A 57671-nucleotide genomic window follows, 5' to 3' on the forward strand; every position below is an offset into this window, starting at 1 on the left:
GAGGAGCGCGGTCCTGCTATCCTGAGATCTGCTTCCTGATCAAATCCTCCGTGTCTACCATCCGGGGGTCGGGCCCCTGTTCAACGTTTCTCCTATTTAGAGAGAACTACCGATCGCCTAAATTCCCAACTGGGCTTCTCACTTCATTTAGCCAGCCACAAATGGTAGTTGAGCCTAGGTTTTCAGGATGAGGCTTAGAAGAGACGTCAATCACTGCGATTTAACCAAGCCATATATGCCGTAGACATCATCATCCGGCAGCAATATGGTCAATTCTTCGGAACTAACACCCGCTTCCAGAATAAGCGCTTCAATAAACTTCCATTTTCTTTCTTGGACGCCTGGCCAAGCTACAGCACATTTATGAACGTCTAGGTTTGGGTGAGTATCTCGCATATTGGTAAAAACCATCACCCCGCCGACTGGCAAAACCGCATAAAGGCGGCGCAATAGAGCTACAATCTCGTCCTCAGTGAGATACTCAAAAAGGCCCATTGCATCAAGACAATTAGGATTAAATTCGGCTATGACCTCGTCCATCTTTTGGGCATCTTTGATGACATTAAGATTTTCAAAACGCAAAGTATCTTCATTCTTGTCATATTCTTCAGCGAGCTTTTGAGAAAAATCTAAAGCGTCTTGATCGCTGTCTATAAGTAAGTGATCAATTGGCGAGACAAACGCAGTCGAAGCGTCAAAAGTCGGCTGGCCGGTTCCACTAGCTACACTTACCCACCTAATTCTTCCCTGATCAACCAAATTCTTAGACAAAAACCACGTCATAGTATGTGCTCTAGCCCTAATTCCCCTGCCATCATAAGAGTGCTGAAACAGGGCCTTGGTGATTAAATCGAGGCGTTTATTATTGTCTATACGTCGTCGGTCAGGGTTGTGCACATAATAGGTCGCGAATCCGCCGGGCATATGTTGCGCCCATGCTCTCATCGCAGGAGTAAGCCGAAGCATATACCGAGCATAATTATTCGGAGCGTCGGCAGGCATGTCTGGCTTCGTCTTCAAATACAGAGTTAGACCATTTGAAAAAAGGACTAAGGCCCAACGCTGAAGTGTGTAACGCTTCTTGGAGAACCTATCTCGCACAGCCAAACGAACAATCCTGGCCCCACTTTCTGTCCTGTCGATTTTTTGGATCGTTAATGAAAAGAAATTGAAATTTTGCGAGCTCATAGGTAACAACTCCTATTGTAAGTACATTTACTTTTTTATCGATAGTTCTCCTGGTGGAAATGGGGCTTAATGGAGATAACTAGACGATGTATCAAATGTACAGCAAGAAGTTTAGGCGGGTACATAGAAATGCAAAAAGAAGCCACTCGGTGAAATTCACAGAGTGGCTTCTTTAATTGGTACCCCGTACGGGATTCGAACCCGTGTTACCGGCGTGAGAGGCCGGCGTCCTAGGCCTCTAGACGAACGGGGCGCGGTACGCAGAAAACTATATGTCAGCGCGGTTTAATCCCACAAATCAGGTGGTCAGCAGGCATTTTTCAGACACATGACGGCACACATGGAAGGACACCCGCTCCGGCTGTTCTCGGAGGGGTGTCGTGCGTACAGGGATCAGTTTTTAGTTCTTGATCCGACTCTCTCACGTCCACCGGTGGCTTCAACCTGCTGCCACCGCTTTCCGGCTTCGTTTCGGAAGTTTCGTTAACCCGAGTTGGTTGTCCTCGGTGTTACGTCCGTTGTGCCCGTCAGGGGCTTAATGTGCCGGGTGTGGGTTGTTGAAGTGGGTGAAGGTGGGTGTCGAATGACTCCAACGAGGTGTCATCTCTTAGCGAGCTCCTGATTCACGCATCTCTAGCGCTCGGAATCCATGGTTACGGCAATGCCAGCTGCTTCGAGGACGGCTTCGTTGCGTCCGAACTTCGTCTTCTCTTCACTTACTGCCATACACTCTCCTCTACTGGATCGGTTTCCACTGACTCCAGAGCGCCCGTTCCGAAACTCCAGGGATCCATTTCCGCTGGTCAACAGCTGGTTCCTTCGAGATATCGGGATTGAACTTCTCTGTTGAACTCGACTCTAACGTCAGGTCAACAGTGGGTAAAGCCCTTGAGGATAAAGGCATCCTTTTGCATTGATAGGCTTACCCCCGCTAAATGAAAATCCGCAGTTCATCCCGCCAGTATGATCGTCCTGAGCAGGGGGAACGTCAGACGTGTGCGAAATCACGAAAAGCACCGATTCTCAATCTGAGAATCGGTGCCAGTGCGTTGTACCCCGTACGGGATTCGAACCCGTGTTACCGGCGTGAGAGGCCGGCGTCCTAGGCCTCTAGACGAACGGGGCATAAAGGACACGATCACTATGAAAATCCAGCTGATCGCAGCTGGCCTACCAGGACTCGAACCTAGAATGAGGGTACCAGAAACCCTTGTGTTGCCAATTACACCATAGGCCAATCATTGACTTCACCGGACGACCCCACCACATGGCAGATTATCCGACTCCGTGCAACAGGTGAATACTATAGCCACATTCACCCACAACCCACAAACCCGCAGCTAACAGCCCCAAAAAACCCTCTACCCCACTAGTATTGGAAATCCGACCCCACGGACACCTTCAGAGAGGATCCTCTCCGCATGCCTTTCCCAGCACTGCTCATTCCGCTGATCTTCTGGGCCGGCGTGGCCGCATTCTCCTCCTGGGCGGTCAGTCGCGCCTTGCCACTCTCCGCCACCCGCACCGTCCGGATCAATGCGCCCGCAGATGAGGTCTGGGAGCTGGTGACCGATCTCGGCCGCGCATCAGAGTGGAATGATCACATTGTCCATTCCAGCGCACCGGAGGGACTGGAGGAGGGCCGGAAACTGCGCATGCGCACCCGCCATCCGGAGACCGCGCGCCTGCGGGCGTCCTTCCGTCCGACCATCACCGTGCTGGAACCCCAGGCTGAGATGACCTGGGAGGCGAAGATCATCGCCCGCTGGATCCTGGCTGTCACCGACACTGTCCACCTCACCCGCGTGGAGGACAATCTCACCGAGGTCACCCAGACCATGACCTTCAGTGGCATGCTCTCCCCCGGCGTGCCCTTCCTGACCAGCATCGGGCACCTCCAGGACACCTCGAACGCGAAGCTCAAGGCGCTCCTCGAGCAGCGTTAGAGCGCTTTACGACGCCCGAAACCCCCGCTCCCCCTTGCGTAGTCCTATCGTTTTTCGATATGTTTCTATCAACATTCGATAAACGGAAGGATGGGTTATGAACCCACGCATTCTCTGGGCGCTCCGGATAATCTTCGGCATCGGCTTTCTCGGTGCCCTGGCTGTCCAGGTGCTCATGATCACCCAGCTGGTGATCGACACCCTGGAACACGGCACACTCTCACGCACCCCACTGGTGATCCTGGTGCTGCTCTTCGTGGTCGGCTTCGGCCTGGTCCAATTCATCATCATCTGCCTGTTCCGCCTGCTGGCCATGGTGGAACGCGATGAGATCTTCAACCGGCGCGCCATCACCTGGGTGGACAGGATCACCGTTGCCATCGCCCTGGCGGCGGTGCTCGTCCTACCCTTCGGCTACATCCTCGCCGAGCTTGACGACGCCCCCGGCGTGGTCATCGTGGCCATGGTGGTCTCGCTGCTCGTCCTCGGTGTGGCGCTGCTCGTCTACGTCACCCGCACGCTGTTGGCCCGGGCAATCGGGTTCTCCACCGAGCTGGAAGGGGTGATCTGATGCCGATCATCGTGGATCTCGATGTCATGCTGGCCAAGCGGAAAATAGGCGTGGGTGAACTCGCCGAGCGGATCGGGATCACCCCGGCGAACCTGTCGGTGCTCAAGAACGGTCGCGCCAAGGCGGTGAGATTCACCACCCTGGAGGCGATCTGCCGGGAACTGGACTGCCAGCCCGGCGACATCATCCGCTTCGAGGAGTAGGGGGACCTACTCCGCTGCCTGGTACGGGGTGGCCGCCCGTGCCGCGCGCAGGCGGGTCAGGGTGGACTTCCGCCCCAGCAGTTCCATGGACTCGAACAGCGGTGGGGACACGGCCTCACCGGAGATGGCCACGCGCAGGGCACCGTAGGCCACACGGGGCTTCAGGCCCAGTTCCTCGATGAGCGCCTTGGTCAGCGCTGCCTCGATATCGGGGGTGGTCCACTCGGTCACAGCCTCCAGAGCGGCAATGCCGGCGTCCAGGGGCTCGATGGCGGCCTCCTTGAGGTTCTTCTTGGCGGCCTTCTCATCGAGGACCAGATCCTCATCGGCGGTGACGAGGAACTTCAGCAGACCGTAGGCCTCGGCGAGGGTCTTGATGCGCGTCTGGACGAGATCGGCTGCCACCTGGAATTTATCCGCCGGGTAGTCCTCCGGGAAATCGGTGAACTCGCTCAGGTGCGCGCGCAGACGCTCCTCGAACTCCCCGGCGGGAAGCAGGCGGATGTGGTCGGCGTTGATGGCCTCCAGCTTCTTCTGGTCGAAGCGGGCCGGGTTGCCGAGCACATCGGCGATATCGAAGTTGGCCACGAACTCCTCAACGGTGAAGATGTCCTGGTCAGCCGACAGGGACCAGCCCAGCAGACCGAGGTAGTTGAGCATGCCCTCGGGGATGATGCCGTTGGTGCGGTGCTGGAACAGGTTCGACTGGGGATCGCGCTTGGACAGCTTCTTGTTGCCCTCCCCCATCACGAACGGCAGGTGACCGAAGACCGGGGTCTGCTTGGCCACACCGATGCGCTTGAGCGCCTCGTAGAGGGCGATCTGACGTGGGGTGGAGGGCAGGAGGTCCTCGCCGCGCAGGACGTGGGTGATCTCCATCAGGGCGTCATCCACCGGGTTGACCAGGGTGTAGAGCGGCTGGCCGTTGGAACGGGCGACCACGAAGTCGGGCTGGGTGAAGGACTTGAACTCCACCTCACCGCGGACCAGGTCGTTCCACTTCCAGTCCTGCTCCGGCATGCGCAGACGCCAGACGGGCTTGCGGCCCTCGGCCTCGAAGGCGGCGATCTCATCCTCGGTGAGGGTGCGGTCGTAGTTGTCGTAGCCCAGCTTCGGGTCACGGCCGGCGGCGCGGTGGCGCTCCTCGACCTCCTCAGCGGTGGAGTACGCCGGGTAGACCTCGCCGGCGTCGATGAGTTTCTTCAGCACATCCTGGTAGATGTCGGAACGCTGGGACTGGCGGTACGGCTCGTGCGGGCCACCGACCTCCACGCCCTCGTCCCAGGTGAGGCCGAGCCAGTTCATTGCGTCGAGAAGCGCGGCGTAGGACTCCTCGGAGTCGCGTGCGGCATCGGTGTCCTCGATGCGGAAGATCAACTTGCCGCCGGTGTGGCGGGCGTAGGCCCAGTTGAACAGGGCGGTGCGCACCAGGCCCACATGTGGGGTGCCGGTGGGTGAGGGACAGAAACGTACACGAACATCAGTCATGCTGGCTATGGTAATCGCCTGTACCCCGGGAGTGCGCGTCCACCCCGGAAAGCGGTGGGATTAGAATGGATACCCATGGCTACACCCCTTGACCCCCAGGCCCCGCCCACCGCGCCGGATTTCCTCCTCTCGCGGGCGCACGGCTCGGTGCGCACCCAGGGCTCGCAGGAGACCTTCACGGACCCCTGGGACGCCGTGGAGGCCCTGCGCGGGGGGCGCGTGGAGATGGTCGTGGGCGCCCTGCCCTTCGAACGGGACAAACCGGCCGCACTGACGGTGCCGGAGCGCATCATCCGTGAGGACGGCCCCCTGGAGCCGCACGCCTACTACCGCCGCGGTCCCGGGTCGGTGCTCACCGCGCGCGTGGTCGGGATGGATCCCTCCCCCGAGGAGCATTTACGACGCGTGGATGCCGCCATCCGCACCATCCGCAATTCCGCCCTGGACAAGGTCGTGCTGGCGCGTGCCGTCGACATCGCCTTCGACCCCGCGGTGGACCCCCGCCTGGTGGCCGCCCGCCTGATCGACAATTCCTACAACCGCGACGGCTTCATCACCGACCTCACCGCCGCCGGCCCCGGGTTCACCGGCCACATGCTGGTCGGTTCCTCTCCCGAGGTGCTCATCAAACGGCAGGGTTCCACCGTCACCGCCTATCCCCTGGCCGGGTCCGCCCCCCGGTCAGAGGACGCGGCCGAGGACGCCCGACGCGCCGACACCCTTCTTGCCAGCGCCAAGAACCTGGAGGAGCACGCCTATGTGGTGGACCACATCAAGGCGGCGCTCACGCCCCTGTGCTCACGCGTGGACATCCCCGCGCGCCCAGAGCTGACCCGCACCCATGAGATGTGGCATCTGGCCACCCCGATCGCGGGCACCCTGAAGGATCCCTCCACCACGGCACTGGAACTGGCGATCCGGGTCCACCCCACACCGGCGATCTGTGGCACCCCCACCGATGCCGCCGAGGGCCTGATCATCGAGGCCGAATCCCCCCGCAACTTCTACGCCGGAGCGGTTGGCTGGTGTGATGACACCGGTGATGGTGAGTACATGGTGGCCATCCGCTGCGCGGAGGTCTCCGGGGACGGAAAAACCGCCCGCGCGTGGGCGGGCGGTGGCATTGTGGCTGATTCCGATGCTCAGGAGGAGTTCGACGAGACCACGGCCAAGCTGCGCACGATCATGCGCTCGCTGGGCCTGTAGGAGCCGCTAGGACGCCTGCTTCTTCTCCGCACGCAGGACCACATCATCCTTGTGGTGTGCACCTGCGCCACTGCGCACATCGCGTTCGAAGTTCTCCACCACGGTGACGGTGAACTCATCACTTAAGTGATCGGCGATCCACCGGGGCAGGGCCACGGACTCGGATTCTAGATCGTGGTGGGTGATGAACAGGATCCCGCCGGGGGCGACGAGGTTCTCCAGCTGGGCCATGGAGGTCTCATTCGCCGGGATCTGTCCGTAGGAGCAGGTCACCAGATCGAACTGGCGGCCTGATTCGATGGCGAACTCGGTGAAGGACACCTCGATGACCTCGGGGCGTTCGGGGGCGGTGAGTGAGGCGTCGACAAGCTCCCGGGCGCGTCGGACCGCGGTGGGTGCGAAGTCGATCCCGGTTGCCCGCCAGCCCTGCTGCGCCAACCAGATAAGGTCCGCGCCCTCGCCGCACCCGATGTCGAGTGCGGTGCCGCGGGCGGGTTCCCCACCCAGGTAGCTCACCAGCGCCTGATTCGGGCTTCCGCTCCATACCTGCTCATCGGAGGTGTAGCGGGCATCGGCCTCCTCCGGGGTCGCCAGGTGGCCCGGGCCCCGGTGGTCATCGTGCTCGTGGTGGTGGCCCATTTAGGCGTCCACCACCGGGTTGCCCAGCTTGCCCAGACCCGGGATCTCGATCTCGATGAAGTCGCCGTCGACCATGGCCTCGGTGCCCGCGGGGGAACCGGTGCAGATGACATCGCCCGGCAGCAGGGTCATGGAGGCGGTGATGAACTCGATAATCTCACCCATCTTCATGATCATCTGGATGGAGTTGGAATCCTGCTTGAGCTCGGTCTCGCCGTCGTGAGTGAGGCGGGCCTTGATGGGCAGGTTGTCCAGGTCGAAGTTGTCGATGTCGGATTCGATCCAGGGACCGAGCGGGCAGAAGGTGTCGATGCCCTTCGCGCGTGCCCACTGTCCATCGGCGAACTGGAGGTCACGGGAGGAGACATCGTTGACGATGGTGAAGCCCAGAACCACAGACTTCCAGTCTGCTGCCTTGACATTCTTACAGGGCTTGCCGATGACCACGGCGAGCTCTCCCTCGAACTCGACCTTGGTGGCAAAGCTCGGGATGCGGATCGGTGCACCCGGGCCGGTGACGGATGTCGGGGGCTTGAGGAACAGGGTCGGCGGCAGGTGCTCGGCGGATTCCTTGAACACCTCGGCGACGTGGTCGGCGTAGTTACGGCCGATCGCGACGACCTTGCTCGGCAGCATCGGTGCGAGCAGGCGGACATCCTTCAGTGGCCATTCGCGGCCGGTGTGCTTGATCTCGGTGAAGGGGGTTCCTTCAATCTCCTTCGCGGTCAGGTTGGCGATATCATCTCCATCGCCCTCGATGGTGCAGAAACACATTCCCTCTGGGGTGGCAATTCGTCCAAAACGCATAACGGCCATACTACTAGGCTTCCCCCGCGGGGCCCCACCCACCTGGGGAACAGCCGCCGATAGTGGTCGAGGCCACAGACAGGGCCTATTCAGCGATCTCCTTCAAGGTGCTGGCGTTGACCTCCCGGATCTGCGCCAGATACAACTCGGCGCAGGCCAGCGCGTCGGTGAGCGCCTGATGGTTGGAGTATTGCGGCAACCCGTACCGGGTCCGCACCCGCGCGAGGCGGAGATCCTCCCCCCGGGGATAGGTGGACATCTTCTCCATGTGCCGGCGTTCAATGGCGAAGGTGTCCACCACCGGCAGCTGCAGGGGCGCGTCGAAGTACTTCTGGCAGGCCGCGGAGAGGAAATTCTGCTCCATGGGGGCGAAATGTGCGAGCAGGACCCGCCCCCTGAGCGCGGCGAGCAGTTCCGCGAGTGCCTCCTCCAGGTCCACACCGGCGGCCAGCTCATCATCGGTGAGGCGGTGAATCACCGCGGAAGACCCCACGGTGAACCCCTCGGTTCCCCGGATCACCCGGTAACCCGCGCCACCGAGTTCGATGACGCGCCCGGTGACGGGCACCCACCCGATCGAGACGATCTGGTGCTCGTCCGGTTTGAGGCCCGTGGTCTCCACGTCGACCGCCAGCAGGGGCAGCTCATCCAGGCTTGTCGACGGTGGTGGCGCCGGCACATCGTAGAACTCCTTCAGGGCACCCGTGGCGCGTCGGGCCCGCGCCGTGCGCCCGGATCGACCCCGGCCACCGAACACTGTGCTGAACATCAGATGTTCCTCACGGGGTACTTGGTGGCCAGGGCCGTCTGCATGTCCTTGATGATGGTGAAGGCATCACGCAGATGGTCCCGGTCCAGGCGTCCGAGGTTCTTCGGGGCGATGTGGTAGTTCGGCTTCTCCCCCACCTTGATCAGGTGCGCCTGGTGCCGGAAGGCGATGCTGCCCAGGAATTCGAAGGCATCGAGCAGATCCTGTGCACCCTTGGTGGAGACCTGCCCATGCCCCGCGGCGGCCTCGAGGCGTTCCCGGGTGCCGATGGCATCACTGCCGGTGGCCAGCGCATACAATCGCGCCATCTGCACGATGCCGGCGGTCCCGCCCTTCTTCACATCCAGGGTCGCGCCGTATTCCCCCGACCGCTCCACCACGAACCCGCGGAAGAAACCCACCGGGGGGAAACGCCGGGCGGCCAGGGCTGCCAGGTGGGCATGGAACCGCCTCGCACCGCGGGCCATGTTCACCGCGGACTGGTGCACCTGCTGGGCCATCTCGATCTCCCCGTGGATGGCCCGGAAATCGAAGAAGATCTGTGCATTGAGCAGTGCGTCCGGTTCCGGGGCCTGAATCCAGTTGTGGAAGGTGTCCACCCACTCCGAGGCGGTTTTGCGCCACTCCGGGTTGGAGGCCATCATGTCACCCGGGCACAACACCTGCCCGGCTCGGTCCAGGCCGCGGCAGACAAAATCGGTGAGCGCGGCGAAGTAGTCACCGTGTTCCCGTTCATCGTAGGAATCATCCAGCAGCAGGCAGTTGTCCTGATCGGAAGCCAGACCCATCTCCTTGCGGCCCTGGGAGCCGACCACGACGAAGGCGTACGGCACCGGGGGCTTCCCGAACTTCTCCTCCCCCAGGACGAGCAGGCGGCGTGCCAGGGAATCCGCCGCCACCGTGAGCAGGCTGCTGACCTCCTCCGCGGAGGCGCCACGGTCGATGAAACGCGCCGCCACCTCGGAGGCCGACTGGTAGGTGTTGGACAGCTCCTCCACCGTGTTCTTCCGCGACAGATCCGCCGTGAGATAGATGGGATCATGGCGCAGCAGACGCATGATGTCCGCGGCGGTGACGATGCCGGAGATCCGGCCCTCGTCCACGATCGGCAGGTGGTGGATGCGCAACTCAGCCATGAGCAGCATGGCCTCGAAGGCGAGGTCCTGCGAGGTGGCGGTGCGGGGGCTGGAGGTCATGATGGTGGAGACCGGCTGGGAGATATCCAGCGCGGCGGCCACCACACGTCCGCGCATATCGCGGTCGGTGGCAATACCGATGAGCTCCCCGTCGGTCTGGATGAGCAGCGAGGACACGGCGTAGCGCTCCATTGTCTGGGCGGCCTCCCGGATGCTGGTTTCCGGTCCCACCGAGACGGGGTTATTGATCTTGAACTCCCCCAGGCGGGTGCGCAGCACCTTGGAACTGGATTCATTGCGCAGCTGCTCGGCGGCGACCCTGATGCGCTTGGACCAGCTGGAGTAGTACCGGGCCATCTCCGGGTTTCGTTCAGCCAGGGCGAGGACATAATCGCGGGGGATGCTCAGCACCAGGCTGTCCTCCACCGCCACCATGGTGTAGCGGGAGACGGGGTCCTTGGCCATCGTGGAATAGCCGAAGGACCTGCCCGCCTCACGACGGTCCAGCAGGGTGCCATCCTCATCCAGGACATCCACCGCACCGGACCGGATCACCCGGAGGTAGTCATTGTGTTGACCATGCTGAATGATCACATCCCCCCTGCGGAAATACTCCATGATCATCTTGGCGGGCAGGGCATCCAGTTCCTTCTTGGGAAGGCGGATAAAGGGTTCGAAACCGGCGATGAAATCGCGGATCTCCTCTAGTTCAACCGACATGGTTTTCACCTTAGAGAAACAACCAACCCCGGGTGGTGGTTTTCCGCTGTTTAAGCCACCACAGCAGCCGCGATGCGGTCTCCGACCTCGGTGGTGGAAATCGGGGCCTTCGGATCGCGACCAGCCACATCGCGGGCCACGGCCTCCTCGATGCGTACGGCGTTGTCCTCGTCACCCAGGTGGCGCAGCATCATGGCCGCGGACAGGATCGCCGCGGTCGGATCGGCGATGCCCTTGCCCATGATGTCCGGGGCGGAACCGTGAACCGGCTCGAACATCGACGGGTTGGTGCCGGTGGCGTCGATATTGCCGGAGGCCGCCAGACCGATGCCACCGGAGATGGCACCGGCCTCATCGGTGAGGATGTCACCGAAGAGGTTGTCGGTGACGATGACATCAAAGCGGGAGGGGTCGGTGACCAGGTAGATGGTGGCGGCGTCGATGTGGTTGTAATCGACGGTCACCTCCGGGTACTCGGTGGCGACCTCGTCGACGGTGCGCTGCCAGAGGCCACCACCGTGGACCAGGACGTTGGTCTTGTGCACCAGGGTGAGGTGCTTGCGACGCGACTGTGCCAGCTCGAAGGCGTAGCGGATGACACGCTCGGCACCGTAGCGGGTGTTCACCGAGGTCTCATTGGCGATCTCATGGGGTGTGCCCACGCGGATGGCACCACCGTTGCCGGTGTAGGCACCCTCGGTGCCCTCACGGACCACGACGAAGTCAATCTCGCCCGGGTTCTTCAGCGGGGATTCCACACCCTCGTAGAGCTTGGAGGGACGCAGGTTGACGTGGTGGTCCAGGGCGAAACGCAGCTTCAGCAGCAGCCCGCGCTCCAGGACTCCCGGGGGAACGGAACCCGGTGCGCCGATGGCTCCGAGCAGGATCGCGTCGTGGTCGCGCAGCAGCGCCAGATCCTCGTCGGTGAGCAGCTCACCATTGCGCAGGTACCGGCGTGCGCCCAGGTCCAGGTCGGTGGTCTCGATGTCGTCGCGGAGGGCGCGCAGGACCTTGAGGGCCTCGTCGGTGACCTCAGGGCCGATGCCATCGCCACCAATAACAGCAAGTTTCATTTTACGGGATTCCTTTCTCACCATGTGAACTTTTTTAGTTTAGCTGATGGAGTACCGCACGCATCTGTGCAGTGGCACCCACCACCCCGCCGTTGAGGGCCTGATCCAGCTGGGAATCATTGAGACCTGCACGAACGGGAATGGCCACATGGGAGAGAATGCCCAGGAGATCATGCTGTTTGATCATGGCGATCGTGGACAGCCACGAATCCAGGTTGGCCCGGTTGCACAGATGGAGGAATGCCGTGGCATCGATGTCCTCCTGCGCATCGGGGTTACCGGGCAGCAGCATGCTGGCCTGGACCTGCAGCACCTCGGGATCCTCGAAGTCCACGTCCACGGGCATCTCATCCATGGACAGACTGATGCAGCGGGTGTCGGGGTCATACGCCACCCCGTCGACCCCCTGGGCGGCGAACCACTGTTCCACGCGCCGCGGGGTGACCCGGTCGGCGGGTGTGGCATCCCCCACCCCGATATGGAAGCTCTCACCGGGTTGTCGTGGGGACCGCTCCGGGTACAGGGCGTGCAACTCGCGGGTGAGACGGATACCGGTGTTGAGCACCTCGGCGAGGAAGGACTTCAGCTGGGTGACACTGACGCCGTCGCCGATCGGATAGACCAGGGAGGCGGAGACCTCCAGGGGACCCTCATCGGCCTTGAGCACCGATACCAGGCTCGCCGGGTGCTCAGGTGGGGTGTCGATGCTGAACTTCGGCATGGGACCTGCATTGTTGGCCGCGTTGAGAGCCACCAGGCACCGGACATAGTCATCGGTGGTCAGCTCACCCACCCAGGTGGCCTTCGCGATCAGCCAGTCACCGGTGTGGATGACAATGTCGAAATGGGTGGCGGGAATATAGACCCCGATGCCGGAACCGGTGTCACACAGTTCAGCCTCCACCCGCTCGCCACGGAGCAGCTCAACAATGCGCTCGGCCGTCACCTCGGCCCGGGGAATGATCTGCACCATCAGCGTGTCCTTTCGCAGGTGAATCCTTGTCGGGATTCACGCTACCGGGCATCAGATGCAGACCGGCACACCGGGGGTGGTCCGTCTTCTAGAGCTCCAGGGTCGTGGACTGGCCACCGGTGTCCTCACCGGTGACACGTGACTTCACGATCTGTGCCAGTGCGGACATCTTTCCTCCGGGAAGGCCCCAGAACTGGGCGGACTCGGAGGTCACCTTGAGCAGTCCGACTGCCGGGTCGTCCTTACCGTCGAACCACCCCTCGACGTCCTTGTTCCACAGCTCATCAACCTTGGCCGGGTCGTGGACGAACTCGGTGTCGGCCGCCACCGACAACCAGGAACCCGCCTCAGCGACCGACAGGTTCACCTGGGAGCTGGCGCGGAGGGCATCGGCGTGACCTCCGGTCAGTGAGATGAAGAACCAGATATCCGCATCCTCGGTGACCTCCTGCGGAACCATCGGGTGGGACACCAGTTTGCCGTCGGTGGTTGCGGTGGTCATCATGACCCAGCTCGCATCCCGCAGCTTGGCGACGACATCTTCCTTCGTGATTTCCTCTGACATATTGTCTTCCTTCCGGTCGGGGTGACGCGGCGTCCGTGTCGATGTGCCGCCCAGCATAGACATCCCCGGCCACCCGGGCCACGTTCGTGAACACCACGAGAGGGTGACTCAGCTACTTCCGAAGGAGGAACCCGGTAATGGGCCCTCATCGGGATTTTCCCCCCTCCCGAAGTCCAGGGTGTACTCCCCCGGCGTTGCATCGACACAGGCCTGGTAGAGACGTTGCTCCTGCGCACGGACCTCCATGAGCGCGTTATACGTCTGGGGATAGGTGCTCCGCAACAACCCGCCTGCCTGGGTGTCAGGAAAATCGCGGATGGACACGAGCGCCTGGGATGCCGCATCCTGCGAGAACACCGGCTGGATGTGGGTTTCAAACGCCGCATTCATCGGAAGCGAGACAACCTCACCAAAGAGCGGTGTGTGCCCTTTCCTGGCCACCAGGGAGTAATTCGCCACGATGATCTCGGGGACGTTCAGCTCGGCCGGTGTACCCACCCGGAGCAAGGAATAATATTTGTCGAGCTGCTGCCGAAGCTCCGGGTGAGCCGCCTTCAGTTCCTTTTCAGTGACATCGGCGAGCTTCCGTTTCAGCTGTGCGTGCTCACTGTCCGTGAGGGTCACCGAACAGGTGGTGCCCTGAAGCCCGAGCTCCGCAGCGGACACCGCAGGTGCCATGATCGAGATTAACCCGACAACCGCAGTCACGGTGGCCGCACTCTTTAGGGGATGGAGTTTCATCGTTACTCAGCCTCTCGCTGCCGAAGGAAAATGGACTGGTTGGACGGAAAACCGGAATCCTCCCCTGATGCTAAACCGGTGGTTCGCTGTGTGACAGACCCTGTTTCTGGGGGCAGGCACTTTTCACCCCAAAAATGAAAAATCCCGCCCGAAGGCGGGATCTTTCCTGAAACAGCTACCGGTAACGCGAGCGGTTAGCCCAGGTTGACCTGGAAGGAATCGGCATTGAGCTCGGCGGTGATCTCCGCGACCAGCTCCTCCGGAACCTCACGCTCGACACGCAGGATCAGCACGGCGCCATCGCCCTTGGCTGCCTGGGTGAGGGCGGCGGCCTGGATGTTGATGCCGGCGGTACCCAGCTTGGTGCCCACGGTGCCCAGGGCACCCGGTGCGTCGGTGTACTCGAGGAACAGGTTGCGACCCTCGGCACGCATGTCCAGGCCACGGCCATTGATGCGGGTGATCTTCTCGACGCGCTCCAGGCCGGTCAGTGCGCCCACGACGGCGGCGGTGTTGCCCTCGCCGGTGACGACCTTGACCTCGATGACAGAGCGGTGGGTGACGGACTCGGAGTTGGTCTTGACGTCGACGCTCACGCCGCGCTCCTCGGCGATGCGTGGTGCGTTGACGAAGGTGACGGGCTCCTCGATGATGCCGGAGAACAGACCACGGACGGCGGACAGACCCAGGGCGCTGACATCCTCGCTGGAGAGCTCACCGCGGGCGGTGACCTCGAGGGAGACGGGGGTGCCGTCGACAAGCTTGCCGGCCAGCAGGCCGAGCTTGCGGGCGAGCTCCATCCACAGGGCGACCTCTTCGCCGACCTTGCCACCGGAGACGTTCACGGCGTCGGCGACGAACTCGCCGGCCAGTGCCTTGAGCACGGAATCGGCGACGTCGGTGCCGGCACGGTCCTGTGCCTCCTCGGTGGATGCACCCAGGTGCGGGGTGACAACAACCTGCGGCAGCTTGAACAGCGGGGAGTCGGTGCAGGGCTCGGAGTCGTAGACGTCGAAACCTGCGCCACGGATGTGGCCGGACTCGATCGCATCCGCCAGTGCCTGCTCATCGACGAGGCCACCGCGGGCCGCGTTGATGATGATCTGGCCCTTCTTGGCCTTGGCCAGGAGCTCGGCGTTGAACATGCCGGCGGTCTCCTTGGTCTTGGGCAGGTGGATGGTAACGAAGTCGGAGCGACCCATCAGTTCTTCCAGCTCCACGAGCTCTACGCCGAGCTGTGCGGCACGTGCCGGGTTGGCGTAGGGATCGTAGGCGATGATGGTGGTCTCGAAGGCCGCGAGGCGCTGAGCGAACAGCTGTCCGATGTGGCCGAAGCCGACGATGCCGACGGTCTTGCCGAAGATCTCCACACCGTTGAAGGAGGAGCGCTTCCACTCACCGTCACGCAGGGTGGCGTCAGCGGCCGGGATCTGGCGAGCGGTGGACAGCAGCAGGGAGACTGCATGCTCACATGCGGAATGGATGTTGGAGGTCGGGGCGTTGGCGACCATGACGCCAGCCTCGGTGGCGGCGGGGATGTCGACGTTGTCCAGACCAACGCCAGCACGGCCGACGATCTTCAAGTTGGGCGCTGCTGCGATGACTTCTGCATCCACCTTGGTGGCGGAACGCACGAGGAGGGCGTCTGCCTCCTTGACTGCTTCGAGCAGTTCGGGGCGGTTGGGTCCGTCAACCCAACGGACCTCAACTGCATCACCCAGCGCGTCAACGGTGGACTGCGCTAGCTTGTCGGCGATAAGTACAACCGGACGGCCATTCTGGCTCACAAGATACTCCTGGAAGAACTAGGAATGTCCGCCTGCAGCAGGCACGACCGCGTCGGCTGCAGACGTGTCCACGCCGGGTTTTGGCGTGCGACTACGGACATTCTAAACCCACTCCTCCACCGGGGGACACCTCGGGCTGTTTTCATGACACGGGACACACCCTCGGGTCTGTCCCAGCCTCGGCCCCGCCGCCCGGAGTGACCGCGACGCACGTTCCCGGCATCACCGGGTGCGTATTTCCATCAATCGCCAGGTCAGGACCGCAACCCCACCCCGAGACGATGGCCCCCGGGGTGCCAGTGGTTCTCCCCCACCCCGCACCGGAACACACCAAGGGGCCCTGAATATTATTCAGGGCCCCTTGTCGGCCTCCCTCATCCTCGGGTGATGGGGCGGTCTACCGGTGGCGGACTACTGGTAGGAGACGAACCACGGACGTGGGTCGACCTCCTCATAGGTCTGCTGCGGGCTGAAGGTCGGGAAATCCTCGTCGTAGAAGTTCTTCCAGGCCATGAAGAAGCCCGGATCGAGATCCTGGCGCAGGACATTCCAGGTATCGTATTTCTGCCCCGGCGTGCCGTGTCCATCGGCGTGCAGGACGAAGGCGAGCTCAATGTGATCGGTGTTGATCTGTTCGCGGTCACGCAGCATCTGGAGCTGGAACTGGTGCAGGACGAAAGCCTTCTGGGGCAATTCCTCCTCGCGGACCAGGTTGGCCAGCCAGTCAGCGACCTCATTGACCTCGGCGGCCTCCACGGATCCCACACGCGCCATGGGAAGCTCATCCGCCCCGATACGCCACTCTGGATCCAGTGCCAGGCCCACGTTGGGGCGCTTCAGCAGATCCTCATAGATCTTGGCCAGTTCCAGGAAGGTGGAGCGTCCGGGCTGGATGTCAAGCACGACGTACCCGCCGGCCTCGGTGATGGCATCGATGTAGGGCACCAGGTCAGCGGGGTCGAACTCGTTGACATAGTTGCCGTCGGGGCCCGGGAACTCGGAGGCGACGGTGGCGATGATCTCGAAGGCCGGGATGACCGGCTGGTCCTCGAAGGCCTGGTATTCCGCAGCCTTGTCCAGCGCACGCTGGGCGGCCTCGGCCGGGGGCTGCTCACCCATCGCGCCCAGTGCCGGGCCGGAGGGGTGACCGTAGAACGCGATCATGCGCCTGCCCGGGAACACCAGCCCGCCGCCACCGGGGAGTTCCTCGGTGACGGTTTCACCGCGTTCGATCTTGGCGGCCAGCTGCTCACCGGTGCCGAACTGGTCACCCAGTGCCAGCAGTGGCTTGTCGGACAGGCCGGCCACCATCTCCATGTGTTCGGTGTTCAGGCGGGGATCCGGGTAGTCCATGAAACGTACGGGGGCGCCGTAGGCACGGGCGGTGGCCACGGACGAAATCCCGGATTCGGGGCTGGCCAACACGATGGGTGCCATCTCGCCGTCGCGGGCGCTCTGGGCGGGGAAGGCCGGCAGCTCGTCGTCACCACTGGTCTCGGGCACGGTCTCCCATGCCGGCACCAGAAGTGTGTAATCCGCCGGGTCCAGCTCCGCGGTCGCGCGGGAGACTCCGGAAATATCATCGACGGTCTTAGGCTCGAACTGCAGGGCGGTCAGCTGCGCCAGGGACTCATCGGTGCCACGGTCGCGGATCACGGTGAGGTCCCCGGAGTCCTCCAGCCCGGGGAGCGCGTCGCCGACGATGAGGATAGTGGTGGCCCCGAGGCGGTCGATCTCGGCGAGGATGTCCTCATCATTGTGGCCCGGCGCGTGCAGCACGGGGGCGTGTGAGACCACACCGATCGATGCGGCCCGTAGTTCCTGGGCGATGCCGGCACCGGAGACCACTGCGGTGTCGGACTGGTCGAAGAACATCCGGCTGGCTTCCACTCCGGAGTAGTCCGGGTCGCTGACCACGGTCGGCTCTGCCGGGAAGTTCTCGGAGACCGCGCGACTGACATTGGTGGCGCGGGCCTCGCGGAACGGCCGGTTGTCATCCTCCTGGGCAACGACGGCGCTTGTCGACGCCTCCCCCGCCGCGTCATTGTCCCCGGTGTTTTCCCCGGTGCTGGCGCAGGAGGCCAGTCCCATTGCCAGCACCGCCGCGGCGGTGCCTGCTGTCAGTGTTCTCGTTCGGCGCAGTCTACTGCCCATGTGATGGCCTTCCGTGATGCTTCGCTCTTATTTGTCAGGTGGTGAACACAAGTTACCGAGTGGCTACACTATCCACAAAAGCATCAGGCCCGTCGAGCCCCCCCGTGAGATCCTCCTCATCTACATCGCGCACCACCGGTTTACCGATGGCCTCCTCGACCATGGCCAGGAGCTTCTCCCGCCGGTCGGCGAAGAAGGCCTCGGCATTGGAGGAATGCAGGTACTCCGCGCGCAGCAGGTGGGTGGCCAGCATGGCATCGAACTCTGCGTCGTTCATGAGTGATTTCGATTGCACGCGCGGAAGGTAACGCGACGGCGGGGTGTCCCCGATGACCACCTGGGTACGGTCCCCCATCGGGGTTCGGTTGAGGACACTGTGTGCCAGCACCGGGTCGATGCCCCGTTCGTGGCACCAGCGGTCCGGGAAGATCTGGTGGAAGTTGCACCCCAGCTCGTCGAAGGTCCAACGGTCGAATTGTTCACCGGTGCGCCAGTCGCGGGCTCCCCTGCCCATGAGCAGCGCGAAGATTCCCTTCCACACCCCGGTGTCCGGGCCGGCGCTGAGCAGCCGGGATTCGTGGAATACCGTGTCCCGGACGGTTTTCGGTTCAGTGGTGTCACCACCGGTGTCACGGATCCAGGCGGTGACCTGATCGGTGTCACGTCCCGAGCGGGCGATCACTGCCGGGGAGCCGTAGAGCTCGCCGAGGATCCCACTCCAGAACCACTGGTTGAGACGGTCCCAGGAGATGGAGTTGGCCAGCTCCTGTTCGCTGAGCAGGGTGAGGATGACGGCGAGTGGCACCAGCTGGGCGGTGTAGGGCACCTGATCCACGCTGAGGATGCACCGCTGGCGCAGGAACTCGGCGGCCTCCTCGAAACCGGTGCGGATCTCCTCGGCTGCGGGGATGTACTCCTCCCGGGTGAGGTTGAGGATGTTCTCGCGGTGCCCCACGGCCTTGCCCTTGCGGGCGGTGACCAACAGGGACACCGCGGTGAGGAACTCGGTGCGACCGATGCCGTCGAGGGCCGGGTGCTGTCGCAGTCGACGCTCGGTGCGTACCCAGTCATCGCGGAGGGAGAACTCGGTGGCGGTGTTCTCATCAGTGGCGAATACGGCGGTGAGGAGATCGAAGACATCCATCTGCAGCCCCGCAGAGTTCGCCTGGGCGAAGATGGAACCCACTCCCCCCTTCGCGGTTTCCCGGTCCAGCCTGATCATGGGGATGTCATAGGTGACGATCTGCCTGCCCACCTGCGCATGGAATCTCTTGGCGTTCTCCCGCGCACCGTCGCCGGCGAGATCGGCCAGGTCGAAGAGGAGCGAGGCGCCATCGTCGCCAAGCAGCATCGACACGGGAACGCACCCCGCGGACAGTGCCGTTTCCAGATCCTGGATACCGCCGGGGATCTTGGGCCCGAAGTGGGATTTGACCTCACTGTGCTCGTCGACGGCGAACACGGCCTCATCCGGCATGACCGGGGATTCAATCGCCTTGGCCACATCAACGTAGAACTTGCGGCGCACCCGCTTGTTGCGGAAATCGACGGTGTCTACATAACCATCGCCGCGGAGGCAGTGGTAGAGGGAGGTGAGGCGCTGTTGTCCGTCGAGAAGCAGCAGGCCGGGGTCCCGCCCGGTATCGGGCGCTCCGGACAGCGGCCTGGGTCGGAAGCGCATCTGCTCCCCGCGGGTGTCCAGCGCCATGAGCACACCGACGGGGAAACCACGGAGAACGGTGACGATTAGTGTGCGGATGCGGTCGACATCCCAGGAGTAGTCCCGTTGGAAGTCCGGTAGTTGGAGGTCACCCCTGTCAACCCGGGCGAAGAGGTCTGTGAGCGCGTAACTCGGCGTGGAAAAACCCATGGCTCACACTCTATATCAGCACACCGTCTCATGATCGCTGTGCTCGGAGCCCTCCAGTTGGATGGTGGAATGCGTGATACCCAGTTTGGTCAGTTCTGCTTCTGCCCGATCCAACACCCCGCAGGAGAATAGGTGCTCGGAATCGGCATCAACCACAATATGGCAGGTGGCCAGGACCTCCCGGCCGTCAATGCTCCAGATGTGCAGATCGTGGATGTCCTCCACCCCGGGGATGGTACGCAGCACCCGCTCCACCTCGTCGGTGTCCGCCCCGTCCGGAACCCGCTCCAGGAGGATGTTGAGGGCATCACGCAGGAGGCTGAGCGCCCGTGGCAGGATGATCGCGGCGATCGCGATGGAGGCGATGGTATCGGCCGGCATCCACCCGGTGTAACGGATGATCAGACCGGCGATGATCACCGCGACCGATCCCAGCATGTCACTGAGTACATGGAGCAACGCGCCACGCATGTTGATGTTGCCGTCCTGGTGGCGCATGAGCACCAAGGCGGAGACACCGTTGGTGAGAAAACCGATGACCGCGACGATGAGCATGAGGCCGGTCTGGATCTCGGTATCGGACCCCAGGCGCATGATCGCCTCCATCACGATCCACACCGCCACCGCGGACACCACGAGCGCATTGGTCATTGCGGCGAGCACCTCGACGCGCTTGAAGCCGTAGGTGGCGCGGTCAGTGGGGGCCCTGCGTCCGATGAACATGGCCACCAGCGCGATGATCAGCCCCGTGGAATCCGAGAGCATGTGCATGGCATCGGCCAGCAGCGCCAGCGACCCGGAGATCAATCCCGCGATAAGCTCCGCGAAGAAGACCGTGGCAGTGAGGATGAGGACGGCGGCAAGTGCCTTCAGGGAATTGGGCGCGTGGGAGTGCCCGCTGAAACCACTGTGATGGTGATGCTCGGCGTGGTCGTGGTGATTGTGCGCCTGCCCGTGCGTAGTCATATCCTTAGCCTGTCATACTTTCATCCTTATTGAAAGTTTGTTGAAAATTGAAAATGGGTGTCGAAAGCTCCCCCTACCTGCAGAAATGGAAACCGGTTTCAATAGCCCTACACACCCAGCACCATATCCGGGTCATACTCCACCAGATAGATGAATCCGTCCTCGGCCGCTGTCGCGATGCCCATCCGGTAGTTCTCCGCAGGCCCGGCGGGGCGCTCCATGGCAAGGATGATCGTGGCGATGTACCACTCCGCGCCCGCAGGAGTGAAACAGGTGAGCAACACGGCCCGTAGCTGAACTCCCCCGCCACAGCCTGTTCTGCCAAGTCCGCCGCGACTTCTTCGGCCCCGTCGTCGATGGTATCGCCCCACGGGCGAAAGTAGTGCTCCACCATCTCCTCAAGACGAGACTCAAGACTCTTCTCAACCACCTGGGCTGACCCCGAGGATCCGGCGGAGGAGAAGTCACTGGGAATGGCACCCGCACTAGCCGTTCCGGAGAATGTGAAACCAACCACCAGCACCGCAGCTGCACACTTTCTTCCTGTACCCATGCCATCATCCCACCGGTGCCCCACGCATTCCCGGAAGATCAGTAGTACATCTGATCACGTCGGCGCATGGAACAACCACAGCTGCCCCGCAGGGACACCGTGAGCGATCCGGTTGGATCCTGCACAGGGCCGCTGAGGGAACACTGGAGACGAGAGGCTAGGAACCCTGTGCACCCCAGTCGTGGAAGCGCCCACGCTGATAGAGCAATGGTTGTACGCCCCCAGCGGTGCCACACTCCCTCACCGCAACGGTGACGATGGCGTGGTCACCGCCCCGGAAGACATCAACGATCTCACCGGCGAACCACACGGCGGATCCGTCGATAATGGGCACCTCACGGCCACGCCGGATAATCTCCACCCCGGCGAAACGGTCAATGTCACGGGTGGCGAACTGGCGGGCAAGCGGACCCTGGCCGTCCGCCAGGACGGAGACACCCACGGGCGCACCTGCCGTCAGGTACGGAATCGACGAGGAGGTGGAGGCGACACTGAACATCACCATCGCCGGCTCGAGTGACAGTGAGGTGAAGGCACTGACGGTCAGCCCCACGTCCCTTCCCCCGCCATGCGTGGTCACGATGGTGACCCCGGAGGGGAAGGTTCCCACGGCCTCCTTCAATTGCTCACCTGTCACTGTGAGATCGGCGCACGTCATGGTTCTAGTTCTCCTTCTGGGCCCTGGAGTAGCCGGGCTCCCACTTGAGCTGAGCCTCTGGTGGCGAGGGGATGCCGGTGAACTATGTGCAACCAGCACGACCCCGGCGGCCGCCTGGTGCAGTTCCAACACGGTTGTGCCCTCGTCGATGATAATGGAGTAACACCCCCGGGTGGCGATCAGGTGGCCGCATCCGCCACACCCGGGCATTCCGGGATCTGCAGGATCATGAAGCTCGGACGCACTGCGTCACGATTCTCGTCGGGGCACCCGATGCCTTCACGCGTGGGAAACATGGCCCCTCCCCCAATCACCATGTGGCTGAGGAAGGGGGATGTCTGCATTCCGGTGCCGAAAACACTGATCGCGACCCCCGGAGGGATGGCCGCGATCAGTTGGTGCTATACCGGTAAGACTGCTTACGCGGTCTCGGTGAGTGGGTTCTTGACCCAGCTCATGAGGTCACGCAGCTTGGAGCCGGTCTCCTCGATCGGGTGCTGTGCGTACTCGGCGCGCAGACCCTCGAGCTCGGTGTTGCCGTTCTCGACGTTGGCGATGAGGTGCTTGGTGAAGGTACCGTCCTGGATTTCGGTCAGGATGTCCTTCATCCGCTCCTTGGTGTCAGCGTTGATGACGCGTGGGCCAGCGAGGTAGCCACCGAACTCAGCGGTGTCGGAGACGGAGTAGTTCATGTTGGCGATGCCACCCTCGAACATGAGGTCAACGATGAGCTTGAGCTCGTGCAGAACCTCGAAGTAGGCCATCTCGGGCTCGTAGCCGGCCTCGGTGAGGACCTCGAAGCCGGTCTTGACCAGTTCCTCGGTGCCACCGCAGAGCACAGCCTGCTCACCGAAGAGGTCGGTGACGGTCTCAGCCTCGAAGGTGGTCGGGATGACGCCTGCGCGGCCACCACCGATGGCGGAGGCATAGGACAGTGCGAGTGCCTGTGCGTCGCCGGTGGGATCCTGGTCGATGGCGATGAGGCAGGGAACGCCCTTGCCGTCGACGAACTGACGACGAACCAGGTGGCCCGGGCCCTTCGGTGCAACCATGCCGACGATGATGTTGTCAGCCGGCTTGATCAGGTCGAAGTGGATGTTCAGGCCGTGGCCGAAGAGCAGTGCGTCGCCTGCGTTCAGGTTTGGCTCAACATCGTTGGTGAAGATGGATGCCTGGGAGGTGTCGGGAGCCAGGATCATGATGACGTTGGCCCATGCTGCTGCATCAGCGGTGGTCTTGACCTCGAAGCCAGCCTCCTTGGCCTTCTCTGCGGACTTGGAGCCCTCGCGCAGACCGATAACGACCTCGACGCCGGAGTCACGCAGGTTCTGTGCATGGGCGTGGCCCTGGGAGCCGTAGCCGATGATGGCGACCTTGCGGCCCTGGATGATGGAAAGATCGGCGTCTGCGTCGTAGAACAGTTCAATGGCCATGAGAGAAAATCTCACCTTTCGTGATAAACGATGATAAAAGTGTCCGCCACATGAGACAGACAACTACATTATTGTTTCTACCACACTCACTGTGGTGGGCCGTGCTTCAGCCCACCCAGGAGCGCAGAAGGAATTTAGAACTTTGCCGGGGCCATGGTCTTGGGACCACGGTTGAGAGCGATCTGACCGGACTCGATCAGCTCGCGGATCCCGAAGGGTTCCATGACATCCAGCAGTGCACGGAGCTTGCCGGGCGTGCCGGTGGCTTCGATGACCACGGAGTCCTGGGCGACGTCGACGACCCTGGCGCGGAAGATGTTCGCGGCGTCGACGATCTGCGGACGGTTGGTGCTGTCCGCGGAGACCTTGACCAGCATGATGGCGCGGGCGATGGTGGTCTCTTCGTCGAGACGCACGACCTTGAGCACCGGGATCAGCTTGTTGAGCTGCTTGGTGATCTGCTCAATGTTGAGCTCATCGGCGTCAACGACGACTGTGATGCGGTTGATACCCGCTGTCTCGGTCTTGGCGGACACCAGCGAGACGAGGCTGAATGCGCGTCGGGTGAACATACCCGAGACACGTGAAATGATACCGTCGATGTCCTGGACCAGAACGGACAGGGTGTGGCGGGTGATATCTGAGGGGGCCATCGTGATCTCTCCTTATGCTCTGGTGGTGACTGCGTCGATGTCTGCGGGAGCTTCGCCTGCGGACTCCTCGGTATCAAACAACGGGCGCAGACCGATGGCGTACTGGATGTCCGAGTTCGAGGAACCGGCGGACACCATCGGCCAGACCTGGGCGTCCTCACCGACGATGAAGTCGATGACCACGGGGCGGTCGTTGATCTCCTGTGCCTTCTTGATGGCCGGGATGACCTCCTCCGCCTTGGTGACACGGATGGCCACGCATCCGAGCCCCTCGGACAGCTGGACAAAGTCTGGCACGTAGGAGCCCTGCTCGCGCAGCTTGGTGTTGGAGTAACGACCCTCGTAGAACAGGGTCTGCCACTGGCGCACCATGCCGAGGTTGCCGTTGTTGATCAGGGCGATCTTGATCGGGAAGCCCTCCACCGCGGCGGTGGTCAGCTCCTGGTTGGTCATCTGGAAACAACCGTCACCGTCGATGGCCCAGACCTCCTTCTCGGGAGCTCCTGCCTTGGCGCCGAGGGCGGCCGGAACGGCGTAGCCCATGGTGCCCAGGCCACCGGAGTTGAGCCAGGTGCGGGGTTTTTCAAAGTCAATGAACTGTGCGGCCCACATCTGGTGCTGGCCGACGCCGGCGCAGTAGATGGCGTCGGGTCCGACCTCACGGGAGAGTGTCTCGATGACAAACTGTGGGGACAGGGAGTCGTCGGCCTGCTCGTCATAACCACGGGGGAAACGCTTGCGCAGGTCACGCAGGTAGTCCACCCAGGCGCTGATGTCACCCGTGGCGTTCGTCTTGTTGCGCACGGAGATCAGGAGCTGGGTGAGCACCTCGCGGGCATCGCCGACGATCGGGACATCAGCCTGGCGGATCTTGCCGATCTCGGCCGGGTCGATGTCGGCGTGGATGATCTTGGCGTCCGGGGCGAAGCTGCTGACCTCGCCGGTGACGCGGTCGTCGAAACGCGCACCGATGGTGATGAGCAGATCGGAGCGCTGCAGCGCGCCGACGGCGGCCACGGTGCCGTGCATACCCGGCATGCCCATGTTCAGTTCGTGGGACTCCGGGAAGGCACCCAGCGCCATGAGGGTGGTGACGACTGGGATACCGGTGTACTCGGCGAAGGCGAGCAGTTCCTCGTGGGCGTCCGCCTTGATCACACCGCCACCGATGTAGAGAACAGGCTTTTCCGCCTCACCGATGAGCTTGACGGCCTGCTCGATCTGACGTGAGTGCGGAACGGTGACCGGTCGGTAACCCGGCAGGTCGATCTTGGGGGGCCAGACGAAGTCGAGCTCGGCGTTCTGGATGTCCTTGGGGATGTCCACCAGGATCGGTCCCGGGCGGCCGGTGATGGCGAGGTGGAATGCCTCGGCCAGGGCCTTGGGGATGTCATTGGCGTCAGTGACCATGAAGTTGTGCTTGGTCACCGGCATGGTGATGCCACGGATATCGGCTTCCTGGAAGGCATCGGTACCCAGGAGGCTGCGGCCGACCTGACCGGTGATGGCGACCAGTGGAACAGAGTCCAGGTACGCATCGGCGATCGGGGTGACCAGGTTGGTGGCACCGGGGCCGGAGGTGGCGATACAGACACCGACACGACCGGTGACCTGTGCATAACCGGTTGCGGCATGTCCCGCGCCCTGCTCGTGGCGCACGAGCACGTGGCGAACCTTCGTGGAGGAATACAGCGGGTCATATACGGGGAGAACCGCACCGCCCGGAATGCCGAACACAATGTCGGCATTCAATTCCTCTAGCGATCGAACAATTGCCTGTGCGCCTGTCATCCGCTCCGGGGTACCGGAGCGTCCACGGCTGGCAACCGTGGCTGGAGTGGGCTGTTGAGAAGCTGCCACGTTCACGACTTTCTGGCTCCTTTTCGTAGAAGGATTTCTGATGACTCCCCTGAGAGAGTCACTGTTTAATTGTTCCGACGCAGGTGCGTGTTCACGCGGTGCGACAGATGTCCGTGCAATGTTGGGTGGTGGGGTGTCTACCAACAACAAAGCCCTCGAAACAGCACTGTGGTGGGTACTGTCGAGGGCGCTTGACGAGACGACTTGTAATAAACCGTTACGGCAAACGCCGCGCAGCTACGATTATTACAAGTCGAATTGAGGTCATGGTCAGCAATGGTACCCCGCCGGACCATTTCTGACCAGCCTGCCCCATACGGGGGTTACCCCCGTGGAGCGCACAACCGGGCAGCCGGGTGGGGCGTCGATAAGCACACCGCACCGCAACCTGCGCGCTAACGTTCACCCAGACAACGCACAGAAAACGGGGTTACCCTAGTCGGCATGCTGGCTTTGAGCTATTTCCTCTCGTCCCTGTGGTCCTGGTTCCTCGGAACCGGGATCGATCTCATCATCATCGTCCTCATTGGTGCCCTCATCCCCCGCGTCGGCCGTCTGATCATGCGGATTGTGCGCAAACGGATCGAGGCCAACAACGATGAGGAGGCGGGGAAGAACAAACTCGCCTTCGCCGGCGTAGGCCTCTATATCATCCAGATCGTCGCGTATTTCGTCCTGATCGTGGCGTTTCTGCAACAGCTCGGATTCTCACTGGCCGGCGCCGCCATCCCCGCCACCGTCGCCTCCGCGGCGGTTGGTTTCGGTGCGCAGTCCATCATCGCCGACTTCCTCGCCGGCTTCTTCATCCTCACCGAGAAACAGTTCGGCGTGGGTGACTGGGTCCGTTTCGAAGGCGGAGGCGTTGAGGCGGAGGGCACCGTCGTCGAGGTGACGATGCGTGCCACCACCATCCGCACCATCTCCCAACAGACGATCATCGTCCCGAACTCCGCGGCGAAGGTGTGCATCAACAGTTCCAACGAGTGGTCGCGCGCCGTGGTGGCCATCCCCGTCCCCATGCTGGGGTCCGAGGACATCGGCGAGGTGATCGCCCGCTCGGAGGGTGCTGCACGCCGCGCGCTGGCGGAGGAGCAGGTCTCCGCGGTGGTGCTCGGTGAACTGGACGTGCACCCGGCCGTGGATATCCAGCCGCCCACAGTGGTGGGTATGCCCTGGATGGTGACGATGCGGTTCATGGTTCAGGTCACCGCCGGCAACCAGTGGCTGGTCGAACGCGCGGTGCGCACCCAGATCATCGATGAGTTCTGGGATGAATACGGCTCAGCCACCACCGTCTCCGGCGCCCTGGTGGACAAACTCACCCTGGACGATCACCCGGGCGAAACCCCCACCGAGCTGATTCCGACCCCGGACAAAACCTATTCCCGCAAACCGGTGATCGACGTCCCGGTGGATGCCCTGGACGATGACCGCACCACCGCCGCTGTGGTCAGTGCCGGGGCCGGAGGGGCTGTGGTCGGCAGGCACCTCGATGCCGCAGCGTCCGCCGAAACCGCGGAGGTCACCGCCGACGGTGAGGTCAAACCCACCGCCAAGGGCACCCACCCGAACCGCCCGGATGTCTCCATGTCCGTGCCCCCGAAGAATCCGGAGGCAGCCGATGAGACCAGGGTCTTCCCGGTCACCGACGATCCGGCGGGCGCGCCGGACGATACGGAGGACGATGATGAGACCGCAGGCAGCCGGACAGGCCTGTTCCGTTCCGAAAGTTATGACAAGTGGTGGCAGCGGTTGTTGTCAGGCGGTGGCCGCACCCGCATGAGCACGGGCGCCATGACGATCGCTCTGGTGCTCCTGCTGCTGTTCAAGGTCTTCACCATTGAACCCGAGGAGGGATGGGAGGGCTGGAACACCTCCAATGAGGAGGAGATCACCACCCCGGTCGAACCAAGCCCCGAACCGGTGATCTCCGAGGAGCCGGCACTGTCCACCGAGCCACTCGCACCGACGACCGAATCCACCGCCGATCCGACCGGCACCGCCACACCTACCGCCCCAGGTGACACGAACACACCAACCACCGCCCCGGAGAATGAACCGGCAACCACCGTGACACCGACCACTGTGACCCCGACCCCGGGCGTCGCACCCCGGCTCCAGCAGACCCCCACCCCCACGCAGCCCACAGGTCAGGCACCAACTGAGGCACCGGCCCAGACCACCGTCACGGCCCAGCCCCAGCCTGCGCCTGTGGGATGACGGTTACGGTGACGATGATGGCCACGATTACGGACATGTCCACCCCCTTTACTACTATGTGAAACATGAGTTCAGCCACTGAAAATACCCAGGACACCGCACCGGGGACCGCTTCCCGGGCAGAACCCACTGAAACCTTCCACCCTGAGCGCACCCACATCCTCAGTGCGGTTGTTCTGGCGCTGATCTCACTGCTCACCATCGGGGCCGCTCCCCAGTACCTCTGGTGGATCCTCATCTTCCCCGCCCTGATCATCTGGTGGGTGCTCAAATCCGCCACGGTGGTGGACAGCACGGGCATCGAGGCGCGCTACGCCTTCCGGGGCAACAAGGCCATCGCGTGGGATGATTTCGCGGGCATCGGTTTCAAGGGGGCACGCACCTTCGCACGCACCACCGACGGCACGGAGATCTCCCTGCCCGGTGTCACGTTCAACTCACTCCCCCGCCTCCAGCAGGCCTCCTATGGTCGCATCCCCGATGCCCTGACCGAGGGGCGTGCCGCCATGGATGGCAAGATCGTCGTGGTGCAGGAGGACGGGTACTCCGTGGTCCTGACCAAGGATGAGTACCTCGCACGCCAGAAGGAACTGGGCCGGGAGATCCAGATCGAATTCGATGAGGACAACACCCCCCACGATGTTTCGCACACGGCCTCCGGGAACAATTCCGGGGCCAGTGGTGTTGAATCCCCCGGTAGCGCAATTCCCACTGCTGAGCCTACTCATCAGCCCACTGATGACAGGCCGACGCCACAAGCGTAAATATCCCCATCCAGTGTGACGGTGTGATTCGAACCAGAGAACCGATCGCCGTCGGACACCATATTATTCTTACGGATTCCGCCGCCCCCAGCCCACCTCACCCGGTCCGGGCATGGTGGCGTGGCCTCCGAAAATTCCCCCTTTCCGCCACTCTTTCAGGATCTGTCCGAAAGAGTTGATCTGAAAAGCGCATCATGATTCCTCTTCGTTCAAAAGTCACCACCGTCGGCCGCAACGCAGCCGGAGCCCGCGCACTGTGGCGTGCCACAGGCACCAAGGAAAACGAGTTCGGCAAGCCGATTGTGGCCATTGTCAACTCCTACACCCAGTTCGTGCCGGGCCATGTTCACCTGAAGGACGTCGGAGATATCGTCGCGGATGCCGTCCGTGCAGCCGGTGGTGTGCCCAAGGAATTCAACACCATCGCCGTCGATGACGGCATCGCCATGGGTCACGGTGGCATGCTGTACTCCCTGCCGTCGCGTGAGATCATCGCCGACTCGGTGGAATACATGGTCAATGCCCACACCGCGGACGCCATGGTGTGTATCTCCAACTGTGACAAGATCACCCCCGGCATGCTCAATGCCGCGATGCGCCTGAACATCCCGGTCGTGTTCGTCTCCGGTGGCCCCATGGAGGCCGGTAAGGCTGTGGTGGTTGATGGTGTCGCCCACGCCCCGACCGACCTGATCACCGCGATCTCCGCATCCGCCAATGACGGTGTGGATGATGCCGGTCTGCTCGCCGTCGAACAGTCCGCCTGCCCCACCTGTGGTTCCTGCTCCGGTATGTTCACCGCGAACTCCATGAACTGCCTCACCGAGGCCCTGGGTCTGTCCCTGCCCGGTAACGGTTCCACTCTGGCCACCCACTCCGCCCGCCGTGCCCTGTTCGAGAAGGCCGGCGAGACCGTGGTCAAGCTGTGTGAGCGTTACTACGGCCAGGAGGACGAGTCCGCCCTGCCACGCTCCATCGCCACCAAGCAGGCCTTCGAGAACGCCATGGCACTCGATATGGCCATGGGTGGTTCCACCAACACCATCCTGCACATCCTCGCCGCCGCCCAGGAGGGTGAGGTCGACTTCGACCTGACTGACATCGACGTGCTGTCCAAGCGCGTGCCCTGCCTGTCCAAGGTCGCACCGAACTCGGACTACCACATGGAGGATGTCCACCGCGCCGGTGGCATCCCCGCCATCCTCGGTGAACTCAACCGCGGTGGCCTGCTGAACAAGGACGTTCACTCGGTCTTCTCCGATGACCTGCAGTCCTGGCTCGACGAGTGGGATATCCGTTCCGGCAAGGCATCCGAGGAGGCCATCGACCTCTTCCACGCCGCCCCCGGTGGCATCCGTACCACCGAGGCGTTCTCCACCGACAACCGCTGGGATTCCCTGGACACCGATGCCGAGAACGGCTGCATCCACAGCATCGAGCACGCCCACACCGCCGATGGTGGTCTGGTGGTGCTGCGCGGCAACATCGCCCCCGACGGAGCGGTGATCAAGTCCGCCGGTATCGACGAGGAACTGTGGACCTTCACCGGCCCCGCCCGCGTGGTTGAGAGCCAGGAAGAGGCGGTCTCCGTCATCCTCAACAAGACCATCCAGGCCGGCGAGGTGCTGGTTGTGCGCTACGAGGGTCCCTCCGGTGGCCCGGGCATGCAGGAGATGCTGCACCCGACCGCCTTCCTCAAGGGTTCCGGTCTGGGTAAGAAGTGTGCCCTGCTCACCGACGGCCGTTTCTCCGGTGGTTCCTCGGGACTGTCCATCGGCCATGTCTCCCCCGAGGCTGCCCACGGTGGTGTCATCGGCCTGATCGAGGACGGGGATATCATCACCATCGATATCCACAACCGCGTGCTGGATCTGGGTATCTCCGATGAGGAACTCGAGCGTCGCCGGGCAGCCGAGGAGGCTTCCGACAAGCCGTGGCAGCCGAAGAACCGCCAGCGTGTGGTCTCCAAGGCGCTGCGTGCCTACGCCAAGATGGCCACCTCCGCCGACAAGGGTGCGGTCCGCCAGATCGACTAACAGGTCCGGGTGACCACAAAAAACTCCCGGTGGACGTTCACTGTTGATCAGCGAACTCCACCGGGAGTTTTCTTATGCCTGGTGTCAGGCCTGGTGTCAGGCCAGCGCACCGAAGGGGTTGACGCCGGCGCCGAACCACCACAGCACCATGGCCAGGGCGATGCCGATGATCACGAAGATCCACGAGGAGACCAGCGGGCGGCGTGCCCAACTGCGGCCGGCATCCAGGGAGATACGGCCCGGGCCGGTGAACTGCAGGCCGATGACCACCAGGGTGAGAACAACCGCCAGCACAATCGCCTCGTCCAGCTCACCCCAGCCGCCGTCATGGACATTGATCTGGTGCAGGGCGGTGAAGGACGTGGCCACGGTGGCGACCGCGGCGGCCACCGGGGTCATGAGCCCCAGCAGCAGGAACACACCGGCGGCCAGCTCCAGGGACGGCAGCAGGATCGCCAGGACCTCGGGCCACTGGTAACCGGCGTACTCTGCCTCGAGTCCGGCGAGCCCGTCCGAACCACCGATCGCGAAGAATGCTGACACCCCCCGCAGGATCAGGTAGAGACCGACCGCGACGCGGATGATGAACAGACCGAAGTCGAGGGTGCCGCGCCGGGCATCCAGCGCCGTGGCCGGCTCCGCGATGACCGGTTCCTCCGGCGGCTGCGCCGGGGGGATGACGGCGGGCGCCACGGGCTGCGCGAAGTCCGTATCACTGTAGGACGCGCCGGGGACGGGTTCCCGGTCGAGCTGTCGGGTCGGCTGCGCGGGTGGTGGTGGCGTCACCGTGGTCGGCGCGTCGGACGCCAGACGGTCGCTTGTCGACGCCTGATACCCCTCCCCCGGACGGGCGAAGGCCGTGGTCTGGGGTGCCTGGGTGGCCTGGGGTGCATCTGCACGCGAACCGTTGTAGGTCGGGATGTCATCATCGGGGTCACCGAGATCGGAGGACTCCACGGGCTGGGGTTTCTTCCCCATCAACCGGCTCAGGGGGTGGGAACCCCGCCCCGGGGTGGACGGCGTCTCGGATGCCTTGTCAGTGGGGTCGGAACTGGGGTCGGTGTTACGCGGTTTCTCAGCCATGCTGCCAGGTTAATCGAACTCACCGGGCCTGGCCTGCAGGAAGCCCCGGTGTGCCCGGAATGTTATGCGGCGCAGGTGTTCAGCTGGGTGGACAGTGCCTCGGATTCCGCCTGGGTGACCCATACGTCATAGCGGTCCTTGACCGTGATGATCATCTTGGCGTAGTCGCAGCGGAAGGCGCGGTTCGGTGGCAGCCAGGTGGCGGCGTCGCTCGCGCCCTTCTGACTGTTGAGACTGCCCTTGACGGCGAGGAGGTTGTCCGGGTCGTTGGCGAAGCTCCTGCGGGTCTGCTCATCCCACTGCTGTGCACCCTTCTGCCAGGCGTCGGCAAGCGGTACGAGGTGGTCGATCTGCACCAGGGAGGAGGTGGACTGGCCACGGGTGAACCGGATGGTCTCGCCGGAGAAGGGGTCCTCCAGGGTGCCCTTCTCCACCAGGCAGTCCCTGGTGCCCGGGCGGGTGTCCACGCCGGTGAGGTCGCGGTTCAGGATGTCGTTGCGGGTGTCGCACCCGTTGTGGCCGAGGTCCACGTCGACGGTATCGGTCCAGGCGGGGCCGAAGAGCTCGCGGTTGTATCCGGTCATGGGGGCGCGTCCCTTGACATCCAGGCCGGCGAGCATGGTGCGGTACCCGGCGACTTCGGCTGTATGTGGGCGGTCATCCCCGGGAGCGCCATTGATGACATATGCGACCGCGATGATGACCGTGACGAGGGCGGTGAGCACCCCGGAGGCAGCAGCCCTGGCCCGGACGGCGCGGGACTTCTGCGTGGTTTTTGAACGTGTTGCCATGGCGTTTTACTGTATCAACCTGCACTGATGCCCCATCGACTGGGGTTCGAATATATGTTCAGCTGGCAGCAGCTCCCGATTCCGGCTATAATTGTTGACATATCATATAAATCCTTGAAGGAGTTTTCACATGAGCAACACCACTGCTGACTGGGCCGGCGCCCCACAGAATGCCTCCCCCGACGGCGAGTTCGTCCGGGACACCAACTACATCACCGACCGCATCGTGGCCGATGTCCCGACAGGGTCCGAACCGGTCGCACAGGAGGACGGATCCTTCCACTGGCCGGTTGAGGCCGGTCGCTACCGCCTGGTTGCCGCCCGCGCCTGCCCCTGGGCCCACCGCACCGTGATCACCCGTCGCCTGCTGGGACTGGAGGACGTGATCTCGCTCGGCCTGACCGGCCCGACCCATGATGTGCGTTCCTGGACCTTCGACCTGGATCCGGGCGAGGTTGATCCGGTCCTCCAGATCCCCCGCCTGCAGGAGACCTACTTCAACCGCTTCCCCGACTACCCGCGTGGCATCACCGTGCCGGCCATCGTCGAGGAGTCCAGCCGCAAGGTGGTCACCAACGACTACCCCTCCATCACCATCGACTTCAACCTGGAGTGGAAGCAGCACCACCGCGAGGGTGCCCCGGAGCTCTACCCCGAGCACCTGCGCGAGGAGATGGAACCGGTGATGAAACGGATCTTCACCGAGGTGAACAACGGTGTGTACCGCACCGGTTTCGCCGGCTCCCAGCAGGCCCACGATGAGGCCTATGAGCGTCTGTGGACGGCCCTGGACTGGCTGGAGGAGCGACTGTCCACCCGCCGCTACCTCATGGGTGATCACATCACCGAGGCGGATATCCGCCTCTACCCCACCCTCGTGCGTTTCGACGCCGTCTACTACTCCCACTTCAAGTGCTCCCGGAACAAGATCACCGAGATGCCCAACCTGTGGGGCTACCTCCGCGATCTGTTCCAGACCCCGGGATTCGGTGACACCACCGACTTCACCGAGATCAAGCAGCACTACTTCATCACCCACGCGGAGATCAACCCCACCCAGATCGTCCCGGTCGGCCCCGACCTGTCCGGTCTGATGTCCGAGCACGGCCGCGAGGCACTGGGCGGTTCCCCCTTCGCCGAGGGTGTCACCCTGCCGGGCCCGATGCCCGCCGGTGAAGAGGTCAAGAACCCGGAGCCCTTCCAGAACTAGGTTCTCAGGCCCGCCCGGGCCGCATCCACCACGGCGTCTGTGAGTCTGGCGAGCAGCCTGGACTCCAGGCGCCATCGTTGCCAATAGAGCGGGGTGTCCACCACCTTCTCATCGAGCTGCACCACATCCCCGGCAGCCAGCATCGGTGCCGCCTGCGCCTCGGGCAGCAGGCCCCACCCCAGGCCGCGCCGCACCGCCTCCCCGAACCCCTCCGCAGACGGAACCACCGAGACACGGCGCCTGGCGACGGTTCCCTCGACCCTGCCCTCGAGATCGCGGTCCTGCAGCACATCATTCGGCCCGAAACGCAGCACCGGCATGCGCACCCAGTCGGGGTGGCCGTCCACGCTGTAGCGATCCCGGAGTTCCGGGGTGGCCACGGGCAGGTGCCTCATGATCCCCAGGCGTTGAACCTCACAACCTGCGACGGGGTCCGCCTCGCGGGTCACAGCCCCGAGCACGGAACCGCGGCGCAACAGTGACAAAGTGTGGGCCTCGTCCTCCACCCGCAGCGTCAGGGTGACCGCGCCCCAGCGTGCGACCTCGGCGAACACCGGCGGGAACCAGGTGGATAGGGAATCAGCGTTGATGGCCACCGTCAGAGGGATCTCATCGAGCCGTTCCGCCAGTTGTTCGCGGGTCTCCGCCTGCAGCAGCGCCATCTTGCGGGCCGCCTGAACCAGCACCTCCCCGGCTTCCGTGGCTACCGCCGGCTGGGTGCGCGACACCAGCACCCGCCCGACGGATTTCTCCAGTGCCTTGATGCGTTGACTGACCGCCGAGGGGGAGATCGACAGCGCGAGGGAGGCATTCTCGAAGCTGCCCTCGTCAATGATGGTCAGCAGGGTGTCCAGGTGGATCGGGTTCATGAAGCAATTCTAAACCATGTTCAGTCTCTATCATTTTACTTAATATAGTTGGTGCGCGAACATGCTGAACATGGAAATCTTTGTCACCGGTTTGTTGTTGGGAGCCAGTCTGCTGTTGGCCATCGGCCCACAGAATGTCCTGGTGATCAAACAGGGCATCAAACGCGAGGGCATCACGGCCGTCATCATCGTCTGTCTACTGTCCGACGTGGTCCTGTTCACCCTCGGCACCGTCGGGGTCGGCCTGATTTCCGAGACCGCCCCGATCATTCTCGACATCCTGCGCTGGTGCGGCACCGCCTACCTGCTGTGGTTCGCGGTGATGGCTGCGCGCGACGCCCTGCGCACCCGCACCGAGGTCACCTTCGTCGACCACTCCGAGCCCGTCGCGGCACCCGGCGCCTCCGGCGGGGGCGTGACGACGAAACAACGACACCGGCTCCACACCACACCCGGCACCCAGAAGATCTGGGTCAAGCCCATGCTCATGGCCATTGTGCTGACCTGGCTCAACCCCAATGCCTACCTGGATGCCTTCGTGTTCATCGGTGGCGTGGGGGCCCAGTACGGTGAGACCGGCCGGTGGATCTTTGCCGCGGGTGCCTTTGCCGCCAGCCTGATCTGGTTCCCACTGGTCGGCTACGGCGCCGCCGCCCTGTCCGGTCCCCTGTCCAGCACGCGGGTGTGGCGCTGGATCAACATCGGTGTGGCCGTGGTGCTCACCGGACTGGCCGTGAAGCTGATCCTGATGGGTTAATCCAGCTCCCTCGGTGTGGCTGTCTTGGATTCGGTGGCCTTGGCCCAGATGTTCACCCCGGCGTCATGGGCGATCTCATCGATGGCCTGGAGTTCCGCCTCGGTGAACTCCAGGTTGGCCAGTGCGTCGAGGTTGGCATCGAGCTGCTTCACGCTGGAGGCACCGATGAGCGCCGAGGTGACCGTCTCCTCGCCGTAGTTGCCCTGTTCCCGCAGGACCCAGGCGATCGCCATCTGTGCCAGTGATTGACCGCGCTCCTGGGCGATGTCGTTGAGGCGGCGCACCATACCGATGTTCTCCTCGGACAGCATGCCCTCCGACAGGGACTTGCCCTGGGTGGCGCGGGAGCCCTCGGGGACACCGTCGAGGTAGCGGTCGGTGAGCAGGCCCTGTGCCAGCGGGGAGAAGGCGATGACCCCCAATCCGTGGTTCGCGGTGGCCTGAAGCAGTGACTCCCCCTCATCGCCCGGTTCCTCCACCCAGCGGTTGACCAGGGAGTAGCTCGGCTGGTGGATGAGCAGCGGGCAGCCCTCATCGGACATTAGCTCGGCAGCCTCGGCCGTCAGATCCGCACCGTAGGAGGAGATACCCACGTAGAGCGCCTTGCCGGAGGCGACGATGTCACGCAGGGCGTAGAGGGTCTCCTCGAGTGGGGTGTCGGGGTCCGGGCGGTGGTGGTAGAAGATGTCCACGTAGTCCACCCCCAGGCGCTTGAGCGACTGGTCGAGGGAGCTGACCAGATATTTGCGGGAGCCACCGAAACCGTAGGGTCCGTCCCACATGTTCCACCCGGCCTTGGAGGAGATGATCATCTCATCGCGGTGATCGGCGAAATCCCTCTTCAGGATGCGGCCGAAGTTCACCTCGGAGGACCCGGCCGGTGGGCCGTAGTTGTTGGCCAGGTCGAAGTGGGTGACTCCCCTGTCGAAGGCCCGGTGGATGATCTCGCGCTGGGTCTCCAGGGGTTTGTCGTTGCCGAAGTTGTGCCACAGCCCGAGAGAGATGGCGGGTAACTTCAGTCCGGAGTGCCCGACGGTGCGGTACTCCATGTCGTCATAGCGTGTTGGTGCTGGTACATAGGTCATGGCCACCATTGTGCTCACTTCGGGCTGTGGCTGCCATAACGGCAAAAACGCCCCTCACGGGGAGGGGCGTTGTGCAGGTGATCAGGCGAGCTTCTCGGCGATGAGCTTGTTCACCTGGGCCGGATCAGCCTTGCCGCGGGTGGCCTTCATGACCGCACCCACGATGGCACCGGTGACCTTGGTGTTGCCAGCGCGGTACTTTTCCACGATGTCGGGGTTGGCCGCCAGGGCCTCGTCGACGGCGGCCTCGATCGCTCCGTCGTCACGCACGACCTCCAGGCCGCGGGAGGCGACAACCGCATCGACGTCACCCTCGCCGGCGAGCACACCGTCGATGGCCTGACGGCCGAGCTTGTTGGTGAGCTTGCCCTCCCTGATCAGGGCGACCACGCGGGCGACATGCGCCGGGGTGACCGGCAGTGCGTCGAGTTCCACGCCGGACTCGTTGGCCTTCTGGGAGAGGTAGGACACCCACCAGGCGCGGGCCTCGTCCGGGGTGGTGCCCGCCTCGACGGTCTCGATGATCAGATCGAGGGCGTTGGCGTTGATGAGATCACGCATCTCGGCGTCGGAGAGCTTCCACTCCTCCTGGATGCGGGCACGACGGACCCAGGGCAGTTCCGGCAGGGTCGCGCGGATCTCCTCGACCCACTCGGCCGGTGCGATGACCGGTGGCAGGTCGGGATCGTTGAAGTAGCGGTAGTCCTCGGCGGTTTCCTTCGGACGTCCCTTGGAGGTGGAGCCGTCAGTCTCCTGGTAGTGGCGGGTCTCCTGGTCGATGGTGCCACCGTTGTCCAGGACGCGGGCCTGACGCTGCATCTCGAAGGTGATGGCCTGCTCGACGGACTTCAGGGAGTTGATGTTCTTGGTTTCGGTGCGGGTACCGAATTCCTCCTGTCCGATGGGGCGCAGGGAGAGGTTGGCATCCACGCGCATGGACCCCTGATCCAGACGACCATCGGAGACACCGAGGGCCTTGACCAGATCACGCAGCGCGGAGACATAGGCCTTGGCGATCTCCGGTGCGCGGGCACCGGCACCCTCGATCGGCTTGGTCACGATCTCGATGAGGGGAACACCCGCACGGTTGCAGTCCACCAGGGAGGCGGTGGCGCCGTGGATGCGACCCGAGGTACCACCGAGGTGGGTCAGCTTGCCGGTGTCCTCCTCCATGTGGGCGCGCTCGATCTCGATGCGCCACTCGGTGCCGTCCTCCAGCATGACGTCCAGGTAACCGTTGTAGGCGATCGGCTCATCGTACTGGGAGATCTGGTAGTTCTTCGGCTGATCCGGGTAGAAGTAGTTCTTGCGGGCGAACCGGGATGATTCGGCGATGCTGCAGTTCAGTGCCAGACCGATCTTGATCGCCCACTCCACACCCTTAGCGTTGACCACAGGCAGCGCGCCCGGCAGGCCGAGGGAGACGGGATCGACGTTGCTGTTCGGGGCCGCGCCGAAATGGGCGGAGGAGGCGGAGAACATCTTGGTCTCGGTGGCCAGCTCGACGTGGACCTCGAGGCCCATCACGGGGTCATACTTCTCCAGGACCTCGTCAAAGTCCATCAGATCATAAAAGGCTGCAGTCATGAGTCACTATTCTAGCCCTCCGTGGCCACCCGGGTGTTCATCGGGTGGAGAGCAACAACGGGGGCGGGAAAGACGAAACCGGACCACCACGACAGCCGGGGCGGTCGTGATGATCCGGGAGATGGATGAGGGACAGATGAGGTGGGTTGTTAACCCGCGTCGACGAGGGAAACCTCGCTGGGCAGGGTGGGCACCTGGAGACGACGGTGGAGCCGCTCCAACAGCGTCAGTTTGACCGCAGGCCACTCGTCATTGGTGATCGAGTAGATGACGGTGTCACGGACGGTGCCATCGGGATGGATGCGGTGCTTGCGCAACACACCATCCTGTTTGGCCCCGAGCCGTTCGATCGCCGTGCGTGACCGGTGGTTGTGCCAGTTGGTGCGGAATTCCACGACATTGACCCCCAGGTCCTCGAAGGCACGCTGCAACTGGAGATATTTCGCGGAGGGGTTGATCCCGGTGCCGTGGACATGCGCGGCCATCCACGTGCGCCCGATCTCGAGTCGTTTGTTGGACTGGTCGAAGGTATGGAGTGAGGTCATCCCCACCGCCCGTCCGGTCGCGGCGGAGACGATGGCCCAGGGGGCACACAATCCGTCACGGTGTTCGGCGAGACGACGGTCAATTTCCTCGGCCATGCCCTCTGGTGTGGGTAGAGCGACGAACCAATGGCGCCACAGTTCCTGTGAGGCGACAGCTTCCTGGAGATCCCCCGTCCACTGGTGTGACAGTGGTTCGAGAATCACCGCGTCGTTCGCCAGACGCGGGTTTTCAGCGAAATGCATGAGATGAATATAGACCCACCGGGCCCAATTGTCCTATTCTGCATTTCATAGCAGTTCAGGTGATATAAATTCACACCTATCGGGCCACTCTTCCATAAGGAAATGACACGGATGTCTCTAGCTTTTCGACGTCCGGCCCCGCCTCTGCACGGAACCGGCCGTAGATCCGTGGATGTGAAGGATGGTGGGGATACGCACCGACTCCACGACCCCTTTTCCGGAGATCAGTTTTTGCAGGAGATCGAAGGCCTGCTCACCCATCTTCCCTACCTGCTGGTCAATGACGGTCAGGCGTGGGTTCTGCAGGCGGAACACCGGGTTGTCGTCGAAACCAATGAGCTGGAGGTCCTCCCCGATCACCAGATCCAACTCGTGAATGGCCATGAGGGCGCCGATGGTCATCATGGAGTCACCGGCAATGATCGCATTGGCGCCCTGCTCAAGGAGCACCCGCACACCCTCATAACCGGATTCCTGACGGTAACCGCCGTAGTAGACCGATACCCCGGTGATGCCACGATCCACACAGAGCCACTCGAACAAGCCCAGGCGTTCCCGACCGGTTGAGGTGTCCTGCGGTCCCGATAGATACCCGAGGGACACATCAGTGGCGGTCAACAAATCCACCGCCGCAGTCATCCCCGGCTCCGGGTCCGAGGTGACCGATGGGATACCGGTGTCCTTGAGCTTGCGATCAACCAGGACGATGGGGACTCCCCTGGCATGAAGTTCGGCAACCTTGTCCGCGCTCTGGAGATGCGGGACCACGATGATTCCGTCGAGGCGCTGATCATCCATGACATCGAGTGCCTGATTGACCAGGTCGGGATTCTCCTCGGTGTTGGTCAGGATGGTGGACACCCCGGCCCGGCGTGCCCGACGCTGGACGGCGGCAGCCAGGCTGGCGAAGTACGGGTTTTCAATATTGGGTACCAGCAGACCGATGGTATCGGTGCGTGATTTCCGCAGCGCCCGTGCCTGGGCATTGGGGCGGTAGTTGAGCTGCTCTGCTGCCTCGATGACCCGCAGGCGGGTGGGTTCGGGGATGCTGGCGTTGTTGGACAGTGCCCGGGAGATGGTGCTGACGGAGAGCTGAGTGGCCTGTGCAATGTCCTTGAGTGTGGTGGCGCGCTTCTTTCCCGGAGGGTTTTCCGAATACATGAGGGGCGGGCCACCTTTCTCGAAGCTCACCAGAACATACCGGCACAAGGGGCAATCGTTTGCACCTTTATTTAAGAGCGAACTTAAGCGATTTCCCACACCATCGTCAAGCGATAGACATCACAATTTCATACCGATATGTTTCCGAGCATAGAAAACCCAACCCCGCAGACGCGGAGCCGGGAGATGGGACTGATTAACCGAACATGGCCTGGGCGGTGACCCAGCGTTCCATCGGCACCTTCTTCAGGGTGCCCACGGCCTCCTCGAAGGAGATCATCCGGATGCGTTCACCCTTGAGCGCCACCACGGTGTTGAACTGACCCTCATGGCAGGCACGGGCGGCGCGCACACCATACCGGGTGGCCAGGACACGGTCGAAGGCGGTGGGGGTGCCACCGCGCTGGATATGACCCAGGACCGTGGTGCGGACATCGTGGCCCAGACGCCTGTGGACCTCATCGGCGATCTGCTGGCCGATGCCGGTGAAAGTCTTGTGGCCAAACTGATCCACCTCACCCTCACGCAGATCCATGGTGCCCTCCTTGGGTAGCGCACCCTCCGCGACGACGATGATGCCGTACTTCTCCCCCATCTGGAAGCGACGTTCCATTCGCTTGCAGATCTCTGAGATGTCGAAGGGCACCTCGGGAATGACGGTGTAGTGAGCTCCACCGGCCATACCGGCGTGCAGTGCGATCCAACCGACGTGGCGACCCATCACCTCGACGATCATCACACGGTTGTGGGATTCCGCCGTGGTGTGCAGCCGGTCGACGGCGTCGGTGGCTACTGCCACGGCAGTGTCGAAACCGAAGGTGAAGTCCGTGCCGTTGACATCATTGTCGATGGTCTTCGGGACACCGACCACAGGGATGCCGTTGTCGGCGAGCCACTTCGCGCCCTTGAGGGTGCCCTCGCCGCCGATCGGGATGAGTGCGTCGATTCCCGCATCGGCGAGATTCGCCTTGACCTGGTCGATGCCGGCCCTGAACTTGTCCGGGTGCAGACGACCGGTACCCAGGATGGTTCCACCGCGGAGCAGGATGCGGTCGATGTCCTCGTCGTCGTAGAGCTGAACGCGTCGGTCTGCAAGCAGGCCCTCCCAGCCGTCCTGATAACCCACGACCGTGGAACCGAATTCATTACTTGCGGTACGGACAATTCCCCTGATGACAGCATTGAGTCCGGGGCAGTCGCCGCCAGACGTGAGAGTGGCAATTCGCATGTCTCCCATATTAAACCCCCCACACCGTTAATGCTGTGCTATTGATGCCATAGACACGCCCGAACGGACATAGTGTCCGCCGCCCCGGCCCGTTCGGGCACGACGGAGAGAGTGGTTAGACTGTCTGGCATGGATATGAAACTCAAAGACGCTGACCAGGTCAGCACCGCCACCGTTGTTGCCGCAGGTCTCATCGGCGGGTGGCTGACCGCCCGTGAATCAGGCATCCGCCCGCTGGGCACGATCCCACTCGTGGCCGCCGGAGCGCTGGCCGCCCGCAGCTGGAATAAGAAGAAGGGGCCGGGCGTCACCGCGGCCCTGCTGGGCACCTACGTGGGTGCCTTCGGCATGTCCCACCCACTGGCCAAGAGAATCGGCGCATGGCCCGCGGTGCTCACCGCAACCGGTGCCGCGGCCGCCGTCGCCTACATGGTGTCGGATTCGGAATAACTAGGACGAGGCTGCCGCGGCAGTCTCCTCCGCCTCCATGGCCTCCGCGAATTCACGCTTGGAGGCCTGCCACTGATCCTCGGTCATGCCCAGGCGCCAGTAACCGGAGATGGAGGCATCCGCACGGTCCACCCCACCGTCGACGAAGAGGAAGCGGCGGGTCTCCTTGACCATCTCGGCCACGCCGTGGATGAACCAGGAGGTCTTCTTCTCCGGGTAACCACCGGCCCGCACCGCCTCGATGAGGCGGGAGCCGTGGACGGCGCCCTCACGTGGGACCCAGACGAGCTCCGCCGACGCCGGGACGGAAACGTCGAAAAGCGCCCCGTCGGTGGAGATCTCGATGTAGGCCGTTGCGGTGGTCCCGGCGGGGAGCTGCTGGAGTGCCTCGACGATCGCGGGTGCCGCCGCCTCATCGCCGGCGAGGACAAAGTGTTCGTAGTCGGCGGTGGGTGACCACTTGCCGCCCGGGCCGGCAAACGCAATCTGGTCCCCGGGGCGGGCCGTCATGGCCCAGGGGCCGGCGAGCCCCTCATCACCGTGGACCACGAAGTCAATGTCGAAGGTACCTGCGACGGTATCGATATTGCACAGCGTGTAGGTACGGGTGACCGGGTGCATCTCACGCGGCCTGGTCTCGCGGATCTCAGCGAGATCGAATGGCCAGGAGTAGTCGGCGCCCTCCGGCACGAAGAGCAGTTTGACGTAGTGGTCACTGTAGGGCAGCTCCACACCGATGATCCCTGGGCAGTCGAAACTGAGCCGGATGAGGTCGGGTGAGATGCGGGTGGTGGCAGTGACGGTGGCGCTACGGGCGGCACGCTTGGCGGGTGCGGTCATGTAAACTCCGATGCTTCGATATATCGTTAATCAACATAGGTAAGCCTACACTCTCCGGCCGTGGTCGGGAAAGACCGATGCCCGGGACACCATGGTCCCGGGCATGTAGCAAGTCCTACTTACGGCCAGCCTCAAAGGCCGCACCGACGCGGTACAGGCGGTCATCCTGGAACGCCGGCGCCATGATCTGCAGACCGGTGGGCAGACCGGTGTCGGATGCCAGACCGGAGGGTAGCGACATGCCGGACAGACCAGCCAGGTTCAGCGGCAGGGTGCACAGGTCGAAGTTGTACATCTCCAGCGGATCGGTGATCTTGTCGCCGAGCTTAAACGCGGTGGACGGGGTGGTTGGGGACACCAGTACGTCGACCTGCTCGAAGGCACGGTTGAAGTCCTGCGCGATGAGGGTACGCACACGCTGCGCCTGCAGGTAGTAGGCGTCGTAGTACCCCACGGACAGCGCGTAGGTGCCCAGGATGATACGACGCTTGACCTCAGGGCCGAAGCCCTCGGCGCGGGTCAGTGCCATGACCTCATCGGCGGAGCGGGTGCCGTCATCACCGGAGCGCAGGCCGTAACGCATACCGTCGAATCGCGCGAGGTTGGAGGACACCTCACACGGCAGGATCAGGTAGTAGGCGCCGAGGGCGTCATCGAAGTGGGGGCAGTCAACCTCGACGATCTCCGCACCCTGGGAACGCATCTGCTCGACAGAAGCGTGGAACGCCTCGAGGACCCCGTTCTGGTAGCCATCGCGGTCGAACTGCTTGACCACACCGACACGGACACCGTTGAGGTCCCCGCTGGCACCCTCGCGTGCGGCGGCAACCACGGGCGCGACGGGCTTGTCGACGCTGGTGGCATCGAACATGTCGTGACCGGCAATGACCTCGTGGAGCAGCGCGGTGTCGAGAACGGTACGCGCGGTCGGACCGACCTGATCTAGGGAGGACGCACACGCGATGAGTCCGTAACGGGACACGGTGCCGTAGGTCGGCTTCACACCGACGGTGTTGGTCAGTGCGGCGGGCTGGCGGATGGACCCGCCGGTGTCGGTGCCGATGGCCAGCGGGGCCTCACCGGAGGCCAGCGCTGCGGAGGATCCACCACCGGAACCACCCGGGGTGCGCTCCAGATCCCACGGGTTGCGGGTGGCACCATAGGCGGAGTTCTCCGTGGAGGATCCCATGGCGAACTCATCCATGTTGGTCTTGCCCAGGATCGGGATGCCGGCCTCGCGCAGCTTCCGGGTGACGGTCGCATCATAGGGGCTCATGTACCCCTCGAGGATCTTCGATGCCGCGGTGGTCGGGGCATCGGTGGTGACCAGGGCGTCCTTGAGTGCCAGCGGGACACCGGCCAGTGCGGATGCGGGAGCCTCGCCGGCGTCGAGAGCCTTATCGACGGCGTCTGCCGCGGCCAGGGCAGCTTCCTCACCGACATGCAGAAAGGCGTGGATCTCGCCATCGACCTCATTAATGCGGTCGAGGTGCGCCTGTGTGACCTCCCGGGAGGTGACCTCGCGGGAGTGGATCAGACCGGCCAGTTCGGCGGCGGTCTTGGTGGTCAGCTCGCTGGTGGAGCCCTCAACCAGATATTTGTTGCTCATAATGATTAGTCGCCCTCACCCAGAATCTGCGGAACCATGAAACGCCCATCCTCGACGGCCGGGGCCTGATCGAGTGCCTGCTCCGGCGTAAGAGTCTTGACCACGACATCCTCACGCATGGTGGTCATGATGCTGTGCGGGTGGCTCATCGGCTCGACCCCCTCGGCATCAACGTTCTGCACCGCGGAGACATGTCCGACGATGTCATCAATCTGTCCGGCGAACTGCTGCAGCTCCTCTTCGCTGAGCGCCAGCCGGGCCAGTTTGGCAAGGTGAGCGACCTGGTCGCGCGAAATCTCAGGCACTTGGTTTCTGATCCTCTTCGCTAGTCACAATGGGTGGATAAAAATGGCACACGCCCGCTGATGTGTCATGGAGAAATCAGAACAGGCGCAACTGCTGGATCATCTTACTGCACCGTGCGGACACGGAACCTCCCAGGGTGAGGGTCACGACGAACGCTGTCCAACTCAACCTCGGGGAGGAACCGCGATGGTATTGTCTAGGGGAAGAATGTTCCCCATCCATCCCCCCAAGTTATCTGAAAGTAAGGAAGCGATCCCCTGATGTCTTTCCTGATCCGCGTCCTGTTGTCTGACACCCCCGGCAACCTCGCCCTTCTGGCGGAGGCACTAGGCCTGGTGGAAGCCAATATTCAGTCCGTGGACGTGGTGGAGCGCTTCCCGAACGGAACCGTGATGGATGACTTCGTGGTCTCCATCCCCAAGCACGTCATGGCGGACACCCTCATTACCGCCGCCGAGCAGGTTGAGGGTGTGATGGTCGACTCCATCCGTCCCTTCTCCGGGACGGTGGACCGTCGCGGGCAGATCGAGATGCTCGCCGCCGTGGCCGCCAGCAAGAGGGATGTGCCCAAGGCCATGCAGGCCATGGTCAATGTCATCCCCCGCACCATGACCTCCGGGTGGGCCATGGTCATCGACACCATTCCCCCGGTCCGACGTGTCGCAGCCTCCCAGGCCGCGCCTGAGGATGATGGCACCGTGCCCCAGAACGTCGTGCTGGAAACCGCCCGCCTGCTCATCCCGGAGCAGGAGGACTGGATCCCGGAGAGCTGGACGCTGCTGGATTCCTCCCTGGCCATCGCGCCGCTGGGCAGGACCACCCTGGCACTCATTATCGGTCGCCCCGGTGGCCCCGACTTCCTGGCCAGTGAGGTTCAGCACCTCGGTGACCTGGGGGCGATCGTGGGCGCGATCATCTCCTAATCTGCATCCCCGCACCCCTGCTGGCCGATCCACTCCCGCGCCGCCCGTTCCGCTGAGACGGTGACCCTATCCGGTTCAACCGGATTCTCACCGAATATCTCGCCGGTGCGGGCTTTGTTGTGCGCGGTGGTCAGAAGGATGCTGGCTCCGTCGGGCATCTCAATGGTGGTGTTGGCGCTGGCGTACCCGGCGGTGGGGCCACCGAAGGACCTGGAATTCTCCAGCCCACGGAAGGCAAGCATGATGACCTCGCCGGAGGAACCGGTCATACTGTCGGTGAGCACCGCGACCGGCACCTGGAATTTCTCATCCACCTGGGCACTCATGGGCGTGCCCCCTCCCCGGACGCTGTTGCCGGTGATGGTGACCGGGGTGTCATAGAGCGGGGTGCTGAACCAGAGAACGTCACTGTCCGGCAGCAATGGTGAGACAGCTGCCAGCATGGGCCCCATATCACCGCCGGTATTGCCCCGCAGATCGAGGATGACTGCGCATCCATCTCCCCGGAGGGATTCCACCAGGGCGGGTGCCACCGCATCCACATAGGCCTGACCATCCCAGCTGGCATCAGTGGCAGGCAGGATCACAGTGACCACCTGCCCACCCGATTCCACGGTGGGGATCAGATCAGCCTGGCGTTCCTTTGGAACAACACCGGGCAACATCAGCGTGGAGTGCTTTCCACCGGCGGCAGCAAGGATGGCATCTATGTGCGGATAGGTGTCCGCGATGGAATCGGCGTCGGCGACGGCCTCCTCCGCGCGGGCGCGCGCGACGGCAAACAACTCGGAACCGGCGTAGATGCCCTGGCGTCCGGCGATGTCAAAGACGGTGGTGGCGTAGCATTCCGGAGTCGGGGGAACGAGGAACACCGGCCTGCCCCACAGAGCGGTTCCGATGGTGGGGCCGAATGCCCAGATGGCGGCCAGGCCCACCACCAGCCCCGTCGCGATGATTCCCCCGACCCAGCGGAGGAGCCTGCTCCTACGCCGACCCTCAGCAGCCGGAAGTGGCGCTCCCGTCTTTGTTGACACTGCGGTGACACTCCGTAGGCTCTGGACATCTTTCTCCGTGTCACCTTAAGGCCGCTCGAAATGCAAATCCCGCAGATGGGAATTATTCAGGGTTTCCCCTCCCCCCAACCCCGAGCTTCCCTACACAGTGCCGGTATCAAGGAGCCGGACGAAAGCCTCCTCATCGAGAATGGTCAACCCGAGCTCCTCCGCCCTGGTGGCCTTAGATCCGGCATTCTCCCCCACCACCACATAATCGGTCTTCTTCGACACCGACCCCGAGGCCTTACCGCCACGGGAGATGATCGCCTCCTTCACCGAGTCACGGGTGAACCCCTCCAGGCCTCCGGTGACCACGATGGTGAGCCCCTCCAGGGTCTGCTCGAGCTGTTCGATCTCGGCGTCTTCCATGGTCACCCCGGCCGCCGCCCAGGTGTCCACGATGGCACGGTGCCAGTCCACCTCGAACCAGTCCTTGAACGACTGGGCGATGATCATGCCCACCCCGTCGGTTTCGGCGAGTTCGTCCACGGGGGCGTCGACAAGCTTCTGCATGGACCGGTAGCGACCGGCCAGCGCGCGGGCGGCCGTCGGGCCGACATGCCTGATCGAGAGTGCGACAAGCACACGCCACAGGTCGGTGTTCTTGCGTTGTTCCAGATTGGCGAGCAGTTTGCGCCCCGAGGCATTCACCGCGCCCGCCTTGGTGGTGTAGACATCGGATTTGAGCAGATCCTCCTCGGTGAGGTCGAAGAGACCTGCCTCATCGATGAGGATGCCGTTGCGGATGAGATCCTGGGCCCCCTTCTCACCGAGTGCTTCGATGTCGAAGGCGCCGCGACCTGCGATGTAGGTCAGGCGCTGGGACAGCTGGCCGGGGCAGCTGCGGGTGTTCGGGCAACGCCAGTCGGCATCCTCAGCCTTGGTCGGGGCCAGCGTGGATCCGCATTCCGGGCAGTGCTCCGGGAAGACGAATTCCCGTTCCGTGCCGTCGCGCATCTCCACCACGGGCCCGAGCACCTCGGGGATCACCTCGCCGGCCTTACGGACCACCACGGTGTCGCCGATGAGCACGCCCTTGCGTTTGACCTCGCTCTGGTTGTGGAGGGTAGCCATGGACACGGTGGATCCGGCGACAAACACAGGTTCCATCATGGCGAACGGGGTCACCCGGCCGGTGCGGCCCACACTGACCTTGATGTCGATCAGCTTGGTGGTGACCTCCTCCGGCGGGTACTTGTAGGCGATCGCCCAGCGCGGCGCACGGCTGGTGGACCCCAGGGCGCGCTGGGAGGCGATGTCATCGACCTTGACCACCAGGCCGTCCATCTCGTGCAGGGCGTCGTGCCGGTGGTCGGCCCAGTACAACACCTTGTCGACGACGGCGTCGGCGGTTTCGACGGCCTCCGTGTAGGAGGACGTGGGCAGGCCCCAGGCGGCGAGCGCCAGGTAGGCGTCATGCTGTGAGGCCGGCTGGAAACCCTCGCTGTAGCCGATACCGTGGGTGATCATGCGCAGTCGGCGCTTCTTCACATCCTCGGTGTTCTTCTGACGCAGCGATCCGGCGGCGGCGTTGCGGGGGTTGGCGAACGGCTTGCCACCATCCTCGATGCGCTGGGCGTTGACCTCAGCGAAGTCCCCGATGGGGATGAACACCTCACCGCGGACCTCGAGCACCGCCGGGATGGGGTACTCATCGGTGGCGGTCAGCTCATGCGGGATGTCCCCGATGACACGGGCATTGGCGGTGATGTCCTCCCCGACCCGGCCGTCACCACGGGTGGCGGCACGATCCAGTGTGCCGTTGCGGTAGATCAGGTCGATGGAGAGCCCGTCGATCTTCAACTCCGTGAGATAACGCTTCGCCGGGGTGCGGGCGAGCCAGTCGCGCAGCTCCTCCTCGTCGAAGACATTGTCCAGGCTGAGCATGCGCTCGAGGTGCTCGACATTGTCGAAGCTGGACTGTTCGGTGACCGGTGCGCCCACCTCCTTGGTGGGACTGTCCGGGACGGCGAGCTCCGGGTGCTGTTCCTCCAGATCCTGGAGCTGCCGGAACAGGGCGTCGAAGTCGGCGTCGGGGATCTCCGGTTGCTGGTTGTAGTAGAGATCCCGGTGGTACCGGACCTTTTCCGCCAGCTCGTTCCAGGTCCTGCGCAGTTGGGCATTATCGTCAGTCACGGTTCCCGATTCTAGATGGTCGCCGATTGTGCCGGGCGGGGGCACCCGGTGTCCGGGGCGTTGGTTAGGGTTGGGGTCATGAACTCCACGGTGAAACTCCCTGCCCACTTCGACCCCGCAAATATGCTCTCCTTCGACCTCGAGACCACCGCCGCCAACCCCTTTGAAGCCCGCATCGTCACATCCGCCATGGTGACCATCACCAAGGCCGGCGCCACGCCACTCGAACTGCTCGCCGACCCCGGTGTGGAGATCCCCGAGGGTGCCACCGCCGTGCACGGCATCACCACGGAATACGCCCGGGAGCACGGCCAGCCCCATGAGGAGGTGCTGGCTGAAACCATCCGGAGAATCCAGGAGGGATGGGGAAATAATCAAGCCCTCATCGTTTATAATGCACCCTATGATCTGACCGTGCTGCGCAGACTCTCCGGTGATTTCACCGTCGATGGGCTGGTTTATGATCCGTACACCGTCGACAGGATCAAGGATCCCTACCGCAAGGGCAAACGCACCCTGAGCGATCTCTGCGCGCATTATGAGGTGCAGCTGGGCAACGCCCACGAGGCCACCTCCGATGCCCTGGCCGCCGCCCGCATCGCCTGGAAGCAGGCCCGTATCTGGCCCGAACTGGCCACCATGAGCGGGGAGGAACTCATGGAAATGCAGGCGGTGGGATATTACGAGAAGCAGACCAGTTTCCGCAATTATCTCCAGGGCCAGGGCAAGGACGGCTCCACCGTGAACACCTCTTGGCCGGTGCAGTCCAGTTAATCCCCGTCCGCGATGATGGAAGTCGCGACCCTGTGAAGTCATAAACCACAGGGGCGCGACTTTTCTGCGCTCAGGTGGAAGAATGGATGATCGTGTCCACTGGTAACAAACTCAACAACGCTTCCGCGCAGGACGGCAGGACCTATCCCTCCATGCCCCTGCCCGAGAAGGAGGCGTGGCCGGCCCTGATCGCCCTGTGCGTCGGTTTCTTCATGATCCTGCTGGATCAAACCATCGTGGCGGTGTCCACCCCGGCCCTCCAGGAGGACATGGGCGCCACCTACAACGAGGTCATCTGGGTGACCTCGATCTACCTGCTCACCTTCGCGGTGCCGCTGCTGATCTCCGGGCGGCTGGGGGATAAATTCGGGCCGAAGAACGTCTACGCCGTGGGCATGATCATCTTCACGGTCAGCTCCCTGGCCTGTGGCCTGGCCCCGGACATGATGAGTCTGATCATCGCCCGCGGTGTGCAGGGTTTCGGTGCGGCGCTGCTGACGCCCCAGACCATGGCCACCATCAACCGGATCTTCTCCATCGAACGACGCGGGGCCGCCCTGGGCATCTGGGGCACCACCGCGGGTCTGGCCACCCTGACCGGCCCCATCGTGGGTGGTGTGATCACCGAGAACTGGGGGTGGCAGTGGGTGTTCTACATCAATGTCCCCATCGGTGTGATCTCCGTGCTCGCGGTCCTGAAATATGTTCCTGCGTTCCCTCCCCACACCCGACCACTGGATCCCCTGTCCATGCTGTTGTCCGCCACCGCGATGTTCCTGCTGGTGTTCGCCCTGCAGCAGGGTGAGGTTGCCGGCTGGGTGGCCTGGATCTGGGTGATGATCATCGTCGCCTTCGCACTCGGATACGGTTTTGTCCGGCAGCAGGCCAGACTGGCCCAGGCAGGCAGTGATCCGCTGATCCCCCTGGACATCTTCCGGATCCGCAATTTCTCCCTGGGCAATATCGGCATTGTGGCCATGGGCTTCACCGTGGCCGGTATCCCCCTGCCGATCATGCTGTACTTCCAGCAGATCCACGGCATGGGACCGATGCAGGCGGGCTTCATGATGATCCCCCAGGCGCTCGTCGCCGTCCTGCTGTCGCCTTCCATCGGCAGGCTGGTGGACAAACGCAACCCCAACTCCATGGCGGCGCTCGGGTTCGGCATCAGTTCGCTGTCCATCCTCGGTCTCTCCCTCATGATGATCTTTAATGCTCCGATCTGGGTGGCCCTGGTGTCGATGTTCTTCCTGGGTGTGGGAAACAGCCTCATCTGGGCCCCGAACTCCACCTCCACCATGCGCGACCTGCCGGGACGATTCATGGGGGCGGGTTCCGGTGTGTATAACACCACCCGGCAGCTGGGGTCCGTCATGGGTGCCGCCGCCATCGGTGCTGTGCTCCAGGTCCGTCTGGTCGCCGGCGAGGGAGGGGCTGCCTTCGGGCAGGCGCTCCTGCTGCCCACCGTCATCCTCCTCATCGGTGTGGTGGCATCACTGCTGGCGGAAAACGCCACGCCGGAGGCAACCCGGGCCCGCATGGAAGCCAAGGCTGATAAGTCCGTCTGAGTCTCCCGGGTTAGAACGGTGGGGCATCCTCCTGAACCTCGGTGGTCTTCGCCTCTGCCTCAGCCTTCGCTGCCGCCGCCCAGCGCTTGCGGTGTGTGGTGCGGTACTGGGAGACCGTCTGTGCCCACCGGGCACTCTGCGGTGTCAGTGGCCCCTCCGGCACGCTGACCGCCCAGGTTCCGTCCTGCCAGACCCACACCACGATCCCGGTGACCGGGTCGCTCAGGTATACGCATCGCCCATCGGTCTTGCCGTTGTGATGATGACGGCACGCGGAAGACAGGTTCCCGGCGCAGGTGCAACCTCCGTCCTCGTGGTTGATGCGGTGGTCGATATCGCAGCGATCGGCTGGCACCGTGCAGTACGGCGCCACACACCCGCCATCGCGACCCTCCACAGCGGCCCGGATATCGGGGGTCGGATCATGGCCGGCGACGTGCTTCCCCATCGCCTGATCCATATCCCGGACCGTGCTGGCCTGGGCGCTCCAGTGGTTCCCCGTCTTCTCATCGAGCCATCCGATACCCGTGCCCCACACAGGTGCGTTGGCGAGGTCCTTCGCACTGTAGAGATTGAGGGCGACCTTGATTTTGACCTTGCTCAGGATGAGGTCGACGAAGGCCTCCCCCTTGTTCATTCCCGTGGCCTCAGCATGTTTAGCCACCGCATCGTTGATGAGTTTGCCTTCCACAGGGTCGACCGAGGCGAACAGGTGGGCTGTGGTGTCATTGTCACCGGGTGAGATATCGAACTCCCTCCGGTTGGTGGGGTCCTTATCGGGGTCCGCCTTGGCATCGTCGAGCATGCTGCGGATGGCGGCGATCTTCGCCCGGATGGATCGGTGCGAGGGCAGCGCCTGGTTGGGTGCGATGGGAGTGAGATAGTCGGTGAGCAGCTCATCCACCACCTCCAGATGCTCGGGGTTGAGGCCGAACAGGGCGTTGGAAATGGTGATCAGGCGCTGGTGGTCGAGGTGGAAGAGGTCCTGCTGGAGCTGCTCCAGCAGGGGCAGGTCCTTGAGCTGGTAGAACGCGAGGATGAGTTGCCTGACGCGGTGACGGGAATATCCGGTGGAGACAGCGAGCGTGGATACCGCCAGTTCGAAGTCGGTGTCCTCATCGGGCATCACCTGCGCGATGAGCTGGTGTTCCGCCTTCCTGATGGCGCTCAGCGCCATGGCGGTGGGATCGGCGGGATTGTTGACGGTGTAGTAGTTGGGTGGATGAGTGGTGATCATGGCATAACCCCCTATGGCAACCATGGTTCGTTCACTTGTTCTAATCCACCCTAGAACACGCCCCGGACACCGGGTGCCCCCGACCGGCGTGACCAGGGCATATGCCCCTACAGGTCCCCGGAATCCTTTTCCAGCATCCCCGCCACCACACGGGCCATTCGATAGGCCTGAGCAGCAGAAACCAACTCGCCTCCAGCCCCAAAACCCATGCGCGGATGCACATCCACCCGGTCCACCAGATGGGCGCGGTCCACCCCGAGGTGATCGAAGAACCTGGCCGCCTCAACGGCGCGCACGCGGGGCAATTCCTGCAGTTCATCCACCCGGTCCTCCGGACCCGTGATGCCCAGGCCGATGCGCACGCCTCCGGTGATCGTCTCCCCGAAACCGTCGAGCTGCTCATTACCCGTCACGCGGTCCAGGGTCACCTGAACCGTTTCGGCGCCCGCTCCCCTGGCTACCTCCCACAGGGGTGTCTGTCCGGTGAGGTTGAGGTAGGTGTGTTCGATCCCCTCACCGCGCACGGCGTCGAACACACCACTCAGGCGTTCGGTGATATCAGCGGCGTTGACCGCCCGGATCGTGTCGAAAGTGGAGGTACCCTCCAGCCTGCCGGCAGCGATGGCCGCCAGATCCGGCTCATCGATCTGGACGGACACCTGCGCGCGGAACCGCCGTGATACATCCGCGGCATGCTCCTGAATACCCAGGATGAGTGCCCCGGTGAGATCACGCATGGCACCGCGGTCGGTGAGCACACGGTGCCCGTTGGGCAGTTCGATGCGTGCGCCGAGGGTCCAGGGGCCGACCACCTGGATCTTGATGTGGTCCTGGGAGGTGCCCCAGACCTCTTCACAGGTGTCCAGATCCATGCTGAGATAGTCGCGCGTCCGGTGTGTCAGTCGGCTCGGGCGGGCGCTGAGGACCCAGGAACGGGCACCACGTGCGACGGTGAGGGCGTCGATAAGCCCCACGCTCCGACCGATCGCGTCGGCACCCAGGCCGCGGGAGGGCAGCTGCGGCAGGTGCAGCAGGTCACCGGTTTCGCCCTGGATGATGTCGGCGGCCTCCGTAATCGAGGTGCCGGGGAGTTCCCCCAGACCGTAGGCGGCCATGTTATGCCTCCGTGCCGCAGATCGTGCCGGACCCTAGGACAATGTCCCCGTCCGGGTCGGGCAGGTAGAGCACCGCGGCCTGGCCACGGGCCACGCCAGAGAGGGGCTCGGCGAGGTCGAGGCGCATGGTGTCGGCGGTGCGGTCGATGCGCGCGTGACACTTGACGACGCCTCCGTGGGCACGCACCTGGACCTCGCAGTCGAGCTCGCCGTCCATGGCGGGGTGGAGGAATTTCAGGCGGTCGGCGTGGATGACCCCGACCTCCAGATCCTCCCGAGAACCGACAGTGACGGTGCCGGTGGCGGCATCGATATCCGTGACGTAGCGGGGGCGGCCATCAGTGGCGGGTTCCTTGATGTCAAGTCCCTTGCGCTGACCGATGGTGAATTCATGCACGCCGGCATGCTCACGCAGGGTGGTGCCCTCCCGGTCGACGATCATGCCCGGGCGCAGACCGATGTGCCTGCCCAGGAACGCCTGGGTGTTGCCGTCGGGGATGAAGCAGATGTCATAGGAATCCGGCTTCTTGGCCACGGAGAACCCGGAGGCGGCGGCCTCCTCGCGGATCTCGGGCTTGACGGTGTCACCGACTGGGAACATGCAGTGGGCGATCTCATGCGCGCCGAGGACACCCAGAACATAGGACTGGTCCTTGTTCATGTCCACGCCACGGCGCAGGTAGCCGTCGCCGCCATCGGCGGGCTGGGTCAGGCGGGCGTAGTGGCCGGTGACCACAGCGTCGAAACCCAGCGCGATACCACGCTCAAGCAAGGCTGCGAACTTGATCTTCTCGTTGCAGCGCAGGCAGGGGTTGGGGGTTTCGCCGATGGCATAGGAGTCGATGAAGTCATCGATGACATCCTCCTTGAACCTGTCGGAGAAGTCCCACACGTAGAACGGGATACCGAGCTTGTCGCAGACACGGCGGGCATCGGCGGAGTCCTCCAGGGAGCAGCAACCACGGGAGGATTCACGCACGCTCTGCGGATCCCGGGACAGGGCGAGGTGCACCCCGACCACCTCATGGCCTGCTGCCACCGCGCGTGATGCCGCCACCGCGGAATCAACGCCTCCACTCATTGCTGCGAGAACCCGCATGATCTCCCCTCGTGTTGTCATCCCGGCCATCAAAGGCCATGTCACCGTTGTTCAACCTCGTAGCGTATCTTTGTGTTCCCCGAAAGCCACAATTACCGGCTAGGCGCGCGCAGTTCTACCGGATCTAAACCGCCCAGCCACTTCTTAAAGATCTAAAAAGACGCTACACTTCTTATAGATCTAAAAACCATCTCCGGAGGATCACCATGCACCCCACCAGAGCCAACCCCTTCCGCCCCACCTTCGGCGTCTCCCCCACGATCCTGGCAGGCCGTGATTCCCTGCTCGAATCCTTCACCCTGGGCCTGGCCGAGGGACCCGGCAGTCCCTTCCGGGCCCTGCTCATCTCCGGTGCACGTGGCATGGGAAAAACCGTCATGCTCAATGAATTCGAGGACGCCGCCGCCGCACAGGGGTGGGTAAAGCTGCGTGTCTATCCTGACTCCTCCATGCTGGACACGCTGACCAACACCACCCTGCCCGAAGCCATCCGGGAGCAGACAGGGCCCGGTGACAAGCGGATGCTCACCGGTGTCTCCATCTCGGGTATCGGACAGATCACCACCGCCGCCGATCCCGATCATTCCCATCCCACCCCGACTCTGATCTCCCGGCTCCGGGAACTGGCCACCATCCTCCGTCAGCGCGCATCGGGCATCCTCATCACCCTCGATGAACTCCAGAGCGCGGATATCAACCACCTCCACGAACTGGCCACCGCCGTGCAGGATCTGCTGCGCGATGACTTCGATATCGCCATGGTGGCTGCCGGCCTTCCAGAAGGCGTTGAGAGGCTGCTGCAACACGAGGGCACCACCTTCCTCCGGCGTGCTGAGCGCATCCACCTGGGCGAGGTTGATCACGCCGATTCGGTGGCGATGTTCCTCGAGACCACCACCGCCGGTGGTCGCAACATCGATCAGGACGCCGCCGAGCTGGCTGCCCACATCAGCGTCGGTTATCCCTACTCCATGCAGCTGACCGGTTCCCTGGCGTGGGCCCGCGCGACCCTGGATAAGACAGACCACATCACTACCAGGCAGGTGGAGTCCGTGCGCGATGAGGTCATCCGCCGCATGGGCATGCAGGTGCATGAACCATCGCTGCATTCTGTTCCCGACGGTGAGTTGACTATCCTCTATGCCATTGCCGAATTATCCGACAACGGTGAGATGGTGGCCACCGGCGACATCGCCGCACTGATGAAAGTCAAGCCCAACGCCCTGTCTGTGCAGCGTCGACAGCTGCTGCGCCGCGGTCTATTGGCCGTCCCGAAGTACGGCTATCTCAACTTCGTGCTGCCCTATATGCGCGAACATCTGCTGGCCAACCCACAGCACCGCCCGCTCTAGCACCCACCCGGACAGAAAGAACACACCCCACACCGTGGCCCGTAAACGCAACACCTCCCCCGACATCACCAATGCCAACCCCGTCGCCGGCAGCTATGCGGGCGAGTACTCCCTCATCGAGCTCCAACCAGATTTTTACACCACCGACGGTTGGCTCATCAGTGTCAACGGTGTCCCCAGCTCCCATATCGTCCTCGGAGAACCCCGGGCCCTGGTGTTTGAGTACATGCGCTGGATCGCCACCGGTACCCAGGCCTTCGCCGATCAATTCCTGGACACCGACAAGCTCCGCATCACCCACCTCGGTGGCGGGGCGTGCACCATGGCACGCTACTTCGCGGACGTCTACCCGCAGTCACGCAACACCGTCGTCGAACTCGACGGGGAACTCGCCCGCCTGGCCCGGGAATGGTTCGACATCCCCCGTGCACCCCGGGTGAAGATCCGTGTCGATGACGCCCGCGTAGTCGCCGAAGCCTTCACCCCGGCCAGTCGTGACATCATCATCCGCGATGCCTTCGCCGGCGCCGTCACCCCGGACAACCTGACCACCGTGGAATTCTTCGAACACTGCCACCGCGGCCTCGCGCCGGGCGGGCTGTATGTCTCCAACTGCGGCGACCACTCCGATCTGCGCGGTGCCAAGAGCGAGCTCGCCGGGATGATGGAGGTCTTCGACCACGTCGCGGTCATCGCCGATCCCCCGATGCTCAAGGGACGCCGCTACGGCAACATCATCCTCTTCGGTTCCGACCGGGAGCTTTTCGACGCCCACTCGCCCCAGGCAGCAGCCATCACCCGGGAGTTACTCGGCGGCGGTGTGCCGGCCCACTATAAGGACGAAGCCTGGGTGCGCCGCTTCGCCAGCGGCGCACACCCCAGGCGCGATGAGGTGGCAGACACTACGGTTGAGTGATGCGTATTCTCACTAAAGCACTGCTCAGTACGGTGGTGGCGGGCACCGTCCTTATGTTTCCAGCTCAGGCGAATCAGCCCGCTCCAATGACCTCTACCGGCTCCAGCTATGCGCAGGAGCTCAAGTTTCTCCAGGACATCACCGGTTTCAGGGAATCAATCCTGGGTACCTATGAGGTGGTGGATTGCACCACCTATCCCCTGCCGCAACAGATTGCCTGCCATGCCTTCGATGCTGTGGGTCCGGTTATTTCCTATGTGTTCTTCGGTACCAGCAGCTAGGCATTAACTAGGCTTCCCTAACACGAAAGCTTCCGGGGAAAGAATATCCAGCCTGATTTACGTAGTGCAGCAGTATCCAGTTACCGCATAATGCTTCCTCTATTTCTCTTTTTCGTTGCGCAATATGATTCCCTAACGCACCACCACAACGCTACAGAGAGTATTCATAATCGGGATTACCTCCATCCACATGCTTCTTAGTAAACGGGTGCAATGCGAAAGGACTCTGCCAGGGGATGGGAAGCTTCCATATGTCCAAACTGTCACTTTGGTGGTGTCGGCGTACAGCCGCCTCAGCACCATCGAGGTCGAAAGCTGCGACTATGCCAACTGGGTTAGAAAACTCAAGAGCATCAGGGGCAGCTTGCTCATATCCACCTTGAAAAACTATAAATACGGTGGAAGGGAGGTGTGCTGGGTCTGTTGCATCAGAGATTGCGATTTCCTCCCACCAGAGCTCATAACCAATCTC

The 57671-nt window shown here is 63.1% G+C and carries 52 protein-coding genes and 3 tRNA genes (1 of these 55 running past the window's edge); 16 read left to right on the plus strand and 39 right to left on the minus strand.

The features are described from left to right. Positions 1–210: 210 nt before the first annotated feature. The 4 genes from H9627_RS09080 to H9627_RS09095 all read right to left on the minus strand — a co-directional run bounded on the left by H9627_RS09080 (position 211) and on the right by H9627_RS09095 (position 2425). Positions 211–1188, minus strand: coding sequence for a class I SAM-dependent methyltransferase (locus H9627_RS09080; protein ID WP_191733729.1), 978 nt, complete (start codon positions 1186–1188; stop codon positions 211–213). A 177-nt stretch (positions 1189–1365) separates the two neighbouring features. After that, a tRNA-Glu gene (locus H9627_RS09085) sits at positions 1366–1441 on the minus strand. Positions 1442–2240: 799 nt separating this feature from the next. Continuing rightward, positions 2241–2313 (minus strand) — tRNA-Glu (locus H9627_RS09090). A 40-nt stretch (positions 2314–2353) separates the two neighbouring features. Continuing rightward, positions 2354–2425, minus strand: a tRNA-Gln gene (locus H9627_RS09095). A 184-nt stretch (positions 2426–2609) separates the two neighbouring features. On the opposite strand from H9627_RS09095, the gene H9627_RS09100 reads away from it, so the two are divergent. From H9627_RS09100 to H9627_RS09110, 3 genes are all read left to right on the plus strand, one after another. Then, positions 2610–3134, plus strand: a complete 525-nt coding sequence (locus H9627_RS09100; protein ID WP_191733730.1) for an SRPBCC domain-containing protein — start codon at positions 2610–2612, stop codon at positions 3132–3134. A 97-nt stretch (positions 3135–3231) separates the two neighbouring features. After that, positions 3232–3705, plus strand: coding sequence for a DUF2975 domain-containing protein (locus tag H9627_RS09105; protein WP_191733731.1), 474 nt, complete (start codon positions 3232–3234; stop codon positions 3703–3705). After that, a complete protein-coding gene (locus H9627_RS09110) occupies positions 3705–3908 on the plus strand; it encodes a helix-turn-helix domain-containing protein (protein ID WP_191733732.1) in 204 nt (67 codons plus the stop codon). Before H9627_RS09105 ends, H9627_RS09110 begins: the two co-directional genes overlap by 1 nt. Positions 3909–3914: 6 nt before the next feature. Here H9627_RS09110 and gltX read toward each other — a convergent pair whose 3' ends face one another. Continuing rightward, positions 3915–5396, minus strand: coding sequence for a glutamate--tRNA ligase (gene gltX, locus H9627_RS09115; protein WP_191733733.1), 1482 nt, complete (start codon positions 5394–5396; stop codon positions 3915–3917). A 75-nt stretch (positions 5397–5471) separates the two neighbouring features. Here gltX and H9627_RS09120 point away from each other — a divergent pair, with 75 nt between their 5' ends. Then, positions 5472–6602: an isochorismate synthase gene (locus H9627_RS09120; protein WP_191733734.1), complete on the plus strand. Its 1131-nt coding sequence runs from the start codon at positions 5472–5474 to the stop codon at positions 6600–6602. 6 nt (positions 6603–6608) lie between these two features. Here H9627_RS09120 and H9627_RS09125 read toward each other — a convergent pair whose 3' ends face one another. The 17 genes from H9627_RS09125 to H9627_RS09205 form a co-directional block, all read right to left on the minus strand. Next, positions 6609–7241 (minus strand): class I SAM-dependent methyltransferase, encoded by a 633-nt coding sequence (locus tag H9627_RS09125; RefSeq protein ID WP_191733735.1) that lies wholly within the window; start codon positions 7239–7241, stop codon positions 6609–6611. Then, positions 7242–8048 (minus strand): fumarylacetoacetate hydrolase family protein, encoded by an 807-nt coding sequence (locus H9627_RS09130; RefSeq protein ID WP_191733736.1) that lies wholly within the window; start codon positions 8046–8048, stop codon positions 7242–7244. 85 nt (positions 8049–8133) lie between these two features. Continuing rightward, positions 8134–8817: an exonuclease domain-containing protein gene (locus H9627_RS09135; RefSeq protein WP_191733737.1), complete on the minus strand. Its 684-nt coding sequence runs from the start codon at positions 8815–8817 to the stop codon at positions 8134–8136. Further along, positions 8817–10673 (minus strand): DUF294 nucleotidyltransferase-like domain-containing protein, encoded by a 1857-nt coding sequence (locus H9627_RS09140; RefSeq protein WP_191733738.1) that lies wholly within the window; start codon positions 10671–10673, stop codon positions 8817–8819. Before H9627_RS09140 ends, H9627_RS09135 begins: the two co-directional genes overlap by 1 nt. 50 nt (positions 10674–10723) lie before the next feature. After that, on the minus strand, positions 10724–11746 hold the full coding sequence (locus tag H9627_RS09145) for a 3-isopropylmalate dehydrogenase (protein WP_191733739.1): 1023 nt from the start codon (positions 11744–11746) through the stop codon (positions 10724–10726). Between the two features lie 34 nt (positions 11747–11780). Continuing rightward, positions 11781–12719, minus strand: coding sequence for a type III secretion system chaperone family protein (locus tag H9627_RS09150; protein WP_191733740.1), 939 nt, complete (start codon positions 12717–12719; stop codon positions 11781–11783). 88 nt (positions 12720–12807) lie between these two features. Beyond that, on the minus strand, positions 12808–13284 hold the full coding sequence (locus H9627_RS09155; RefSeq protein WP_191733741.1) for a pyridoxamine 5'-phosphate oxidase family protein: 477 nt from the start codon (positions 13282–13284) through the stop codon (positions 12808–12810). A 108-nt stretch (positions 13285–13392) separates the two neighbouring features. Then, entirely contained in the window at positions 13393–13992 is a 600-nt protein-coding gene (locus H9627_RS09160; protein ID WP_318247775.1) for a hypothetical protein, read from the minus strand. Positions 13993–14219: 227 nt separating this feature from the next. Next, entirely contained in the window at positions 14220–15812 is a 1593-nt protein-coding gene (gene serA, locus H9627_RS09165) for a phosphoglycerate dehydrogenase (RefSeq protein WP_191733743.1), read from the minus strand. A gap of 411 nt (positions 15813–16223) precedes the next feature. Further along, the gene (locus tag H9627_RS09170) at positions 16224–17966 is read right to left on the minus strand and encodes an MBL fold metallo-hydrolase (RefSeq protein ID WP_191733744.1); all 1743 of its coding nucleotides are present in this window, start codon (positions 17964–17966) and stop codon (positions 16224–16226) included. Positions 17967–18018: 52 nt separating this feature from the next. Then, complete coding sequence (locus tag H9627_RS09175; protein WP_191733745.1) at positions 18019–19836, minus strand: GmrSD restriction endonuclease domain-containing protein; 1818 nt, start codon at positions 19834–19836, stop codon at positions 18019–18021. A gap of 15 nt (positions 19837–19851) precedes the next feature. Continuing rightward, a complete protein-coding gene (locus tag H9627_RS09180) occupies positions 19852–20802 on the minus strand; it encodes a cation diffusion facilitator family transporter (RefSeq protein ID WP_191733746.1) in 951 nt (316 codons plus the stop codon). 107 nt (positions 20803–20909) lie between these two features. Continuing rightward, a complete protein-coding gene (locus tag H9627_RS09185; RefSeq protein WP_191733747.1) occupies positions 20910–21086 on the minus strand; it encodes a hypothetical protein in 177 nt (58 codons plus the stop codon). Between the two features lie 426 nt (positions 21087–21512). Then, on the minus strand, positions 21513–22013 hold the full coding sequence (locus H9627_RS09190; RefSeq protein WP_191733748.1) for a flavin reductase family protein: 501 nt from the start codon (positions 22011–22013) through the stop codon (positions 21513–21515). Positions 22014–22432: 419 nt separating this feature from the next. After that, a complete protein-coding gene (gene ilvC / locus H9627_RS09195; protein WP_191733749.1) occupies positions 22433–23446 on the minus strand; it encodes a ketol-acid reductoisomerase in 1014 nt (337 codons plus the stop codon). A gap of 134 nt (positions 23447–23580) precedes the next feature. Then, complete coding sequence (gene ilvN, locus H9627_RS09200; protein ID WP_191733750.1) at positions 23581–24099, minus strand: acetolactate synthase small subunit; 519 nt, start codon at positions 24097–24099, stop codon at positions 23581–23583. A 12-nt stretch (positions 24100–24111) separates the two neighbouring features. Further along, positions 24112–25965 carry an acetolactate synthase large subunit gene (locus tag H9627_RS09205; RefSeq protein WP_191733751.1) on the minus strand — a complete coding sequence of 618 codons (1854 nt, stop codon included), beginning with the start codon at positions 25963–25965 and terminating at the stop codon, positions 24112–24114. A gap of 438 nt (positions 25966–26403) precedes the next feature. Here H9627_RS09205 and H9627_RS09210 point away from each other — a divergent pair, with 438 nt between their 5' ends. From H9627_RS09210 to ilvD, 3 genes are all read left to right on the plus strand, one after another. After that, on the plus strand, positions 26404–28179 hold the full coding sequence (locus H9627_RS09210; protein ID WP_191733752.1) for a mechanosensitive ion channel family protein: 1776 nt from the start codon (positions 26404–26406) through the stop codon (positions 28177–28179). 65 nt (positions 28180–28244) lie between these two features. Continuing rightward, entirely contained in the window at positions 28245–28943 is a 699-nt protein-coding gene (locus H9627_RS09215; protein ID WP_191733753.1) for a PH domain-containing protein, read from the plus strand. 194 nt (positions 28944–29137) lie between these two features. After that, positions 29138–30979 (plus strand): dihydroxy-acid dehydratase, encoded by a 1842-nt coding sequence (gene ilvD / locus H9627_RS09220; RefSeq protein ID WP_191733754.1) that lies wholly within the window; start codon positions 29138–29140, stop codon positions 30977–30979. 96 nt (positions 30980–31075) lie between these two features. Here ilvD and H9627_RS09225 read toward each other — a convergent pair whose 3' ends face one another. Both H9627_RS09225 and H9627_RS09230 read right to left on the minus strand, forming a co-directional pair. After that, a complete protein-coding gene (locus H9627_RS09225) occupies positions 31076–31957 on the minus strand; it encodes a DoxX family protein (protein ID WP_191733899.1) in 882 nt (293 codons plus the stop codon). 167 nt (positions 31958–32124) lie between these two features. Further along, positions 32125–32853, minus strand: a complete 729-nt coding sequence (locus H9627_RS09230; RefSeq protein WP_225213706.1) for an HNH endonuclease family protein — start codon at positions 32851–32853, stop codon at positions 32125–32127. 130 nt (positions 32854–32983) lie between these two features. Here H9627_RS09230 and H9627_RS09235 point away from each other — a divergent pair, with 130 nt between their 5' ends. After that, positions 32984–34063 (plus strand): glutathione S-transferase family protein, encoded by a 1080-nt coding sequence (locus H9627_RS09235; protein ID WP_191733755.1) that lies wholly within the window; start codon positions 32984–32986, stop codon positions 34061–34063. On the opposite strand, the gene H9627_RS09240 is transcribed toward H9627_RS09235, so the two are convergent. Then, a complete protein-coding gene (locus tag H9627_RS09240; protein WP_191733756.1) occupies positions 34060–34932 on the minus strand; it encodes a LysR family transcriptional regulator ArgP in 873 nt (290 codons plus the stop codon). The two genes, H9627_RS09235 and H9627_RS09240, sit on opposite strands and share 4 nt — an antisense overlap. A 61-nt stretch (positions 34933–34993) precedes the next feature. Here H9627_RS09240 and lysE point away from each other — a divergent pair, with 61 nt between their 5' ends. Continuing rightward, complete coding sequence (gene lysE / locus H9627_RS09245) at positions 34994–35689, plus strand: L-lysine exporter (RefSeq protein WP_191733757.1); 696 nt, start codon at positions 34994–34996, stop codon at positions 35687–35689. Here lysE and mgrA read toward each other — a convergent pair. The 5 genes from mgrA to H9627_RS09270 all read right to left on the minus strand — a co-directional run bounded on the left by mgrA (position 35686) and on the right by H9627_RS09270 (position 41538). Next, on the minus strand, positions 35686–36783 hold the full coding sequence (mgrA, locus tag H9627_RS09250; RefSeq protein ID WP_318247779.1) for an L-glyceraldehyde 3-phosphate reductase: 1098 nt from the start codon (positions 36781–36783) through the stop codon (positions 35686–35688). The genes lysE and mgrA overlap by 4 nt on opposite strands. A 72-nt stretch (positions 36784–36855) precedes the next feature. Then, positions 36856–38361 carry an Asp-tRNA(Asn)/Glu-tRNA(Gln) amidotransferase subunit GatB gene (gene gatB, locus H9627_RS09255; RefSeq protein WP_191733759.1) on the minus strand — a complete coding sequence of 502 codons (1506 nt, stop codon included), beginning with the start codon at positions 38359–38361 and terminating at the stop codon, positions 36856–36858. A 149-nt stretch (positions 38362–38510) separates the two neighbouring features. Beyond that, positions 38511–39149, minus strand: coding sequence for a GNAT family N-acetyltransferase (locus H9627_RS09260; protein WP_191733760.1), 639 nt, complete (start codon positions 39147–39149; stop codon positions 38511–38513). A gap of 117 nt (positions 39150–39266) precedes the next feature. Further along, entirely contained in the window at positions 39267–40310 is a 1044-nt protein-coding gene (locus H9627_RS09265; protein WP_191733761.1) for a LacI family DNA-binding transcriptional regulator, read from the minus strand. A gap of 196 nt (positions 40311–40506) precedes the next feature. Further along, positions 40507–41538, minus strand: a complete 1032-nt coding sequence (locus H9627_RS09270; protein WP_191733762.1) for a 6-phosphofructokinase — start codon at positions 41536–41538, stop codon at positions 40507–40509. A 129-nt stretch (positions 41539–41667) separates the two neighbouring features. Here H9627_RS09270 and H9627_RS09275 point away from each other — a divergent pair, with 129 nt between their 5' ends. Then, positions 41668–41988: a hypothetical protein gene (locus H9627_RS09275; RefSeq protein WP_191733763.1), complete on the plus strand. Its 321-nt coding sequence runs from the start codon at positions 41668–41670 to the stop codon at positions 41986–41988. Here the strand turns inward: H9627_RS09275 and H9627_RS09280 are convergent, their stop codons facing one another. The 3 genes from H9627_RS09280 to gatC form a co-directional block, all read right to left on the minus strand. After that, a complete protein-coding gene (locus H9627_RS09280) occupies positions 41989–42828 on the minus strand; it encodes a siderophore-interacting protein (protein WP_191733764.1) in 840 nt (279 codons plus the stop codon). A 115-nt stretch (positions 42829–42943) separates the two neighbouring features. After that, positions 42944–44437 carry an Asp-tRNA(Asn)/Glu-tRNA(Gln) amidotransferase subunit GatA gene (gatA, locus tag H9627_RS09285; protein WP_191733765.1) on the minus strand — a complete coding sequence of 498 codons (1494 nt, stop codon included), beginning with the start codon at positions 44435–44437 and terminating at the stop codon, positions 42944–42946. Between the two features lie 5 nt (positions 44438–44442). Then, positions 44443–44742 carry an Asp-tRNA(Asn)/Glu-tRNA(Gln) amidotransferase subunit GatC gene (gene gatC, locus H9627_RS09290; RefSeq protein WP_191733766.1) on the minus strand — a complete coding sequence of 100 codons (300 nt, stop codon included), beginning with the start codon at positions 44740–44742 and terminating at the stop codon, positions 44443–44445. A 261-nt stretch (positions 44743–45003) separates the two neighbouring features. On the opposite strand from gatC, the gene H9627_RS09295 reads away from it, so the two are divergent. After that, the gene (locus H9627_RS09295; RefSeq protein ID WP_191733767.1) at positions 45004–45666 is read left to right on the plus strand and encodes an ACT domain-containing protein; all 663 of its coding nucleotides are present in this window, start codon (positions 45004–45006) and stop codon (positions 45664–45666) included. Here the strand turns inward: H9627_RS09295 and H9627_RS14340 are convergent. Both H9627_RS14340 and ligA read right to left on the minus strand, forming a co-directional pair. Next, complete coding sequence (locus tag H9627_RS14340) at positions 45663–46700, minus strand: S41 family peptidase (RefSeq protein ID WP_318247776.1); 1038 nt, start codon at positions 46698–46700, stop codon at positions 45663–45665. The two genes, H9627_RS09295 and H9627_RS14340, sit on opposite strands and share 4 nt — an antisense overlap. Positions 46701–46820: 120 nt before the next feature. Then, positions 46821–48857, minus strand: coding sequence for an NAD-dependent DNA ligase LigA (ligA, locus tag H9627_RS09305; protein ID WP_191733768.1), 2037 nt, complete (start codon positions 48855–48857; stop codon positions 46821–46823). A 78-nt stretch (positions 48858–48935) separates the two neighbouring features. Between ligA and H9627_RS09310 the strand changes: the two genes are divergently transcribed. Continuing rightward, the gene (locus tag H9627_RS09310; RefSeq protein ID WP_191733769.1) at positions 48936–49631 is read left to right on the plus strand and encodes a 3'-5' exonuclease; all 696 of its coding nucleotides are present in this window, start codon (positions 48936–48938) and stop codon (positions 49629–49631) included. Between the two features lie 86 nt (positions 49632–49717). Further along, positions 49718–51199, plus strand: a complete 1482-nt coding sequence (locus H9627_RS09315) for a DHA2 family efflux MFS transporter permease subunit (RefSeq protein ID WP_191733770.1) — start codon at positions 49718–49720, stop codon at positions 51197–51199. Positions 51200–51209: 10 nt separating this feature from the next. Here the strand turns inward: H9627_RS09315 and H9627_RS09320 are convergent, their stop codons facing one another. The 3 genes from H9627_RS09320 to mnmA all read right to left on the minus strand — a co-directional run bounded on the left by H9627_RS09320 (position 51210) and on the right by mnmA (position 54650). Beyond that, positions 51210–52436 carry an HNH endonuclease signature motif containing protein gene (locus H9627_RS09320; protein ID WP_225213707.1) on the minus strand — a complete coding sequence of 409 codons (1227 nt, stop codon included), beginning with the start codon at positions 52434–52436 and terminating at the stop codon, positions 51210–51212. Positions 52437–52543: 107 nt separating this feature from the next. Next, positions 52544–53551: a uroporphyrinogen decarboxylase/cobalamine-independent methonine synthase family protein gene (locus H9627_RS09325; RefSeq protein WP_191733772.1), complete on the minus strand. Its 1008-nt coding sequence runs from the start codon at positions 53549–53551 to the stop codon at positions 52544–52546. A gap of 1 nt (position 53552) precedes the next feature. Beyond that, positions 53553–54650 (minus strand): tRNA 2-thiouridine(34) synthase MnmA, encoded by a 1098-nt coding sequence (mnmA, locus tag H9627_RS09330; RefSeq protein ID WP_191733773.1) that lies wholly within the window; start codon positions 54648–54650, stop codon positions 53553–53555. Between the two features lie 206 nt (positions 54651–54856). Here mnmA and H9627_RS09335 point away from each other — a divergent pair, with 206 nt between their 5' ends. Genes H9627_RS09335 through H9627_RS09345 form a run of 3 tightly spaced genes read left to right on the plus strand, consistent with a single transcriptional unit; the run spans position 54857 to position 57199 of the window. Continuing rightward, positions 54857–56002 carry an ATP-binding protein gene (locus tag H9627_RS09335; protein WP_191733774.1) on the plus strand — a complete coding sequence of 382 codons (1146 nt, stop codon included), beginning with the start codon at positions 54857–54859 and terminating at the stop codon, positions 56000–56002. A 34-nt stretch (positions 56003–56036) separates the two neighbouring features. Continuing rightward, positions 56037–56918: a spermidine synthase gene (locus H9627_RS09340; protein ID WP_191733775.1), complete on the plus strand. Its 882-nt coding sequence runs from the start codon at positions 56037–56039 to the stop codon at positions 56916–56918. Then, a complete protein-coding gene (locus tag H9627_RS09345; RefSeq protein WP_191733776.1) occupies positions 56918–57199 on the plus strand; it encodes a hypothetical protein in 282 nt (93 codons plus the stop codon). Before H9627_RS09340 ends, H9627_RS09345 begins: the two co-directional genes overlap by 1 nt. A gap of 151 nt (positions 57200–57350) precedes the next feature. On the opposite strand, the gene H9627_RS09350 is transcribed toward H9627_RS09345, so the two are convergent. Further along, positions 57351–57671, minus strand: the 3' portion of a protein-coding gene (locus tag H9627_RS09350) for a hypothetical protein (protein WP_191733777.1). Its footprint extends 141 nt past the window's final position; 321 of the gene's 462 nt are visible here — the last part of the coding sequence; its start codon lies beyond the right edge, outside the window — the gene reads right to left on this strand; the stop codon is at positions 57351–57353.

It is taken from the genome of Corynebacterium gallinarum, from assembly GCF_014837045.1.
GTDB classification, from domain to species: Bacteria; Actinomycetota; Actinomycetes; order Mycobacteriales; family Mycobacteriaceae; genus Corynebacterium; species Corynebacterium gallinarum.

Bases quoted from the DNA above. Each gene is read 5' to 3' on its own strand.
- H9627_RS09080 (WP_191733729.1), bottom strand. From the start codon at position 1,188: ATGAGCTCGCAAAATTTCAATTTCTTTTCATTAACGATCCAAAAAATC.
- H9627_RS09100 (WP_191733730.1), top strand. From the start codon at position 2,610: ATGCCTTTCCCAGCACTGCTCATTCCGCTGATCTTCTGGGCCGGCGTG.
- H9627_RS09105 (WP_191733731.1), top strand. From the start codon at position 3,232: ATGAACCCACGCATTCTCTGGGCGCTCCGGATAATCTTCGGCATCGGC.
- H9627_RS09110 (WP_191733732.1), top strand. From the start codon at position 3,705: ATGCCGATCATCGTGGATCTCGATGTCATGCTGGCCAAGCGGAAAATA.
- gltX (WP_191733733.1), bottom strand. From the start codon at position 5,396: ATGACTGATGTTCGTGTACGTTTCTGTCCCTCACCCACCGGCACCCCA.
- H9627_RS09120 (WP_191733734.1), top strand. From the start codon at position 5,472: ATGGCTACACCCCTTGACCCCCAGGCCCCGCCCACCGCGCCGGATTTC.
- H9627_RS09125 (WP_191733735.1), bottom strand. From the start codon at position 7,241: ATGGGCCACCACCACGAGCACGATGACCACCGGGGCCCGGGCCACCTG.
- H9627_RS09130 (WP_191733736.1), bottom strand. From the start codon at position 8,048: ATGCGTTTTGGACGAATTGCCACCCCAGAGGGAATGTGTTTCTGCACC.
- H9627_RS09135 (WP_191733737.1), bottom strand. From the start codon at position 8,817: ATGTTCAGCACAGTGTTCGGTGGCCGGGGTCGATCCGGGCGCACGGCG.
- H9627_RS09140 (WP_191733738.1), bottom strand. From the start codon at position 10,673: ATGTCGGTTGAACTAGAGGAGATCCGCGATTTCATCGCCGGTTTCGAA.
- H9627_RS09145 (WP_191733739.1), bottom strand. From the start codon at position 11,746: ATGAAACTTGCTGTTATTGGTGGCGATGGCATCGGCCCTGAGGTCACC.
- H9627_RS09150 (WP_191733740.1), bottom strand. From the start codon at position 12,719: ATGGTGCAGATCATTCCCCGGGCCGAGGTGACGGCCGAGCGCATTGTT.
- H9627_RS09155 (WP_191733741.1), bottom strand. From the start codon at position 13,284: ATGTCAGAGGAAATCACGAAGGAAGATGTCGTCGCCAAGCTGCGGGAT.
- H9627_RS09170 (WP_191733744.1), bottom strand. From the start codon at position 17,966: ATGGGCAGTAGACTGCGCCGAACGAGAACACTGACAGCAGGCACCGCC.
- H9627_RS09175 (WP_191733745.1), bottom strand. From the start codon at position 19,836: ATGGGTTTTTCCACGCCGAGTTACGCGCTCACAGACCTCTTCGCCCGG.
- H9627_RS09180 (WP_191733746.1), bottom strand. From the start codon at position 20,802: ATGACTACGCACGGGCAGGCGCACAATCACCACGACCACGCCGAGCAT.
- H9627_RS09190 (WP_191733748.1), bottom strand. From the start codon at position 22,013: ATGACGTGCGCCGATCTCACAGTGACAGGTGAGCAATTGAAGGAGGCC.
- ilvC (WP_191733749.1), bottom strand. From the start codon at position 23,446: ATGGCCATTGAACTGTTCTACGACGCAGACGCCGATCTTTCCATCATC.
- ilvN (WP_191733750.1), bottom strand. From the start codon at position 24,099: ATGGCCCCCTCAGATATCACCCGCCACACCCTGTCCGTTCTGGTCCAG.
- H9627_RS09210 (WP_191733752.1), top strand. From the start codon at position 26,404: ATGCTGGCTTTGAGCTATTTCCTCTCGTCCCTGTGGTCCTGGTTCCTC.
- H9627_RS09215 (WP_191733753.1), top strand. From the start codon at position 28,245: ATGAGTTCAGCCACTGAAAATACCCAGGACACCGCACCGGGGACCGCT.
- ilvD (WP_191733754.1), top strand. From the start codon at position 29,138: ATGATTCCTCTTCGTTCAAAAGTCACCACCGTCGGCCGCAACGCAGCC.
- H9627_RS09225 (WP_191733899.1), bottom strand. From the start codon at position 31,957: ATGGGGAAGAAACCCCAGCCCGTGGAGTCCTCCGATCTCGGTGACCCC.
- H9627_RS09230 (WP_225213706.1), bottom strand. From the start codon at position 32,853: ATGGCAACACGTTCAAAAACCACGCAGAAGTCCCGCGCCGTCCGGGCC.
- H9627_RS09235 (WP_191733755.1), top strand. From the start codon at position 32,984: ATGAGCAACACCACTGCTGACTGGGCCGGCGCCCCACAGAATGCCTCC.
- H9627_RS09240 (WP_191733756.1), bottom strand. From the start codon at position 34,932: ATGAACCCGATCCACCTGGACACCCTGCTGACCATCATTGACGAGGGC.
- lysE (WP_191733757.1), top strand. From the start codon at position 34,994: ATGCTGAACATGGAAATCTTTGTCACCGGTTTGTTGTTGGGAGCCAGT.
- mgrA (WP_318247779.1), bottom strand. From the start codon at position 36,783: ATGGTGGCCATGACCTATGTACCAGCACCAACACGCTATGACGACATG.
- gatB (WP_191733759.1), bottom strand. From the start codon at position 38,361: ATGACTGCAGCCTTTTATGATCTGATGGACTTTGACGAGGTCCTGGAG.
- H9627_RS09260 (WP_191733760.1), bottom strand. From the start codon at position 39,149: ATGCATTTCGCTGAAAACCCGCGTCTGGCGAACGACGCGGTGATTCTC.
- H9627_RS09265 (WP_191733761.1), bottom strand. From the start codon at position 40,310: ATGTATTCGGAAAACCCTCCGGGAAAGAAGCGCGCCACCACACTCAAG.
- H9627_RS09270 (WP_191733762.1), bottom strand. From the start codon at position 41,538: ATGCGAATTGCCACTCTCACGTCTGGCGGCGACTGCCCCGGACTCAAT.
- H9627_RS09275 (WP_191733763.1), top strand. From the start codon at position 41,668: ATGGATATGAAACTCAAAGACGCTGACCAGGTCAGCACCGCCACCGTT.
- H9627_RS09280 (WP_191733764.1), bottom strand. From the start codon at position 42,828: ATGACCGCACCCGCCAAGCGTGCCGCCCGTAGCGCCACCGTCACTGCC.
- gatA (WP_191733765.1), bottom strand. From the start codon at position 44,437: ATGAGCAACAAATATCTGGTTGAGGGCTCCACCAGCGAGCTGACCACC.
- H9627_RS09295 (WP_191733767.1), top strand. From the start codon at position 45,004: ATGTCTTTCCTGATCCGCGTCCTGTTGTCTGACACCCCCGGCAACCTC.
- H9627_RS09310 (WP_191733769.1), top strand. From the start codon at position 48,936: ATGAACTCCACGGTGAAACTCCCTGCCCACTTCGACCCCGCAAATATG.
- H9627_RS09315 (WP_191733770.1), top strand. From the start codon at position 49,718: ATGATCGTGTCCACTGGTAACAAACTCAACAACGCTTCCGCGCAGGAC.
- H9627_RS09320 (WP_225213707.1), bottom strand. From the start codon at position 52,436: ATGATCACCACTCATCCACCCAACTACTACACCGTCAACAATCCCGCC.
- H9627_RS09325 (WP_191733772.1), bottom strand. From the start codon at position 53,551: ATGGCCGCCTACGGTCTGGGGGAACTCCCCGGCACCTCGATTACGGAG.
- mnmA (WP_191733773.1), bottom strand. From the start codon at position 54,650: ATGCGGGTTCTCGCAGCAATGAGTGGAGGCGTTGATTCCGCGGTGGCG.
- H9627_RS09335 (WP_191733774.1), top strand. From the start codon at position 54,857: ATGCACCCCACCAGAGCCAACCCCTTCCGCCCCACCTTCGGCGTCTCC.
- H9627_RS09345 (WP_191733776.1), top strand. From the start codon at position 56,918: ATGCGTATTCTCACTAAAGCACTGCTCAGTACGGTGGTGGCGGGCACC.